Genomic DNA, 57,671 nt, shown 5'->3' with positions numbered 1-57,671 from the left:
GCGGCCTCATTCTAAAAAATGAAAACAAATTTTTAGAAATTGGTATTAATTTATATTTATGTTTTAAATAATCAAATTCATATTTTAATTGTTGATAATAAACATCTTCTTTATCTTCTTCTAAAAAACCTGCTTGCCCAAAAAACAAACTAGATAATTGATTCTCTTCAAATCTAACTTTTCTTAAAGTCGAAAAATTAAAAGATTTAGACAACCTAAAAAAAGAATCTCCATTAACTCTTAAGCCAAAATTCTTGGTTAATAATTGAAATAAAGTAGCTTCAAAATCATTTTGATTCTCAATTAAAAGAGAATTCATTTCATTAGATTTTCGTTCTAATCTTTCAAAAAAAAGTCGTTCTTTCCAATTATCTAAAGTAAATTTATCAATAAAATTTATATCCTTTTCACATGGAATCCAATTTTGTTTTGTAGAAAATAAATTTCTGTAATTATTTAATGTAGTACTTAAAATAAAATCTTTTAAAATTAAAACAGGTAAAGGCTTGTTATTTTTCATAAAAATAGCTGCATCATCCTCCCAAACAAGATGTAAAATTACAGCATCGTAATTTACATCAACTTCATGATGGTGTACATACCAATCTGAAGATTTTAAATGTATCTCAACATTTCCTACCCAAAGTTGATTATCAATTTTTATTTGAGCATTTAAAAAATCTGGCCCTGAATTATAATTATGATAACCTGTTTTAACAATTATTAAGTCTTCATTTTGAGTCGTTTTTAAATCGTGTATAGAAAACAACTGATATTTCCATACATAATGAAGAAAATCTTCATTCATAGTTTTTCTTTTAAAAGTACAAAAAATCATTTATACCTTCATAAATTTTTATAATCATGTTAACAAAAAACATCAATTAGAATCATTTATTTTTGCAATATAATTTAAAACAATGAGTATTATAGAAAGTCTAAAATGGCGTTATGCTGTTAAAAAATTCGATTCAGAAAAACAACTTTCAGAATCACAAATAAATACATTAAAAGAAGCTTTTAACCTAACCGCAACTTCTTATGGATTGCAGCCATTAAAGTTAGTAGTTATAAAAAATAAAGAAATTCAAAAAGAATTGGTTGCACACTCTATGAACCAATTACAAATTGAACAAGCATCTCATGTTCTTGTTATTTGTATACCTAATAAATACACTACCGAAGAAGTAAAAAACTACTTTAATTTAGTTCAAAAAATCAGAAATACACCAGAAGCAATTATCAAACCTTTTAAAGATTTTTTAATCTCAGAAATAGAAAAGAAAACCCAAGATGAACTAAATATTTGGAATAAAAATCAAGCATACATTGCTTTAGGAAATTTAATGACGGTTTGTGCTATAGAAAAAATTGATGCTTGTCCTATGGAAGGCTTTAATGCTACAAAATATGATGAATTTTTAAACTTAAAATCTCAGAATTTAAAATCTGTTTTAGTACTACCTGTTGGTTTTAGAGCAGAAGGTTGTTATATGAAAAATTTGACTAAAGTTAGAAAAGAAACACAAGATATTGTGATAGAAATAAACTAAATTTATACCATAAAACAATTATAAAAAATGAGTGAAGCAATAAGAAATTTAGAACCAAAAGTTGTTTGGAATCACTTTGCAGATTTAAATGCAGTTCCTCGTCCTTCAAAAAAAGAAGAACGTGTAATTCAATTTATGGTAGATTTTGGAAAAAATCTAAATCTTAAAACTATTGTAGATAAAGTTGGAAATGTTATTATTACAAAACCCGCAACAAAAGGTTTAGAAGACAGGCAAACTGTAGTTTTACAAAGTCATTTAGATATGGTTCATCAAAAAAATTCTGATACTATTTTCGATTTTGACAAAGAAGGCATCAAAATGCTTATTGATGAAGATTGGGTAACTGCAGATGGAACAACTTTAGGAGCAGATAATGGTTTAGGAGTTGCTGCAATTATGGCAATTTTATCTTCTAGCAATTTAAAACACCCAAATATTGAAGCGCTTTTTACTATTGATGAAGAAACAGGTATGACTGGAGCAATGGGTTTAGAAGGCGGTATTTTAAAAGGTGATATTCTTTTAAACCTTGATACAGAAGAAGATGACGAAATTGGAATGGGATGTGCTGGTGGTATAGATATTACTGCAGTAAGAACTTATTCTGAAGAAGAAATTCCAAAAAATTCTACTGCTTATTCTATAACTGTAAAAGGCTTAAATGGTGGCCATTCTGGAATGGATATTATTAAAGGTTTGGGAAATGCAAACAAAATTATGAACCGTTTACTTTTTGATGGATTTACAAATTTTGGCTTGCGAATTTCTGAAATAAATGGAGGTAGTTTACGAAATGCTATTCCACGTGAAAGCTTTGCATTAATTATCGTAGACACGATTTCTAAAGAAGCTTTTTTATTAGAAACAAAGTTACTTATTAACAATATAAAAGATGAGTTCTTAACATTAGAACCTAATTTAGTTGTAGAAATTACAGAAACAAATAATCCTAAAAGCATTGTAGAACTAGGTGTACAAGAAGGATTTTTAAAATCTATGTATGCTGCTCATAATGGAGTTTACAGAATGAGCCCAGATATAACAGATTTGGTAGAAACTTCTAATAATATTGCTAGAGTAATTGTAAAAGATGGTAAAATAAAAATTGGATGTCTAACTCGTTCTTCTTCAGAAAGTAATAAACTAGATCTAGCAAGTTCGTTAAAATCTGCTTTTGAATTATCTGGTTTCGATGTTACTTTATCGGGAGAATATCCTGGTTGGCAACCCAATGTAAATTCAGCAATTTTAAAAGTAGTTTCTAATTTATATGAAAATTTACATGGAGATAAAGCACATGTTGCAGCTTGTCATGCAGGTTTAGAATGTGGTATTCTAGGACAAAATTATCCTGAAATGGATATGGTTTCTTTTGGCCCAACTATTAAAGGAGCTCACTCTCCAGATGAAAGAGCTAGTATTTCATCAACACAGAAGTTTTGGAGTTTTTTAGTAGCAATTCTAGAAAATATTCCTAAAAAATAGAACATTAAAAAATGTTTAAAACCGAAGTAAAAACTTCGGTTTTTTTAATCTAAACTTTGTTTAAAAAATTAAAAATACAAAATACAAATAACTAAAAATCAACAGTTTAAAAAATTACCTTTTTGTTAACATCTTTCACTTTTTAAAAACAGAAAAAAACGTAATTTTACTTCTTATAAAAGATACAGCTAATAATGGGAAAAATCATTGCAATTGCAAATCAAAAAGGTGGTGTTGGTAAAACAACAACCAGTGTTAATTTAGCAGCTTCTTTGGGGGTTTTAGAAAAAAAAGTATTGTTAATTGATGCAGACCCACAAGCCAATGCTTCATCTGGTTTAGGAATTGATGTTGAAAGTATTGAATATGGAACCTACCAAGTTTTAGAGCATACAATTGCTGCAAAAGAAGCAATTGTTAAAACAAATTCTCCAAATGTAGACATAATTCCTGCTCACATTGATTTAGTTGCAATTGAAATTGAATTGGTAGATAAGCTAGAAAGAGAATACATGTTAAAAAAATCTTTAGCATCAATAAAAAATGATTATGATTATATATTAATAGATTGTGCACCTTCATTAGGTTTGATAACATTAAACTCATTAGTAGCTGCAGATTCTGTTATTATACCTATTCAATGTGAATATTTTGCCTTAGAAGGTTTAGGAAAACTTTTAAATACAATAAAAAGTGTTCAAAATATTCATAATTCAGAGTTAGAAATAGAAGGACTACTTTTAACCATGTTCGATTCTAGATTACGCCTTTCTAATCAAGTTGTTGACGAGGTTAGAAAACATTTTTCTAGTATGGTTTTTGATACAATTATTAGAAGAAATACACGTTTAGGAGAAGCACCAAGTTATGGTGAAAGTATTATTGCATACGATGCAACAAGTAAAGGTGCTATAAATTACTTAAATTTGGCTCAAGAATTATTAAAAAAGAATTCGTAAAATGGCAAAAGCAACCAAAAAACAAGCTTTAGGACGAGGATTATCTGCTTTATTACAAGAATCTTCAAACGTAATTTCTGCTTCAGATAAAAATGCAGATAAAGTTGTTGGCAGTATAATTGAAATTGAATTAGATTTAATTGATGTAAACCCATATCAACCAAGAACTTATTTTGATGAAGAAGCATTAAGAGAGTTAGCTAGTTCTATTAAAGAATTAGGAGTTATCCAGCCAATTACAGTAAGAAAACTAGAAGAAAATAAATTTCAATTAGTATCTGGTGAACGTCGTTTTAGAGCATCAAAATTAATTGGCAACAAAACCATTCCTGCATACATTAGATTAGCAAACGACCAAGAAATGCTAGAAATGGCCTTGGTTGAAAATATACAACGTAAAAACTTAGACCCTATTGAAGTTGCCCTTTCTTATCAACGCTTAATAGACGAAATTGAACTTACACAAGAAGAATTAAGCACAAGAGTTGGTAAAAAAAGATCTACAGTAACAAATTATTTACGATTACTAAAATTAGATCCTATTTTACAAACAGGCATGAGAGATGGTTTTATTTCTATGGGACATGGTCGTGCTATGATTAATATTGAAAACACAGAAGATCAATTAGCTATTTACGAGAAAATTTTAAGAGAAAAACTATCTGTTAGACAAACAGAAGATTTAGTAAAAAGCTTAAAAACGGGCACAGTTACAAAGCCTAAGAAGAAGCCTATACCTCCTTACATTAAAACTAGTATTAAAGATATAAGCGAATACTTTGGTCACAAAATAGACGTTACAGTTAGTACAAATGGTAAAGGAAAAATTTCAATTCCTTTTCATTCCGAAGAAGATTTTAAACGTATAAAAAACTTATTAAAATAAGTGTTTTTAAAAAAATTCATACTTGTTTTTTCTTTTGCATTGTTTTCTGCAACTTTTTTTGGGCAGAAAGACTCTGTGAATGTAAAAGGTTTAAAAATTAAAGGAAATATTAAAGTTGACAAAGGAGGTGTTTATGACGCTTTAGCTCCATCTAAAGCTGCCTTTTATTCAGCAATATTTCCAGGAATGGGACAAGTTTATAACAAAAAATATTGGAAAGCACCAATTGTTTGGGGAGCTATGGGTACAAGTATTTATTACTACTTAAGTAATAATAAAGAGTACAAACGATACAGAACAGCATATAAATTAAGAAAAATTGGTCTTCAAGATGAATTTACTCAAGATGATGGAACAGAAGTAATTTCTATAGAAACATTAGAAAGAGCACAAGACCAATTAAAAGAAAATAGAGATATGTCTTTATTAACAACTGCTATTTTGTATGTTTTACAAATTGTAGAAGCAAGTGTAAATGCACATTTACTACAATTTAATACTGATGATAATTTATCTTTTAAACCTACCTTTGTAACCGATCCAATGTATATTGATGCACCAAAAGTAGGATTAACAATTAAATATAATTTTTAAAATGAAAATTGCACTATTAGGTTATGGTAGAATGGGTAAAGAAATTGAAAAAATTGCTTTATCTCGAGGACATGAAATAGTAATTAGAAAAGATGTTGATGATAAAATTGATATTAATTTAGCAGATGTTGCTATAGATTTTAGTGTACCTTCTTCGGCTTTTAATAACATTACAAACTGTATAAACAACAATGTTCCTGTAATATCTGGAACCACAGGTTGGTTAGACAAATATGATGAAGCTGTTGCTTTATGTAAAGAAAAAAACAGTGCTTTTATCTATGCTTCAAATTATAGTTTAGGAGTTAATATTTTTTTTGAATTAAATAAACAATTAGCTAAAATGATGAGTACTTTAGAAGATTATAAAATTTCGTCTGAAGAAATTCATCACACAAAAAAACTAGATGCACCTAGTGGAACAGCCATTACTTTAGCTGAAGGAATTATTGAAAATACTTCTAAAAAAGATTGGGTTTTAGGTGATAAAGCAACTGAAGATAGTATTCCTATTGTTGCAAAAAGAATTCCAGATGTTCCAGGTACGCATACTATTTGGTATGATTCTGAAGTAGATTCTATAGAAATTAAACACACTGCACATAGTAGAAAAGGGTTTGCTTTAGGTGCAGTTGTTGCAGCAGAATGGATTCTTGGAAAAAACGGAGTTTTCTCTATGAAAGATGTGTTAAACATCCGTTAAAAACTGTAACAATTTGGCTTTTTATCGCCTAATAAAAAATTAAAATTCTTCTCTTTAGAGAAAGTTAAAGCTTACAATTATGACATTTACAGAATGGTTTATCTTTTTTTTAGTAGTACAAGTTATTCATTTTTTAGGAACTTGGAAACTTTATATAAAATCTGGTAGAAAAGCTTGGGAAGCTGCAATTCCTATTTATAACGGAATTGTTTTAATGCAAATAATTAATCGCCCAAAATGGTGGATTATCTTATTATTTATACCTGTTGTAAACCTTTTAATGTTTCCCGTAATTTGGATTGAAACGATTAGAACTTTTGGTTTTTACAAAAAATTAGATTCGTTTTTAGTTATTGTAACTTTAGGATTGTATATATTTTATATCAATTACGCTACAGACACAAAATACAATGCAGATAGAAGCTTAAAACCTCGTTCTGAACTGGGAGAATGGGTTAGCTCAATTGCTTTTGCCATAATAGCAGCAACTTTAGTGCATACTTACTTTATGCAACCATTTACAATACCAACATCATCTCTAGAAAAATCTTTGCTAGTTGGAGATTATCTTTTTGTAAGTAAGTTTCATTATGGAGCTAGAGTGCCATCAACAGTAATTGCAGCACCAATGGTTCATGATTCTTTACCTTTTACAGGTACAGCTTCTTACTTAAAAAAACCTCAATTACCTTATACTCGTTTACCAGGTTTGCAGAAAATTAAAAATAATGATATTGTTTGTTTTAATTGGCCTGCAGACACACTTGCAACCATGTGGGGAGATAACTCAGGAAAATTTACATACAAACCTGTAGATAAAAAAACAAACTATGTAAAACGTTGTGTGGGTATTGCTGGAGATTCTTTAGAAATGAGAAATGGTTATTTCTATATTAACGGAAAAAAGAATGCTTTACCAGATAGAGCTAAATTACAATTTTATTATACCTACGAATCTAAAAAACCTATAAATCAAAGTACTTATCCTAAATTTTTAATTGACAAAGAAAGAACAAATGTTTATAAAATATTGAGTGAATATTGGGACAACCCTAAAGTTCAAGCAGCTATAAAAGAAAATGGTTTCTTATCTAAAATTGGCTCAGATTCTTTATATACTGAAGTTGCAGGAGGAATAAATCCTCAATTTGCTCAAAGATTAAAAATGATTAATGTTGATACTAAAATCAATATTAACTTAACAGAAGAAGAAGTTACTCGTTTAGAAAAATACCCTTTAACGGTTTCTATTAAAAAAGTAAACCATGGAGCAGACAATGCAATTTTTCCACATGTAGAAAGTTTGGGGTGGAGTCAAGATAATTTTGGTCCTATTTATATTCCAGAAGCAGGAGCAACTGTAAAAATAGATACCGAATCATTACCTTTTTACGAGCAAATTATTAAAAACTATGAAAATAACGACTTACAAGTAGTTGGTGAAAACATTTACATTAATGGAGAAAAAGCAGAATCTTATACTTTTAAACAAGATTATTTTTATTTAATTGGAGATAATAGACACAACTCTTTAGATGCTCGTTATTGGGGGTATGTACCTTTTGATCACGTTTTAGGAAAACCAGTTATGGTTTGGTTTAGTTGGGATGCAAATGCAGCGTCTTTTGGAGAAAAAATTAAATCGATTCGTTGGGATAGAATGTTTACAACTGTTCATGGTGGTGGAAAACCAGTATCGTATAGATATTTTGTTTTTATATTGATAGCGCTATATATTGTTTACAGTTTTTATAAAGGGAAGAAAAAATCTACTAAAAAATAAGGAGAATGTCATTGTTTATTCCTTCTTATTTCGGACCAATTTCTCAATATTCTGAAATATTAAAATCTGAGTCTGTAGTTTTTGAAATGGAAGATAATTTTCAGAAACAGAGTTATAGAAATAGGTGTTACATCTATAATTCTAATGGCAAACAATTATTAAACATACCTGTTATTGATAAAAACAAAGGTAGTTCTCATCGTAAAAAAACAAAAGATTTATTAGTTGACAATGATTCTTTATGGCAAAATCATCATTTAAAATCATTACAAACTGCCTATAGAACATCACCTTTTTATGAATTCTATGAAGATGATTTACTTAAAATATTTACAAAAAAATACACCTATTTACAAGATGTAAATATTGATACTTTTTTATTTGTAACAGATGCTTTACTAGTTTCTCAAAAATATTCTAAAACAAAAGAATATATTGTAAATACAAATTTAAATGACTTTAGAGCATTAATAGATGTAAAAAAAACACCTAAAAAATTGGTTAAAAAATATATACAGATGTTTGATGAAAAACATGGATTTATTACGAATTTATCAATTTTAGACCTCGTTTTTATGGAAGGTCCAAATACAATAAGCTATTTATTGTAAAAAAATTAGTAACTTTATAAAAACACATTTACACTATTTCCTTTTTATAGAAAAAATACAATATGAATTTTTTAGTAGATTTTATCAACTCAATTAATCTTACTCCACAAGAATCAATAGAGAAATTATTGTCTTTAATTAAATTACAGGAGCTAAAGAAAGGAGATAATATTGCTTTAACAGGAGAGATTCCAAAAGATATTTTTATTATAAAATCTGGCATTATAAGATCATTTCATATAGATGAAAAAGGAAAAGAATATATAAGACATTTTTTTACCCCTATTAAAGCTACTGGAGCTTTGAGAGCTTTGATTTTAAATAAACCTTCTAGATTGTCTTATGACTGTTTAACTAATTGTGAAGTTTACGCTATTAATTATAAAGACTTTAAAAAATTAACTGAAAAAGATAAAAACATAGTAAACCTTTACGCTAAAATTTTAGAATACATATTTATAGCTTTAGAAGCTAAAATTTATGATTTATCCGTTCTAAATGCAACTGAAAGATACTTAAAACTAAAAACACAAATTCCAGGAATAGAAAATTTAATTCCACAATACCATATTGCGTCTTATTTAAATATTACTGCTGTTCAATTAAGTAGAATTAGAAAAGAAATATACTCTAAATAATTATTTTAATTAACATATGTTAATTTATAACTAATCTTAATAAGCTATATTTGTTTTATTATCCCCCCCAATATATTGTTATATAAACAATTTATATAAGGCTTATTTATTAATAAGCCTTTTTTTTATGCATATGAGTTTAGAATTTATAATACATTATAGTCTTCATTTTATTGCTCCATTTTTTATTGCTTACTTTTTCTTTAAGAATAATTGGAAAATAGTTTATTTAATATTTATCTGCTCTATGTTGGTAGATTTAGATCATTTATTAGCAACTCCTATTTTTGATAAAAATAGATGCAGTATTAATTTTCATCCTTTACACTCTTATATTGCAATTGGATTTTATGTAATTGGGTTATTTATTAAGAAAACAAAAATCATATGTATTGCTTTACTTTTTCATATGATTACAGACTATATAGATTGTTATTTATAATATTTCTTTAAAAGAAGGTCTAACTCAGGAGAAATATTAAGCTTAAAAATTAAAGTTATGTAAATAACAGTTATTAAAATACTTTTTATTGCAATGTTAATTATTGGATGTATAGGAAATTTCCATAAATAAATATTATCAATAGGGAAATCCCAAAAATAAAATACCAAAAGTATTACTAGTATAATTGAAAACATTTTCCAAGAACTTGGTGTAAAAGGTGTTATTGTAAACTTGTTATGTACAAACCATAATTTAATAGTATTAAAAACTACAATTATAATTAATGTAGATAAAGCTAAACCATCTGTTCCTAAATTTAATTTGAAATAAAAAATTTCATTTAAAAGATAAACACCTATAGACATTCCAAGAGCTAATGGTAATGCAATTTTATAAAACTTAGAATTATTAATAATCGCTCCATTATTTCCTAAAAACATAGTATATAGTTTTGCTGTAGAAATCATTAAAACTACCCACTCTCCTCCTGCATAACCTTTTTCTGGCATTAATTTAAACAACTCTGACACACCACAATTAACTAAAATATAAAATAAACCACCAATTAAGAAAAGGTTTATTGAACTCTTTTTGTATAAATTTTCTACTTCTTTATGATTAAACTCATTTAATGATTTTGAAGTTAAAGGTTGTAAAATTTGAGTCATAGCTCTACTAGGTGCTTCTATAAAACTTCCTATAAAAACTGCTACAGAATAGTAAGCAGCCTTTTCTATTGTATCTTTTCCTGGAATCATTATTTTATCAATATCTAGTAAAATAGCTCCTGCACTACCTGCTAAAATAATGTATAAAGAATATTTAATTATTTCTAATATGTTCTCTGGAAGCTTAAAATAAAAATTAGGAAAATATACACGAAATGCATAAAACATCATTACTATGGCTCTTAAAACATAAGCTATCGTTAAATAAAAAATAAACTCTTCTTTATTTATCAACTTAAAAAAAACAGCAAAAAGTAACAACATTACAACTACTCTATTCCAAAGTTCTTTTAGAATATTACCAAAAACAGTCTGTAATTGTACTTTTGTCCAAGAATAAAAAAGCTCAAAATAAGCACATGCTACTGCTATTAAATATATAGAAAAAGTATAATTCTCTACAATTTGATTTTCTGGAGCAACTTTACTCATGATCCATAAATGAGCATAATCCCAAAAAAAACCTAAAGGCAAAGCAATAATTAAAGGTAAAAATATGACAGATGATAAAAATTTATCTTTTTCTTTCTTAGTTTCATAAGAAGAAAAAAACTTTACTATTGTATACTGAATACCAAAAGCAGTTAAAGGCATAATTACATTAGAAGCTGATAGTAAAAAAACAACCATTCCATAAAACTCCTTTTCTAAAAATCTTGGATAAAAAACAATCGTATTTATTCCTCCAATTAAAAATGCAGAATAAATAATAATAGTATTTCTAAATGACTGTTTTAATACAATTCCCATATTACGAATGTAAACTTTTAATAATTGATGCTAAATTTTTAGTCAATTCTTTTCTATGAAATTGATGTAAATTTTTAGAGTCTACATTTAAACTTCCTGTTTTATATTGCTGATAAAGTTTTAATATTTCTGATGATAATTTTTCTTCATTATAAAAATCAACAACAAAACCTGCGTTTGTTTCTTTTAGAATTTCGGATAAATCTCCTTCTTCTGGACCAATTGCTAAAATGGGCCTTTTTGCTGTTAAATATTCAAATAACTTCCCTGTTAAAATTCCTTTAGATTTTTCTATATTAGGAATTAACAATAGCAATATTTGTGCTTTTTTCTGATATTCTATAGCTTTAATATGATTTACATAACCAACAAAATTGGTATTCTCATCTAGTTTATTATTTTTTATTTCTGCTTTAACATCATCAGAAATATCACCAATAAAATTCAATTTTAAATCATTTTTAAAATTTTTATTCTTAGAACTAAGTTCTTTTAAAACTTTAAATAAAATTTTTGGATTACTTTGTTTTGGCAACAAACCTATATAAGAAATAGTAAATTTAACATCTAATATTATATTATTTTCGGCTAAAACTTCATTATCAAAACCATTGGTAATAACCTCTACTCTATTTGCTTTTTTAGAAAACTCTTCTTTTAATGAATTACTAACTGTTAACACACAATCTGCATTTTTTAAAACGGATTCTTCTAATCTTTTATTTTTATTATTAGCAAATGAAAGCTGATTAAAATCTTTATTATAATACAAATCTGACCAAGGATCTCTAAAATCTGCGATCCATTTTATATTGTTTTTTTGTTGTAATTTCTGTGCAATTAAATGCATACTATGAGGCGGACCAGTAGAAATTATAGCATCAACTTTATTTGAATCTAAATATTCTTGTAAATACTTCACAGATGGTTTTACCCAAAATATTTTAGGATCAGGAATAAAGAAGTTTCCTCTAATAAAAGACAACAAACCACTTTTACCAACATTAGAAATACCACTTTTCTGTGGTTTATCTTTCTTCCAAAATAGAATATCTGTTGGTTCCCAAATAGGTTGTTTTAAAATTTCTATATTTTTCTGCACTTCATTAATTAAAGTAGTATCTTCTTTTGGATAATTAACATTATCAACCGTATACACAACAGGTGTTATACCAAATTCTTGTAAATATTTCACAAACTTCAACCAACGCTGAACTCCAGAACCTCCTGCAGGTGGCCAATAATATGTAATTATTAATACTTTCAAGTTTTTAAATTATCGTATAAATGTAGAAGTTTTTTTGATGTTTGTTCCCAAGAAAACTCATTCTTAATAAAATTTTCACCATTTTTTCCTAATTCATTTCTTAATTCAGAATTTTCATAAAGCATTAATACTTTATCAGAAAAATCATCAACATCTTTTTCTTTATGAACTAAACCTGTATTATTTTTTTCTACCAACCTTTTTTGTGCAATTGCATCACTTACCAAAAGTGGTTTTGCTAAACTCATATATTGAAAAATCTTATTAGCATACGCAACATCATGTTGCAAATTTCTATGCAAAGGAGAAATACAAATATCACTAGACAGAATATAAGATTGGAATAATGATACATTTTGCCAACCTTCAAAATCAACAAATTGTTCTAATTCTAAGTCTTTTACCTGCTGTTTTAAAATTACATCTGTGGTGTTTCTACCTACAATTACTAACTTAATATTGGGTATTGTATCCTTTAAAAAACTGATGGATTCGATAGCTGTTTGTAATCCTCTTCTTAAGTGTGTATCTCCTAAATATAAGATTACAAAATTCTTTTTATATCTATTTATAATGGTTTCTTTTACTTGATAATCCTTGTAAAAGGATTCTCTAATCGTATTTGGAACCAAAACTAACTTATCTTTTGAAGCAGGAATTCTTTCTTCTAAATTTTCGAGAAATTCTGGTGATACAGAAATAACTTTATCTGCTTTTTCAATAAACTCTCTTTCTTTTTTCTTCCATTTTAAGGGTGATATAATATACTTTCCAGGAAATTTTTGAAGATGAGGATACAACTTCATCACTTCTGGCATATTATCATGTAAATCTAAAACAACTGGTAATTTAAAATTCTTATTTGCCTTATAAACCGCTTCTGCAATTCTTATATCATGAATATGCAAAGTATCAATTTTTGTCTCATTTATAAATTGATGAATCTTCTTTTTCATCAAGAAACTATATAAAGGAATTGTATACGCTAAAGCGGATAATTTATACTCAAGTTTGTTTGAAGAAAATCTTTTTACTTGAATTCCATTTATTGTTTCTGCTTTTCTTTCGTCTGCATATTTTAAACAAAAAAGAAAAACTTCATGTCCGTTTTTAATTAAAGAAATTGCTTCATTTTCTACCCTTGGATCAGGAGGAAATTCAGCATCTAAAATCATTCCTATTTTCATGCTTTCTTCTTCTTTTCATAAAAGAACCATCCAATTGTGATAAATAATAACAAAGCATAAGATGATAATGAAATTATTTTTCCTTGTTGAATAACTTTTGGCTCAAATTTGAATTCTATTTCATGATTTCCTGCAGGAATAATCATTCCTCGTAAAACATAATTCACTCTAAAATGTGGTGTTAGTTTTCCATCAACATAAGCATTCCAACCATCTTTATAATAGATTTCAGAAAATACAGCAAACTGTTCTTTTACTGTTTTAGTTTGGTATGTTAACGAAGTTATGTCTTGATTTATAAGCTGAATAACTGCTGTAGAATCAATTCCTTTAGGAAATAGGTTTTGTTTTTGTTTCAAAAATTCTTTTTGATAAACTGCCTCTTTTTTAGTATTTAAAGAATCTAACGCTTGTATTTCTTCATTCGCAGAATTTACAACCTTTACATTACCCACAAACCAAGCATTACCATTTGCATCTGGATTTAACTGTGCTTGTTTATCTCCTTTATCATTACCAATAATAAAATATTTGGTATTTAACATGTTTAAAACCTGCATGTTATTTTTTGCAATTTGATAATCAAACAATTCTTGGTAACGTCCTAATTTTGCTGCATGATAACCACCAATAGAATTATGAAAATAAGAGGTACTTCCATCATTCATTGGATTTACCGTAAAATTACCAACTCTAAAATATCCTTTATCTTGTAAAATAATTTTATCTGCTTTAGATGCAGTAAATGGTTTTTCTATTTTTCTTGATGCTTTAAAATCATCTTCATTTACATACTTTTTATCTACCGAAATCAAATCGAACAAAACAAAAACTGTTAATCCAATAATTACAATACTTTGTTTTAATTTATCTTTTAAGAACATCCATAAAACTCCTGCAGAAAGCAACATTAAAAAAATAGAACGTAAAGAATCCATTAATAACATCGATTTTCTATCAGAAATAATAGCATCTGTTAATCCTGGTAATTGACTGTATTGAGCATCTCTTAATCCTTCAAAAGTGGCAAAACCATGTGCTAATAAAAACCCAACAACTATTAATCCTCCAAAAACATACACTGCTTTTTTTAACGAATCTAGTTTTTCTTCCTTAGATATAGATGATGAAAATAACTCTTTTAAAGCCAAAACACCTAAAATGGGCACACATAATTCTGCAATTACTTGTATTGAAGAAACTGCTCTAAATTTATTGTATAAAGGAATATAATCTATAAAAAAGTTGGTTAGAACATCAAAGTTCCTTCCCCAACTCATTAAAATAGAAAATACTGTTGCAGCAACTAACCATTGTTTTAATCTACCTTTTACTAAAAAAAATCCTAGAAAAAATAAAAAGAAAATCACAGCTCCAATATATGCAGGTGCTTCTACAATTGTTTGATCTCCCCAATATGATAATACTTGTGAAGCATAATCTTTGGCTACTTTTTTTCCTGCAGCACTTTCTATTGTTTGGTAGAAGTTAGAATCTTCTCCTAACTTCTCAACGGTTCCTCCACCTATAAAACGTGGAACAAACAGATTAAAAGTTTCTAATTTGGCATAACTATATTCTGTAATATATGCTTTATCTAAACCTTTTGTAGCTGCTTTTGTAGTTCCATCAGGATTAATTGTTAATTCAGATTTTCCTCTTGTACTATGATCTGCATATTCTTTCATCGCCATTAAACGAGAAGAATTAGCACCAATACCTAAAAATACTGCTGCAATAATTACCACACTTTGTTTTATAAAAATCGAAATCTTTTTTTCTTTAATTGCATTTACCAACTCTACTATTCCTAAAATCAACAAACAGAAACCTAAATAATAAGTCATCTGTGGATGATTTGTATATATCTCTAAAGCCATTGCAACTCCAGTTACAATAAAACCTAAAATAAATCTTTTTTGAAAAACCCATAAAACTCCTGCTAAAACTAAAGGCATATATGCAATAGCATGTGCTTTTGCATTATGTCCTGCTCCAAAAATGATAATTAAATAGGTTGAAAACCCAAAGGCGAGCGATCCTAAAATGGCCAATCTCCACTCAACTTTTAAAGCCATCATCAGTACAAAAAAGCTAAGAAAATAAAGAAAAGTATAATCTGCTGGTCTTGGTAAAAAACGTAATAATTTATCTAAACCTCTAACAAAATCATTAGGATAATAAGCACTTACTTGGTATGCAGGCATTCCACTAAAAGAAGATGCTGTCCAATATGGTTCTGTATTTTTATCTGCTCTAAAATCATTAATATCTTTTACCATTCCTCTAAATTGAGTGATATCAGATTGATGTAATTTTTGCCCTTTTAAAACAGGATTGAAATATATAATTGAAGCCAAAGCAAAAATTGCAATAGCTATTATATAAGGTATTACTTTATTAAAAGTCTTCAATTGGTTGCTTTTTAATTAATGAAATATAGACTAATCTACTTCTTCGAAATCAACATATTCTCCAACAGAATCTTTACTTTGTTGTTGCTTCTGTGGTTGTTTGTCTATTACTGTTTCTCCTTCTTGAACAGTATTTTTTTGTTGTTTTTGCTGTTGTTGACCTCCAAATTGTTGTTCAGCTTTTTTCTGCATTGTTTCTGCCGCTTTTTTCATTAAAAAAGGAGCAAACATTCTTGCTAAAAACTTAAAAGCATAATAAATAAGTAACAACCAAAAAACAGTCTTCAATAATCCTAATAACATAACTCTATTTAAAAAATCAATCAAAAATAACAATTTGAACACAATTGAAGCGTTAACAATTTATAAAACTTTCACAAAGTCAAAAAAGTATACTTTGCTTTTTTAAAATAGCATTTTTAACTTATGTTTGTGTTCATTGATAGCTAGTGCTTTTAAACTTGTATTATAATTTATGAAAAACCTTTTTATAAAAATATTTTTTACGCTTATTTTATTCGTAACAAACTCAATGCAAGCGCAATATACAGAAGTTATCAATTCTAACAAACCTGGTTTTTCTGAAAGTCCTTATAGTGTGGGTACAGGTGTTTATCAATTTGAAAGTAACTTTTTCTTAAGAAGCACAAGTATAGATCCTACTTTTTCTAGACCACAAGATTTTGGAGTAGATTTACTTTTTAGAACGAGTTTTTTTCTTGAAAAATTAGAATTAAACACGCAATTAACGTATCAAAGAGACAAAATTGCTTTTAAAAACATATTCACATCACATTACTTTACATCTGGGTTAAGCAAATTTACAATCGGAGCAAAATATTTATTGTTTCAACCAACTTATACAGACAAATCTAAAGAAGTTAAAAGTTGGAAAAGAAGATATGCTTTTGATAAAAAACGTTTTATTCCTTCTGTTGCTATTTATTTAGGAATGAATACAGACCTTGTAAACGAAATTCATAAAACACAAAGTATAACACCTAAAGTTGGTGTATTACTGCAACACAATCTTACAAATGAATTTAATGTAATTTCTAATGTTTATTATGATAAAATAGGAACAGATTTTTCTGAAATATCTTACATAATTACAGCAACACAAAATTTTGGATCTAGGTGGTCTGGTTTTTTAGAACATCAAGGTGTGTTTTTAAAATATCAAAACAACTTAAATTTCGGAGCAGGTTTGGCTTATTTATTCAATAAGGATTTTCAAATAAATACTTCTGCAAGATATCTTTTAGAAGGTAGAACAAATGGCTTTTATGGTGGTTTAGGAATTTCTTATAGAATAGATAAACACAAAGATTCTTTTATAGACCTAAATGAAATACCAGAAATCAAAAAAAACACCCCAATAACAAGGTATAATAAAAAACAAGGAAACTTTTTTAATCGTTTTTTAAATATATTCAAAAGAAAAGAGAGTAAAAAAACTACCAGAAAAAGACCTAGTAGAAGTAGAAAAAAGAAAACTACTAAAAAGAAAAAAAGCGGTTTTTTAGGCTTGTTTGGTAAAAAGAAAAAGAAGGAAGAAACAGAAATTGAAAAGCTAGAAAGAGAAATTAAAGAACTTGAAAAAGAAGTGAAGAAAAATAATAAATAGAAATACTATTTTTGTAATATGATTACAATTAAAAAAATGACAACTAAAAAGGAAATGAAACAATTTGTTACATTTCCTTTTTCGCTATATAAAGATAATAAATATTGGGTTCCACCTATTATTAAAGACGAAATTGATAATTTTGATCCAGCAAAAAATCCTGTTTTCGAAAATGCAGATGCTCAATTTTTTGTAGCAATTAGAGACAACAAAATTGTTGGTAGAGTTATTGCAATTATAAATTGGTTTGAAGTTGAAAAACAACAAATTAAAAAAATGCGTTTTGGTTGGTTTGATGTGATTGATGATATTGAAGTTTCTAAAGTTCTTTTAAACAAAGTAAAAGAAATTGGTTTAGAAAATAAACTAGAATATATTGAAGGTCCTGTTGGTTTTAATAACTTAGACAAAACTGGAGTTTTAACTGAAGGTTTTGATCATATTGGCACCATGATTACTTGGTACAATCATCCTTATTACAAAGATCATTTAGAGCAATTAGGTTTTGTAAAAGAGAAAGAATATTTAGAAAATAAATTCAAATTTAAAAATGTAGATGGTGTTTATTTTGATAGAATCAGTAACATTTTAAAAAGACGTTTCAAGTTAAAAGCTTTAGATTTTACAAAGACAAAAGACATTATGCCATATGTAGATGAAATGTTTGAAGTTTTTGATGCTTCATATTCTAAACTATCCACTTTTGTTCCTATTTCAGATTCTCAAATAGCATTTTTTAAAAAGAAATACATTTCATTTATCAACCCAGAATATATAAAGTTTGTGGTTGATGAAAACAATAGACTAGTCGCTTTTGCAATTGTAATGCCTTCTTTTTCTGAAGCTTTACAAAAAGCAAAAGGTAAATTATTTCCTTTTGGATTGTTTCATTTACTAAAAGCCAGAAAACATGCAAAAGACGTTACTTTTTACTTGATTGGTGTGCATCCAGATTATCAAAACAAAGGTGTACATGCTATTATTTTTGATCAATACACAAAAACTTTTACACCATTAGGAATTGATAATTGTATTAGAACTCCAGAGTTAGAAGATAATGAAGCCATTAAAAAATTATGGGAAAATTTTAAACCTATTACTCATAAAAGACGTAGAACTTATAAAAAGAGTATTCAGTAATTTAGTCTTCAGTAAGGCAGTCGCAGTTTTCAGTTATCACAAATAAAAAAACTATCAAATATCATTTTGAAATGAGCTTTTTTTAAACGATTAAGAAATCTCAACATTAAAACTTTGTACCTTTGATACTTTAAAAACTTTGCAACTATAATTTAAATGCAACTATTTTATAATTCAGAAATATCTACAGAAACCACTCAAATTACTTTCGATAAAATTGAAAGTAAACATATTGTGCGTGTTTTACGTAAAAAAGAAAACGATATTCTTAAAATAACTAATGGTAGAGGTTTTTTGTTTGATGTAAAAATTATAGTTCCAAGTGATAAAAAATGTTTGGCAGAAATAATTTCTTTTGAAAAAAAGCCAAAACCTTGGAATTATTATTTACACATTGCAATTGCACCTACAAAACTGAATGACAGAATAGAATGGTTTTTAGAAAAAGCCACAGAAATTGGCGTTGATGAAATTACACCTATTATTTGCTCTAATTCAGAGCGCAGAGTTGTTAAGTTAGAACGATTTGAAAAAATTATTCAATCTGCTATGAAGCAATCTTTAAAATTTACGCTCCCAAAATTGAATGAACCTGTAAAACTGAATGACTTTTTAAAACAAGATTTAGACGGACAAGTTTGTATTGCTCATTGTGAAGAACAAGAAAAAAAATTGTTACAATCTGTTTTAAAACCATCAGAAAAAACAACAATACTTATAGGTCCAGAAGGTGATTTTTCATCAGAAGAAATAAAAAAATGTTTAGCAAAAAATTATATCCCAATATCTTTAGGAGAAAGTAGATTACGAACAGAAACTGCGGCTTTAGTTGCTGTTAATACAGTTTCGTTTATCAATCAGTAAGTTTTTACTATATTGCTTCCAATTCTTACCAAATAATTAATGAAGCAACTAATTTTACTATTACTCTCTTTATCATTTTATCCAATTTCTGCACAAGATGTTGCTATTTTAAAATATAATGGTGGTGGAGATTGGTATGCAAACCCAACTGCAATTCCTAACTTAATTGAATTTTCTAACCAAAATATAAAAACTAACATCTCTAAAAACCCACAATCTGTAGCAATTAATAGTGAAGATATTTATAACTACCCAATTGTATTTATGACAGGTCATGGAAACGTTTTGTTTTCTGATGACGATGCCAATAACTTAAGAAATTATTTAATTTCTGGTGGATTTTTACATGTTTCAGACAATTATGGTCTAGATAAATTTATAAGAAGAGAATTAAAAAAAGTTTTTCCTAAACTAGAATTTTTAGAAATACCTAATAATCATCCTATTTACAATCAGACGTTTAAATTTCCAAACGGAATTCCTAAAATTCATGAACATGATAAAAAATTTGCTCAAGGATTTGGTTTGTTTTACGAAGGAAGATTGATTGTGTTTTATGATTATGAAACCGATTTAAGTGATGGTTGGGAAGATGAAATTATACATAACAATCCAAAAAGTGTACGTGAAAAAGCACTTAAAATGGGAGCAAATATTATAGAATATGCTTTTAAAAATTAGTCCGTATTTAGATATAGATGATATTAAAATAAACTTTGACACAGAAGGTCTATGGGTTTTAAATATTGCTATTGGTATTATAATGTTTGGTGTTGCTTTAGGTATTACTATAGATGATTTTAAACGTTTATTTAAAAATCCAAAAATAGTTTTTGTTGGGGTTTTGTCTCAGTTTTTCTTATTACCTGCTGCCACTTTTTTAGCTATTTTAGTTCTAAAACCTCATCCTAGTTTTGCATTGGGAATGATGATGATTGCAGCTTGCCCAGGAGGAAATGTATCTAACTTTTTTAGTAAAATGGCTGGAGGTAATGCTGCACTTTCTGTTAGTTTAACTGCATTTGCAACATTAATTTGTATTATTATGACTCCTTTTAACTTACAATTTTGGGGAAGTTTGTATGAACCAACAAATGAAATTTTAAAAACCGTTTCTCTAAATCCTATAGATTTATTCAAGCTAGTTTCTTTGATATTAGGTATTCCTTTAATTTTAGGAATGTTGATAAAATATTATCATTCTGAAATGGCTGGTAAAATAGAAAAGGTTTTAAAACCTTTGTCTATGTTGGTTTTTATTGCTCTAATATTTATTGCTTTTTCACAAAATTTAGATGTTTTTGTAAATCATATTCATCATGTTTTGTTTTTAGTAATCTTTCATAATATTTTTGCTTTTTTCTTAGGATTTTATACCGCTAAAGTGTTTAAACTAAAAGATAAAGACAGGAAAACTATTTCTATGGAAACAGGAATTCAGAATGGAGGTTTAGGTTTATTACTAATTTTTGGTTTCTTTGATGGTTTAGGTGGAATGGCTTTGTTAGCTGCTTTTTGGGGAATTTGGGATGTGTTTTCTGGTATGGCTTTGGCTACTTATTGGGGAAGAAAAAAAGAAAAAATTATAGAAAGCATTTAGTTTATGATTCAGAAAATTTGGTTTACAATTGTTTGGAGTTTTATAAAATTAGGATTGTTTTTTTACAGTAATAAAATTATTGTAAAAGGTAAAAAAAACATACCCAAAAAAGGTGCTGTTTTATTTGCTGTAAATCATCCAAATGGATTGATAGACCCTTTATTTGTTACAACAACTAATAGCAGACAAAATCATTTTTTAGTAAGAGCGGCTTCTTTTAAAAACCCAGTAATTAAAAAAATTTTAGAGTCTTTATACTTAATGCCTATTTATAGAATTAGAGATGGAATTAAACAACTTTCTAACAATCAAGAGATTTTTGAAAAGTGTTTTAACATCTTACATAAAGGAGATACTTTAATGATTTTCCCTGAAGGAAGTCATGATAAAAAAAGAAGTATAAGACCTTTAAGTAAAGGGTTTACAAGGATTGTTTTTGGTGCTTTAGAAAAACACAAAGATTTAGAAATAAAAGTAGTTCCTGTTGGTATTACCTATCAACACCCTTCTGATTTTCCTACAAAAGTTACCATAAATTATGGAGAACCAATTGCTACAAGAGAAATTTTTGAAAGCAATACAACTGCAAAATCTATAAATATTTTAAAAGAGAAAGTTAGTAGTCAGTTAAAAACTTTAAGTGTTCATATTACTGATGATGAAAATTACGAAACAATTTTACAAAAATTAACCGATGCTCAAGTAGATTTTACAAAGATTGATGAAGTGAATAACATGATTCTTTCTAATGCAATTCCTAAAAGGAAAGAAGAAAAAATTAACTTTGTAAAGCCATTATTATACCTCATCATTATAAATAGTATTATTCCGTTTTTTCTTTGGAAAATAGTTCATAAAAAAATAGATGAAATAGAATTTATAGATACTTTTCGTTTTTCTATAAATTGGTTTTCTTGCACCTTATTTTATTGCTTACAAAGTTATATTGTTAGTGTCTTTTTTGGAAATATAGTTGGTTTCTTTTACTTAACAATTTCTGCTTTTATAGTTTTAATTTACACTAAATTTACTCCTACAAATGCTAAAAATCATAAAGAATTCAATGAATTTGGTAAACAGGTTTAGCCCTGATTGAACGGTTTGTTTGAGCTCTTTTTGAGGAACGAAAAAAAGCGAGTAGTGAAAGCAGGAAACAGCTTCTAATCTAGAATTGCATCTTGAATTACTTGCTGAATTTCTGTACGCATATTACTGTTTACTAAACCTCTGTTATCCATAGTTGGATACACTCTGTTTGACAAAAATACATACACAATTTCACTTTTAGGATCTGCCCAAGTATAAGTACCTGTAAAACCAGAATGCCCAAAGCTTTCATCGGAAACACAACCACAAGTAGCTTTTACTTTTGGGTTTAACTGTGGCTTATCAAAACCTAAACCTCTACGTACTTTTTTATCAGAAAAATAACGATGATTAAATTTATCTAAAGTTGCTGTTTTTAAATAACGTTTACCACCATAATAACCTTTTTGCAAATACATTTGCATAATTTTTGCAACATCATTTGCATTGGCAAATAAACCTGCATGACCTCCTACTCCACCTAACATTGCTGCACCCATATCATGCACATCTCCTTGTAACAATTGGTTTCTGTAATAATTGTCTTTTTCTGTAGGAATAATCTCTTTTTTAGCAAATTTTTGCAATGGTAAATAACTTGTTCTATTGGCTCCTAAAGATTGATAAAATTCTTGATCTACCAGATCATTTAAAGGTTTATGATATTCGTTTTCAATTGCTTCTTTAAAAATATAATAACCTAAATCGCTGTATTTATAACCATCTCTTTCTCTTTGATCTACATCTCTAATGTATTTATAAATACTGTCTTTATAATTTTTATTTAGATATAAATCTTGAGCTACTTTTATATTGAATTTTTTAGATTTTTTATTACGATAAAACACAGGCAAATTTTTATGTGTAACACTATCTTGAGTACCTTTATAAAAAGGAATCCACGCTTTTAATTTACCATAATGAGATAAAATTTCTCTTACAGAAACACTTGCTTTGTTAGACCCTTTAAAACTAGGAAGTAAATCTTGTAACTTTTCATTTAAAGTGATTTTTTGCTCTTCTTCTGCTTTCATTATTAACGGCAAAGAAGCTAAAATTTTAGTTAATGATGCTAAATCATACACATCAGAATTTTTGACTTTTAAAGTCTTTTTATCTGTATGAAATCCATAACTTTTATTTAAAATAATTTTTCCTTTTCTGGCAACTAATACTTGAAAACCTGGAGCCATTTTGTTTTCTAAGATAACATTCGCTAAAGAATCAATATCTTTTAACTTTGTTGATGACATTTTTACAGCTTCTGGAATTGTATACTCAAATCTTTTAAGGTTAGATGTTATAAAGCCATGACCTTCTGCAAACTCATTTCTTATAGAAACTGGTAATTTCCCCTTTGCATCAAATGCTCCAAAAATTAATTGAGCAGAAAGTTCTTGCGCCAATTTACTATTCTGATAAGAAACAATAATACTTTCTATATTGGTAAAAGTTTTTATCTGTAATAAGCTATAAGGACTTGTAAAAACATCTAAAATAACATTGTTTTCTCTAGCAATTTCTTGTAACCAAACTAACTCTTGATTTTTAAACTTATAACTTTTCCAAGGGTGCAAATTAGATTTATGAAAACCAATAACAACCAAATTATATGGTTTTAATTTTTTAATAATTTCGCTTAAATCTTTATCAGATATTACATCAACCTTACCATAATTTTGTAGCATTTTTACAAAATGATTTCCAGAATCATCTCCTAAATTTACATAAGCAATTTTTCTTTTTTCTAAATTTCTAATTGGCAAATCACCTTTTACATCTTTAATTACCGTTAAAGAATTTTTAATTAATTCTCTGTGTAATAATTCATCTTCAATAGTATTCAATTCATTTTGAATGTTCTCAATTTTAATTGGTTTATAATTGTGCAAACCTGCCCAATATTTTGCTTTTAAAACCTTTCTTACAGAAACATCTATTCGTTCTTCAGTTAAGGTTTTTAATTCTATTGCTTTTTTAATTAGATTTACTGTAGCTGGCACATCTTGTGGTATCAACAACAAATCATTACCTGCTTGTATGGCAGCTAAATCTATTTCTGCAGAAGAAGAGTAATTTGCAGCACCTTTCATGTTTAAACCATCTGTAATAACCAAACCATTAAAACCAAGTTTTTGTTGTAATAAATTTGTTACAACATTTTTAGACAAAGAAGTAGGTAACCTTGGGTCAGATTCTAAGCTTGGTATACTTAAATGTGCTGTCATAACACTTGCAATACCAGCATCAAAAACTTTTTTATACGGATACAATTCTATTGAATCTAATCGATTCATATCAAAATTTAAAACAGGTAAAGTATGATGAGAGTCTGTTGCAGTATCTCCATGACCAGGAAAATGTTTCGCATTTGCCAAAACTCCCATACTTTGCATTCCTTGAGTAAATGCAATTGCTTTTTGCGTTACGTTTTCTTTACTTTCTCCAAAAGATCGATTACCAATAATTGGATTATCTGGATTTGTATTTATATCTACAACTGGTGCAAAATTAACATGAATTCCCAATCGTTTGCAATGTTTACCTAAATGCTCTCCAAATTGTTTCACTAAAGAATCGTTTCTAATAGCACCTAAAGTCATGTTCCAAGGAAAACGATAGGTATTTTTTAAACGCATATCTAAACCCCACTCTCCATCAAAACCAATTAACAAAGGTACTTTTACAGTATCTTGATATTTGTTGTTTAATTCAGCTTGTTTTTCTGGAGTTCCTTGCATGAAAATTAAATTACCTACATGATATTTAGTAATCATTTCTGTAATAAAATCTTCGTGTTTTTTGTCTAAATTAGAATATGCTTGCACCATAAAAAGCTGACCAATTTTTTCATCAATAGTCATATTTTTCATGATACTATCTACCCAAATAGTTTGATTTTCGGCATCTTTTGTTCTTAACGGATCTACATTTTGTGCCGATAAATTAAAAACAAGACCAATTAATAAAACAACAAGTAACTCTTTTTTCATCTGTAATTTCAATATTTTTTTTGGGGGCGTTTTAACAGGCTTTCCATTATATCTTTTTATGTAAAAAAACATAAAAAGGATGCCATTACAATCCTTAACGCAACTTTTTAGCAACTAAACTTAATAAATAAAATACAATTTTTATACCAAAAATCGCTTGTGCCAACTATCTTTTGCTGGAATTTCCCAATTGCTTTCAAAATCTGCTTTTGTACTTACCATATTATTAAAAACAATAGTTTCTGCAGTTACTTTTTGTTCTTTTGCAAAATTTTGAAAATTCGATAACTTCACCAAGTTAATATTGTCATTATCTTTAAAAGTAATGTTTAATTTGTTCATTAAATCTAATTCCAATTCTTTTTCTAAACCTTTAATAAAACGAACAGAACTATCAATAGAACACCCAGAAACGTTATTAAAACTCTCATCTACAGCTAAAACCAAAAACTGATTGTATTTTATAGTAAAAGATCCTTTTAAATCATCTCCATGACGCGTCCATTGATTGATAAAATCTTTTGCTTTGGCTGAAATAAGTTCAACTTCTTTTGTTTTAAATTCTCTATCAGATTGGTAAATCCAAACACGAGAATTATTGGGTAAATTTTTATATTCTGTAAACATGTATTCTAAATTAATTAATTCAGTTTAATTAAGCTCTTAATCTATTGTTAATAGCTTATCTCAAATTAAACTTCTGCTGTAAAGCTTGTAACTTTTCAGCATCAGACATTTTCTTTTTTGCAGGGGTCATTCTTTCTTTAATTTCTCTTAATACTTTTTTAGTATACAAAGGAAAATCTGCATTTTGCATCCAATTATTATAACCAGGGTTTTCTTTAAAAACTTCTTCAACAGTTCTACCTTTGTATTTTCCGAAAGAAAAAATTTCTTGGTCATCCTCATTCATCAAAATAAAACCAGCAAAATCTGCTCTTTTGCCATGAGTAGAAAAATCACTTAAAGCATCAACGTTGTTTTCTATATCATCATATTTATCTAATTGAGCCAACAAAATTTCATAAGTTGCATTTGTATCTGCTTCTGCACCATGAGCTCCTTCTAATTCTTTACCGCAATAAAATTGATAACCTGCACTTAACGTTCTTTGTTCTTTTTTATGAAAAATTACTTGCACATCAATGGCTTTTCTATTTTTCATATCAAAGTCTATCCCTGCACGCATTAATTCTTCTGCTAATAAAGGAATATCAAATCTATTAGAGTTAAAACCTGCTAAATCAGCATCTCCTATCATTTCATTTACCTTTGAAGCCAATTCTTTAAAAGTGGGTTCTGTAGCTACTTTTTCATTTGTAATTCCATGTACATCAATGGATCCTTGAGGAATTTCCATTTCTGGATTCACCAACCATGTTTTGCTTTCTTTATTTCCATTAGGAAACACTTTTAATATTGAAATTTCTACAATTTTATCTGTAGCAATATTTATACCAGTAGTTTCTAAATCGAAAAATACAATTGGTTTTTTTAAATCTAAATTCATTATTATAGTTCTTAAAGTTTATAAAGTTAAAAGGTTTTAAAGTTAAAGTTCTGCTAGTACAACTTTTAAACATTTAACTTTTCAAATCATAATTATTCGTTATTTAATTGTGTTTTAAACGCTTCTACTTTCGCCTGAATTTTTACAGGTAATATAGGTTCTTTAAAATTATATTTTTTTAATTCTTTTAAAACAATATCTGCTAATAATAATCTAGCTGTTGGTTTATCGTCTGCAGGAATTACATACCAAGGTGCATTTTCTTTTGAAGTTCTGTTTAATAAATCTTCGTAACAAAACTGATATTTATCCCATAATTTACGTTCTTTTAAATCTCCTGCAGAAAATTTCCAATTCTTTTCTGGTAAATTCAATCTACGTAATAATCTGTTTTTTTGTTCTTCTTTAGATAAGTTTAAAAAGAATTTTAAAACTATAGTTCCGCTTTTAACAATATGATTTTCAAAAGCATTAATTCTATCCATTCTGTTATGATAAAATTCATTATTTAAATCCTCTAAACTATTTACATCCGGAATATTTTCACCAAAAACATATTCTGGATGTACACGAGTTACCAATACATTTTCGTAATGTGTTCTGTTAAAAACACCTATTTTTCCTTTAGATGGTAATGCAATATAATGTCTCCATAAAAAATCGTGTTTCAGTTCTAACTCAGTTGGTACTTTAAAACTATGTACCTCTACTCCACGTGCATTTACATTTTTAAAAACCTCTCTTATTAAACTGTCTTTACCTGAAGTATCCATTCCTTGTAAGCAAATTAACATACTATACTTGCCTTCTGCATACATAGTATCTTGAATTTTAGTTAGCTTTTTACTTACTTTTTTCAACTTCTTTTCGGCATCTTCAATTACTTCTTTTGTAGTGTAATCTGTAAGTTTAATAGTGTTTTCTACTTTATAATTCCCTTTACTCATATGCGTTTAAAATATTTTTTAAAGATAGAAAAAATAGTGATTTTTTTATTGATTTTAACGTGCTTTTATGATAATTGATTTATTCCTTATTTGAAGCCTTAATTTCATTATTTTTGCACAATGGTTAAAGAAATTCAACTTCGTGTAAATTTAATTGAAGAACGTAAAGAAAACACATTCTTATACAAAGCTTCTAAACAATTAGGAGTAGATAAAAGTGAAATTTCTGCAGTAAAAATTTTACGTAAATCTATTGATGCCCGTAAAAAAGACATTATTTTCAATTATAAAGTTGCAGTTTACATCAATGAATCTGTACCAGAAAAATCTGAATACGAATTTGAATACAAAGATGTTTCTAATGCCAAAGAAGTACATATTGTTGGTTTTGGACCTGCAGGAATGTACGCAGCATTGCGTTGTATAGAATTAGGTTACAAACCTATTGTTTTAGAACGTGGAAAAAACGTACAAGATAGAAGACGTGATTTAAAAGCCATTAATCAAGAGCATTTTGTAAACGAAGATTCTAACTATTGTTTTGGAGAAGGTGGTGCTGGTACCTATTCTGATGGTAAATTATATACCAGAAGTTTAAAACGTGGTGATGTTAGAAGAATTTTTGAAAACTTGGTTTTTCATGGAGCTACAGATCAAATTTTGGTTGATGCGCATCCTCACATTGGAACTAATAAATTGCCAAAAATCATTCAGAATATTCGTGAGAATATTATAAAATTTGGTGGTGAAGTTCATTTTGAAACTAAAGTTACAGATTTTATTGTAAAAAACAATAAACTACAAGCTATTCAATTACAAAACGGACAAGAAATGTCTGTAAACTCTGTAATTTTAGCAACAGGTCATTCTGCAAGAGACATTTATGAGTTGTTAGATAAAAAAAATATTGCATTAAAAGCAAAATCTTTTGCAATGGGCGTTCGTGTAGAACATCCACAAGAAATAATCGATCAAATTCAATATCATTGTTCTGGAGAAAGAGATGAACTTTTACCTGCTGCTGCATATAGTTTGGTTCATCAAGTAAATAACAGAGGTGTTTATTCTTTTTGTATGTGCCCAGGAGGATTTATAGTCCCTGCAGCTACAGCAAATGGAGAAGTTGTAGTTAACGGAATGTCACCAAGTAGAAGAAATAACAAATTTGCTAATTCTGGAATTGTGGTTGAATTAGACATTGATAGAGATTTTAAAAAGTATGATCATTTAGGTGCTTTAAAAGGATTACAATTTCAAAAAGATTTAGAAAAAATAGCTTTTTATGCCGGTGGAAGAACGCAAACTGCTCCTGCACAAAGATTGGTAGATTTTGTAGATGGAAAATTATCGACAGATTTAAATGATTGTTCTTATCAACCAGGATTAAAATCTGCTCCTTTACATTCTTTATTACCAAAAATTATTGGAAGTAGATTACGAAAAGGATTTGCTGCTTTTGGGCAAAAAATGCATGGTTATCATACAAACGAAGCAAATATAATTGGTGTTGAGTCTAGAACCTCATCTCCTGTAAACATACCAAGAAAAGAAAATTTAGAGCACACAGAAATAGAAGGTTTATTTCCTTGTGGAGAAGGTGGTGGTTATGCAGGTGGAATTGTTTCTGCTGCTATGGATGGTGAACGTTGTGCAGAAGCTGCTGTTGCTAGTTTATAAAAAGCATGGGGTTTTTAAAATTGATTTTTTTAACAAAAAAATACAAACTTCAATTAGCAAAGATTAAAGGTTATTTAAATTAACATTATAATCGTGTAAAGTTTTGCTTAATAGTAAAATCTGTAACAAGAAATGAAATAATTCGTCTCTTAATAAACGAACCTATTTTATGAAATTAACTAAACAAATTGCTAAACTTATCGGAATTTTAATATTAGTTGGAATTCTTTTTATTGGTTTCAAATTTGGAACAAAGTACTATAAGTATCATCAAAAGGCTACTTTGCTAACCAATACAACTCTTGATGACACGATTAGTAGTGACGATTATAAAGATTCTAGAAATCTAAAAAACGGAGATATTTTATCTAAAAAAATAATAAACCTTTCAGAAATACCTCCTATTTGGAATAGTATTTCTGAAAACAATTCTTTAACAAAAAACTACAAGTATTTAGATGACATTAATTTTTATGTTATTGTTTATAAAAGCGATTCATTATTAGTTAACGGAATCATTGCTGAACCTAAAAAAGCAGGGAAATTCCCTGTAATTATTTTTAATAGAGGTGGAAATAAAGAGGTTGGAAAAATGGCAAAAGCTAAAACACTTCATTCTCTAATACATTCTTCTTCTAAACTAGTAAATGAAGGTTATTTAGTAATAGCTAGTTGTTACAGAGAAAATGATGAGTTTGGTGGTAATGATATTAATGATGTTTTAAATTTAACAAAAACTATTAAAACTATTAAAAAAGCAGATTCTAATCGTATTGGAATGTTTGGTTGGTCTAGAGGTGGTATGATGACATACTTATCACTTAAGTATAGTAATCAAATTAAAACTGCGGTTATTGGAAATGGTCCATCTGATTTAGAGAAGCTAATTATTGATAGACCTAAAATGGAAACTATGGTATATGCTAAACTAATTCCTAATTACAAACAAAACAAAAAAGAAGAACTAAAAAATCGTTCTGTAGCTTACTGGGCTAATGAATTAGAAAAAAACACAAGTTTACTTATTCTTTGTGGTACAGAAGACAAACAAGTAAACCCTAATCAAGCTGATTTAATAGCTAATAAATTAACTAAAATAAGCTATAATTTTAAACTTAAAAAAGTAGAAACTGACCACAAGTTTTCCAATAAAAAAGACGTGCTAAATAAATTATTAATAGATTGGTTTAAGAAAAATTTATAAAAAGGACTAAGCACAACACTATATACAAATAATTGTTATTTTTATAGCTACACAAAGGTTATTGCACTTTTATTACAACTGATTTTTCTTTAAAAATCCTCATTATTACTATACAAAAACGTTAACGAATCACCAAAAAAATATTTTTTTTGAGTTATTGAATTCTCTTTTCAAAATATCCTTTTAAAAAAACTACTTGTGCCATTATCATTAATCCAAAGAAAAAAACAGCATACAAAACAGTATTTGAAATAGAGAATGATTCAAACAAATTAGGTATTATAATTTTATCTAAGAAAGAAAAATCAAGTTTAGGAAATTGTATGGTAGTTTCTTTCATCTGCTTAAAAGGAACAAATATTGCTGTTAATAATAAACCTATAATTAAGAACCATCCTTTTTTAGTAATTAAAGCTTTTGGTTTAAATACAGTAGATTTTACAGTATTTTCTGCTAAAATATTTTGCATTATAGTTGCAGTAAAATCTATAGAAGGTTTTTCTTGTGGAATTTCTTTTACGTACTTTTTTAAAAAAGCATCAAGTTTTTCTATGTGTTTATTTTCTTCCATAATGGTTTATAATTTCTGGTGCTACATTTTCTTCTACAATTGCTAATAATTTCTTTCTAGCTCTGTGTAATTTCACTTTTATATTTGCTTCAGAAAATTCAGTAATTTCTATTATTTCTTTCAAACTTAGTTCATCATAATAAAACATCCAAATAATTGAGCGTTCTTCTTTTGGTAATTTATCTAAACAATCGTTCATAATTTTAGCACGTTCTTTTCTTTCAATTCCTTCTAAAATATTATCAACAGATTTTATTTGATTGAACGTAATTTCGTTAATTTCTAACGTGTTATTATTTTTTTTATTCTTTTTAATAGCATCTAAACCTGTATGGTATGCAATGCGATACAACCAAGTAGAAAATTTAGAATCACCTTTAAACTTACTTAAATTTTTATACGCTTTAATAAAAGTGTCTTGACTAATCTCTTCTGCTTCTACCCTATTCTTTGTCATTTTAAACGCCAAACTAAACACCATATTTTTATACGTATTAACAACATACGCAAAAGCATTTGCATCGCCTTTGAGCACTTTAGATATATATAGTTGGTCGTTGTTGTTGGTCATTTTATCTTTGACGATACTTTATATAAATAGGTTACAGATTTTGTTGAAAATATTTTTTTTGTTTTTTTGTAACCTTTATTCTAATGTGATCGTCAAAGCTACAACACAATAAAATTAATCATTTAAATTTTTAAAATAATAAATTATGGAAGTAGCAGTTTTAGCAGTAATATTTGGAAGTATTTTTGGAATTTTCTATTTATATTTTTCTACAAGAAATAAAGAACGTTTGGCATTAATTGAAAAAGGAGCAGATGCTAGTATTTTTATGTCAAGTAAAAAAAGAAATGCTGCTCCTTTTTGGAAAGTTTTAATTCTTAACCTAGGTTTATTAGCAATGGGAATTGGGGTTGGAATTCTTTTAGGAACTTTATTAAGTTATAACTTTGGCTATAATGGTTCTTGGCAAAACAGACCAGAAAATGCTATAGATTCTGGAGTTTTTTATGCAGCATCTATATTTTTATGTGCTGGTGGAGCTTTGTTAATTGGTTTTAAACAAACTAAAAAATTAGACAGAGAATAAAATATAGCAATCATAAATTAGTAAAACCGCTTCAATATTTTGAAGCGGTTTTTTTGTTTTTAAAAAGTCTGTATATTAGAGCAAAATAATTTTCTATGAGTAATGATTTTAAAAGCAACAAATTTAAAGAGCTACTAGACAAGTTACAACAAGAAAGTTGGCAACTAGAATTACTAATTTCTGGTTTTGCAATTTTTGGTTTAATTAGTGCATTAGGACCAATAGAAAGCGGTTTAAATGAAGCAAGAGCTTTAGAAAACCCATATTTTCCAAAACTGTATCAAATTGCATTTTTATCTTGTTATGTTTTAATAATTAATCTAATTATACATGTAATTATTAGAGGTTTATGGATTGGAGCGATTGGGCTTCGCTATGTTTCTAATGATATTGATTATAATGAGTTAAATTACGGTAAACGTTTTACCAAATATTTACAAAAGAAGGTAGGTTCTTTTGATGATTATATTGCAAAATTAGAAAATTATTGTAGCATTTTATTTGCAGTTACTTTTCTAACATTATTCTACATAATAGCCTTTTTTACAACAATGTTTGTAATAATAATAGTTGGAAAAATTACCATGGATTCTGGTTTATTTTCAGAAATGGTTGGAGCAATGATACTTGGCTTCTTTGGTATATTTTATTTATTTTTAGCTCTATTTGTTTTTATAGATTTTATAACTCAAGGCCTTTTAAAGAAAAAAGAATGGACTTCTTTCTTATATATGCCAATATATAAAGTATTTAGTATAATAACACTTTCCTTCTTATATAGACCTTTGGTTTATAATTTTTTAGACAATAAATTTGGTCGAAGAATAGCATTTATATTATTACCACTTTATGGTAGTATTTTTTACCTATCCTCATTAAATAATGTGAGATCAATTTATATTTCAGAAAATTCTTATGCCTCAGAAAATTTTTCTAAAAACAATAATTATCTTTCTCTTTTAGAAGAAAATCAATATGTAAAAATAGCCTCAATACAATCTAAAATTATAGAAAAACCGTATTTAAAGATTTTTATCCCTTTTAAAGAAAAAATGGAAGACGCTCTTTTAAAACACAATAAAAATCTTGAACCACAAGAAGATAATCGTGGGTTAAAAAGTGATTTTGTTTTTATAACAAATAGCAACTCTAGAAAAGAAAGAAAGTTACATTTTAAAGAAAAGGATAGTATTTATAGTTTATATCTTAAAACATTTAATAAAAATTATCTTTTAGAGATTGATACAATTTCTTATACTTCTAATTTTTTAATATCAACAGTTAATAAACAACTAGGTTTTGAAACTATAATCCCCATTAAAAACATATCAGAAGGAAAACACTTATTAAAAATAAATAGAAATATCGTAATAGAAAAAACTAAAGAAATTGAAATAGAAAAAGTAATACATATCCCTTTTTGGTATTATAAAGAATAAACTCATGAAAAAAATTACATTATTATTTTTATTGGTAACTATATCAATAACAGCACAAACAGATTCTAAAATTTATGATATTATAAATGATGTTTCTGCAGATAGAATTAAATCTGATATAAAAACATTAACTGAATTTGGTACAAGAAACACATTTTCTGATACTATTTCTAATACTCGAGGAATTGGTGCAGCTAGACGCTGGATAAAGTCTGAATTTGATAACATTTCTAAAAATTGCGATAATTGTATAAACACCTTTTATCAAAAAGATTTTGTTACTAAAAAAGGAAATAGAAGAGTACCTCATGATGCTTGGGTAGTAAATGTTGTGGCAATTCAAAAAGGAACAAAATACCCAAATAAATATGTTATTATGAGTGGAGATATTGATTCTCGTGCAAGTGATACTATGGATTTTACAACAGATGCTCCAGGTGCAAATGACAATGCTTCTGGTATGGCAGGAACAATAGAAGCTGCAAGAGTTTTAAGTAAATATAAATTTGAAAATAGTATTATTTATGTTGGGCTTTCTGGTGAAGAACAAGGTTTATTTGGTGGAGCAGGATTGGCAAAATTTGCCAAAGAAAAAGGTTGGGAAATTATTGGTGTTTTAAATAATGATATGATTGGAAATATTACTGGTGTTGATGGTGTTATTGATAATCGTTCTTTTAGAATTTTTTCTGAACCTGTACCCGCTAATGAAACAGAAAAACAAAGAAAAATGCGTCGTTTTTATGGAGGTGAAGTAGATGGGATTTCGCGTCAATTAGCTAGATACACCCATAAAATAACAAAAAAATATATGCCAGAAATGAATCCAATGATGATTTATAGATTAGATAGATTTGGACGTGGAGGACATCACAGACCTTTTAACGATTTAGGTTTTCCAGGAATTAGAATTATGGAAGCTCATGAAAATTACACACAACAACACCAAGATATTAGAACAGAAAACGGCATAAAATATGGTGATACTTTTGAGCATGTAAACTTTGGTTATGCTAAAAAACTAACATCTGTAAATGCAATTACAATGGCAAGTTTAGCTTGGGCTCCACCAAGTCCAACTGAAGTTTCTATTGGTGGAATTGTAAAAGCATCTGTAAAGCTAAAATGGAATAAAGTAACTGGAGCAAAAGGTTATAAAATTTATTGGAGAGATACAACTTCACCAACTTGGGATCATTCTAGATATGTAGAAACTACAGAATTTACTTTAGAAGGAATTGTTATTGATAATTTCTTCTTTGGAGTTGCTGCAGTTGGGAAAAACGGCCATGAAAGCGTTGTTGTTTTTCCAAATAAAATTTGGAGATAATGTCTGAAAAACCAGAATTGTATTTTAAAAATGATGTTGAATGGCGAACTTGGTTGTCTGAAAATCATATCAATTCAAATGGTGTTTATCTTATATTTTATAAAGTAGAAAACACAGAAGAATCCATGCGTTGGGAAGAAGCTGTAAAAGTAGCCTTATGTTTTGGTTGGATAGATTCTACTGTAAAAAGTTTAGGAAACGGCAAACGAAGGCAATACTTCTGTAAACGAAATACCAAAAGTATTTGGAGTGCTTTAAATAAAAAATATATTAAAGAATTGTCTGCAAATAATTTAATGCATAAAAGTGGTTTAGAAATTATTAAACTAGGAAAGAAAAACGGTTCTTGGACTGCTTTAGACGCTGTTGAAAAAGGAATAATTCCTGAAGATTTACAAATAGAATTTGATGCCAATACAACAGCTTTTACGAACTTTAAAAACTTTGCTCCTAGTTATAAAAAGAATTATTTGTATTGGTTACAACAAGCAAAAAGAGAAACCACAAGACAAAACCGAATTATAGAAATAATTCGGCTTTGTAATGAAAATATTAAAAATCGTGGAAATAGGTAATTATAAAATATTACAATCCACTTATAAAATTTCCATAAGGATCTTTAAACTGCGTACCTTCTGCAAATCTATATTTACTTAATTTTTTAAATTCTACCAGTCCCCAAAGTATAAATTCTTTTACAAAATATACATCTGCCATATTCATATTTGGTTGATATTTTTTTAGAAAATCATCTAAAGGCTTTACTTTATTCAGTTCTAATTTATAGTGTTCTTCTGTATATTCATCTAACAGTTCAAAATCTTCATCCGTATTAAAAAACCAAGAAATAATTGCATCATAAGGAGTTTCTGCTTCTTGTTTTTGTAACTTTTTTATTTCAAGAAAATATGTAGGAAACAATGTTTTAATTGCGTTTTTAATTAAGTTTTCTGCAACTACTTGAGCTCCTTCTTGCTCACCTTCATAAACCAATTCTACCTTCCCTGTAATTGCAGGTATTATTCCATCAAAATCACTTAAACGAATCATGGTTTTTTCATCTCCAGAAAGCAAAGCTCTTCTTTCTGCTGTGCTTAATAAGTTTTCAAATGCTGTAATACTTAAACGGGCACTAACTCCACTTTTAGCATCAATATATTCACTTTCTCTTGCTTCAAAAACAATTTGTTCTAACAAATCTTTTGCCAGTTCTGGCACTTGAATAAATTCTTTTTGAGAACTTACTTTATTTGATTCTTGTTGTGTTATCTTTTTTGCAGTTTCTATATCTTCTGGATAATGTGTTAAAATCTGAGAACCAATTCTATCTTTTAAAGGCGTAACAATGCTTCCTCTATTTGTATAATCTTCTGGATTTGCAGTAAACACAAATTGCATATCTAAAGGCAAACGTAATTTAAATCCTCTAATTTGAATATCTCCTTCTTGTAAAATATTAAACAAAGCAACTTGAATTCTGGCTTGTAAATCTGGCAATTCATTGATTACAAAAATGCACCTGTTTGCTCTTGGAATCATACCATAATGAATTACTCTATCATCTGCATAACTTAATTTTAAATTGGCTGCTTTTATAGGATCTACATCACCAATAATATCTGCAACTGTTACATCTGGCGTTGCTAATTTCTCTGCAAAACGCTCACTTCTATGCAACCAAAAAATCGGAGTTTCATCTCCTTTTTCTTTAATCGATTCTATTGCAAATCTTGATATAGGATGTAATGGATCATCATTTATTTCAGAACCTTCTACAACAGGTATATATTCATCTAACAAATTCACCATTAATCTTGCTAAACGCGTTTTTGCTTGTCCTCTTAAACCCAATAAATTAATATTGTGTTTGCTTAAAATTGCACGTTCTAACTCTGGAATTACGGTACTTTCATATCCATGAATTCCTTTAAAAACAGTTTCTTTACTCATCATTTTACTGATTAAGTTTTCCCTCAATTCATCTTTAATAGATTTTGATTGATATCCTGATTTCTTTAATCCTCCTAATGTTTTTATATTTTTTAATCTCATATTTTATATATCAAATAAAAACTTTGCAACTTTTTACTTTGCAACTTTGTCACTAATTTTTAACCTTTAATTCTTTTTTTTCTATTTGTTTCGTAATCTTCAAAAATCATTTCTCCCAAACCTTTCAATCCGGTATAAAATGCTTTTCCTTGATTTGCTTGTGTAAATGCTCTTACAAACTGCATTAAATATGGGTCTTGAGCAATCATAAAAGTGGTTATGGGTATGTGTAATTTTCTGGCTTGTTGGGCCATTGCGTAACATTTATTTACTATGTATTTATCTAAACCATTGCTGTTTTTATAATACTGTCCATCTGATAAACGTAAACAACTTGGTTTACCATCAGTAATCATAAATATTTGTTTATTTGTATTTCTTTTTCTTCTTAATAAATCCATTGCTAATTGCAAACCTGCAACTGTATTAGTATGATAAGGGCCTACTTGTAAATAGGGTAAATCTTTAATTTTTATAGACCAAGCATCATTACCAAAAACAATAATATCTAAAGTATCTTTTGGATAACGAGTTGTAATTAATTCTGCCAAAGCCATGGCAACTTTTTTGGCAGGTGTAATTCTATCTTCTCCATACAAAATCATAGAGTGACTAATATCAATCATTAACACAGTGCTCATTTGGCTTTTATGTAATGTTTCTTCTACAACTAAATCATTTTCAGTGAGGTTAAAATTATCTATTCCGTTATTAACTTGAGCATTTCTAATACTCTCTGTCATAGAGACTTTGTCTAATGAATCTCCAAATTCATAATTTCTAAAATCACCTGTATGTTCATCACCAATTCCTGGAGATTTGCTTTTATGATTTCCTGCTCCACTTCTTTTTACCTTACCAAAAATATGATTCAACGCTTGCTGACGAATTGCACGTTCTGTTTTGGGAGTAATTTTTGTTTCACCAGTTCCATCTCCTTTAATTTCTTCTTTAATGTATCCTTTCTTTTTTAAGTCTTCAATAAAATCATCAATTGTATAATTTTCATCCGTTAATTTATATTCTTTATCTAAAGAACGTAACCAATCTATGGCTTCATCAAAATCTCCAGAAGTATGTGTAATTAATTCTTTGAATATCTCAAATAATTTATCAAAGGGAGATTGATTTTCTGCTTCATAAGTTTTAAAAACAAAACCTTTTCTTTTTTTATTGTTTTTCATCACTATAAAAATACGGTTTTAAGTAACTCTTTAAAAAGGATTAACATTAGTTTATTATATCTTAACATAAATTTGTTTTATGAAAAGTAAAAAACATTAAACAAAAAAACATTTATATTTACATTATGGCAAAAGTTTTAATTACTGGAGGTACAGGCTTAGTGGGAAAAAGGTTAACAAAAATGTTAATAAATAAAAATCACGAAGTTGTAATTTTAAGTAGAAATCCAAAAAATGAAAATGAATTTAAATGGGATGCTTCATTAAATTATATTGATGAAAAAGCACTTAAAGACATTGACTACATTGTTCATTTGGCTGGTGCTGGAATTTCAGATAAACGTTGGACTGACAAAAGAAAACAATTAATTATTGATAGTAGAGTTAAAACCGCCAATTTTCTATTTGAAAAAACAGACGAATTAAAAGTTGATTTAAAAGGTTTTATTTCTGCTTCTGGTATTGGTTATTATGGGAGTATAACTTCTGATAAAATTTTTGAAGAAACAGCTAAAGCTGGAAATGATTTTTTAGGAGAAGTTTGCCAAAAATGGGAACAAGCTGCACATCAATTTTCAACAAAAAATATTCCGGTAACAATTTTAAGAACTGGTATTGTTTTAGCTAAAAGCGGAGGCGCTTTAGATAAAATGAAAACACCTATAGTTTCTCCTTTAGGATCTGGAAAACAATATATTTCATGGATACATATTGATGATCTTTGCACAATGTATTTAAAAGCAATTGAAGATCGTTTAGTTGGTGTTTTTAATGCTGTGGCACCAGATTATCAAACTAGTAAATCATTTTCAAGAACTTTAGCAAAAAGTATAAAAAGACCTTTTTTGGGAGTTGGAATCCCTAGTTTTATATTAAAAATTGTTTTTGGAGAAATGGCAATTTTATTGCTTGAAGGAAGTAGAATTTCAACAAAAAAAATCGAAAAGAATAAGAGGTATTCTTTCCGATTTTCAAAGCTCCAGAAGGCTATGAGTAACTTAAAATAAAGATTATTCTAAGCTACTCTCCTTCATTTTCCCCAGCCAAGTTCTTCCTCCAAGAGTCGATTTATAATAAACATAATCTTTTTCTACTTTTGTTATTTCTATTTTCATTTTTGTTCCTCTATCAAATGGAAAATTAGGAATTGTAAAGTCTTCAATAGTTACATAAACTAAATCTTCAGAAACCCAAAATAACTTAGATTTTATAAAATGTTGTTTATTGTTATGAAATTCATAATGTTCATTTCCTTTAAATACAACTTCTACTTCACCTCCATCATACATGTACGTAAAGGTTTTATTACTTACCAAAGGTTCTCCTTTAAATTCTTTTGCGTCTTTATCTATAAAATTTAAAGCTGTAGGGTTTAATGTCATTAAGTAGTCTTGTGCATTTAAATAAACTGCAAATAATAAAACTACTGCTAATAATAATTTGTTTGTAAAATTTTTCATTTTGTTAAAGTTTAGGGGTTAATAAATTTATGTTTAGGGATTAAATTTTGTTCTTTAAAAAACTAATTTACTTTTAGAAGAATCCTGTTCCAGGTTCTTCAATAGATGCAGATGCTGCTTGTGCTTTTTGAGGATTTAAAATTAAATAAGTTCCTAAAGCTGTTAAAGCTGCATATTTACCATAGTTTCCAATTTTTTTTATGGCTTCTTTTCTTGAAATTTCTTGATGATCTTTACTATTCATTTTTATTAAAGTTAGGGTTACTCTAAAATTATTTTTTTACTTATATTTTCTGATTGTGATATTATTTGTGCAAAATAAACTCCAGCACTTAACTTAGGTAATAAAATGTCTTGCTTAGAATTATTTATTAATTTGGTAGTAAAAATTACTTTACCAGAAACTGTTATTAATTTAAAAACTGTATCATTATTATCTATACTTAATATTCTTAAAGTAGTATTATTAGTTTTATAAATTTTTAACTGAGGTTTAATAATTTCTAAATCATTTGTTGATAAAGTTTCTGATGTTGTATGTATATAAAAACGACCTACACCATTTATATTATCTTCTAATACTGTTTTATAAAAAGAATTATCATCGTCAATTCTTGTAAAAACTCCATTTTTTTTATCTTCTAAATAAACATTAATTCCTTTAGGAATATTTTTTAACTCCCCCTTAAAGGTAATTTCAGAGTCTATACTAGCTGTTAAACCTACTGGAACAACCATTGAATTAAAATTATTATTTGGCAATGCTTGTAAAGCATACTTGGTTTCATCTTTAGCAGACACCAAATGCGTATACAATGCTAATGAGCTACTATTTGCATTAAATAAACCCGCATCATAACCTTCATCTAAACCAGTTGTGGTTCCTTTTATATATTTGATTTCTGTATTTTTTTCTGATAATCCGTTATTAATTTTAAGTTTAATTTCGAATCTATCTGTACTACTCTTTAAAAACAAATCTCCAGATTGATGACTTTGCATGTTTTTATTTATAGTAATATTTCCTGTTGTATTTACCTTTACAAAATAACCTTGCCCTGGAGCTAAAAACTTAGCATCAGAAGCATTATTTATTGGTTTATAGGTTTTAGACACTGTGTCCCAGTAATAAATAGCTTTAAAACCTGATTCTAAAATTGAAAAATTTGAAGTTAAATCTAATATATTATTTGTAGCATTTGCAGAATTATTTACACTGATAAAAGATGCATAAGTATTTCCAATTAAATTCCAACCATTAGATCCAACTGTAACAGTTTTACTAACATTATTAGTTTTTAAGTTACCTGTAAATGAAACAACTCCTGCAGAAGATAATCTAATAGAATAACCTTTACCTAGTTCAAAATCACCAGAATTAGTAGCTCCGTTAAGATAATAATCCCAAGTTTTAGAGACATTATTATAAGTACTTAAACCTCTTTTACTTCCTGAAATAGCTAAAGAACTAGCAGATGCAAAAGTATCAATATCTTGATTTTCTAATGGACTAGAAACTAAATACCAATTAGAATTATCTTTAATATATCTATCATAAGTAATATTACCTGTAGAAGTTCCATCAACAATAATAGAACCACTGCTAGTGGCATTAGAAATTACATTGGTAGTACCTGTTGTTGTTAAATTTCCTGTAATAGTTATTGATTTACCTGAATTAATATTTAAAGTTCCTTCTACAGAAACATCAATAACAGAAATATTACTTAAATCTAAGTTTGCTATTTTACCTGAAGGGATTGACACATTATCGTTTGCATTAGGTAATCTACTTAAGCTCCAATTATTTGTGGAAGACCATACTCCATTTGATGCTGTAAAAGTATTTGTTACTACATTAGTATTTATAGTTATCGAAAATTCTTTTTTATAATAATCACCTACATTTGCTCCGACATAAGTTATTGTATATGTACCTGTATTTGAGTTAGAAACATCTATTTTTCCTGTAGAGCTATTTATGGATAAACCAGTAGTACTAGAAAAAGTTCCTCCAGATATTCCTGTAATTGTAGGTGTGGGATCTAAGCCATAAATAGAATAAGTATTCGTATCATATAAAAAATTAGAAAAGTTGTTATAATGTTTCTGAATAAAATCTTCTATCACTTGAGCGTAATCTCTAGAAAAATAAGGAATGGTTGCATCTTTAGTATCAGATCTTCCATAATCTGAAGAATATGCAGATCCAAGATCTCTTACTCTTCTATTTACTTCTGTCATAATACCATCTATAGTACCTCCACCTCCATATACAGAACCACCACCTCCAACAACAGAATTTGGGTTGATAGTACTACCAGAACCATGTCTAATATTACTATAATAATCACCTGCAAAATAAGAATTACCTCCAGGATTTGTATCATCACAAGAACCTTGATCCGAGCCTGTTTTCACATGACTCGGAACGGTTCTATACCCCACGCTTCTGCTACAACCTGCATGTCCTAATGCAGCGTATTCTGTACCTCCTGTGGTTTGCATTAATCCTCCAAAACTTTGTGCCCCTCTAATTAAGTCTTCGAAAGTTAAATTTTGAAGATTATTATTTATTAAATTTTTAATTGTTACTCTAGCCAATTCATCAACATTTGTTCCTGTATTATTAAAATCTTCATCATAAGAACTACTACTTAAATTATAACCTGCTTCAATCCTTGGAATAGAATGACTTTGGCCGTGTAAATCTATATATAATCCTTTACCAAACTTTGATGAAATATCTATACTTGCATTATCTATAAACCCATGGTATGCATCAAAATAAGGCTTTGCAGAAGAATTATCACAAGTAGCCACACTCTCATTTCTATTAGGGTCTAATTTATTTCTTCTTAAGTTATTTATTATGATGTATGGATATACTCCAAATTGTTCATAACATTTCTTTTGAATCTCTCTGATTAGAATATCTGTATTGTCATCCATCTCACCAGTACCACAACTTCTAGTTGACAATTCACTACCTGTTAATGTACCACCATGTGGAGCAGATATAATAACTGGCATTGTACCTGGAATATATTCTATGTATTTTTTACTTGAATTATAATATTGAGGTACTCCTGGAAAAGCTCCTAAAATTTCTATTTGATCTGAATATACTTTTGGGCAACTACCAGTTGTTGTATAAGAAACCATATACACACCAACAGTTGATGCTGAAACATCTATAACACCAGTTGATGGATTTATAGATAATCCGCTTGTAGAACTATAACTTCCTGTTACGCCTGTTGTTGTAGGTGATAAATCTGAATTAGATTGTGTAGCAGTTGATGTTGTATATTCAAAAGTAGCAACATCTCCATCTGATAAAGTAATATTAAAAGTTGAACTATTTTGATTTGGATTAGATGTTGTATAAGTAATTACATAACTTCCTAAAGCTGAAGCTGAAACGTCTACTTGACCAGAAGAAGAGTTTAAAACTAATCCTGATGTAGAAGAAAAAGTACCACCAGTTTCACCAGTTATTGTAGGTGTTGGATCTGATTCTACTTGACAATAACCCGATTTAGAATAACTAAAAGAAGCATCGTCAACCACTACTGCTTGATTTACTGCAAAATACTCTTGTTGTGTTATTTCAGAATTAGAAGCACTTGTAGAAAATGTTCCGTTAAAAGTATAAGAAACGACTCCATCTATTGTAATTGATAAATTTCCATTACTATTCCATCCATCACCCCAGCTGTCATAAAGAATAACATAGTAACCAGAATTTGCTGGAATATTATCATCAATGGGTAAACTTAAAGCAGTACTTGGTAAAATAGCATCATACACATCTGAAGATGAGCCACCTGTGTAACCATTAGGGTGTTGAATTGTATAAAGCAACGTATTTTCTGGAGAATACAATTCTACTTTATTTTCTCTAGACCATTGGTTCCAATCTACCGTTAAAGTAATATCTACATTTTGCGAAAAGGTTTGAAAAATAATAAATGTGAATATTAAGACAATCGAATGTCTTAAAAATTTAGGGGAAAATTTTTTAGTCATTTGCTTAGGGGGGCAAAAAAGTATTTATTTAATACTTAATTATTAATTTTTAGGGGTTAATTAATTATAAATATATCCAAATATATATATTTTTTTTTACAAATTAATAAAAATAAATAAATAAATAAATAAATAAATAAATAAATATCTAAAAAGTAGTTTTAATATTAAGAGCAACTTCTCTCCAAGTTTTTGAAACCCCGTCTGCACCTTTATGCAGGTCTTTACAAATTAAATTAAGAGAATTTAAAGCCTTAATAGCATCCCAATTTGAGATATCCATAGTGGCATTCATAGAGAATACGTTTCCTTGTATAGTATAATTAAATGGAACTTTTTCTGTAACACTATTCATTTTAATATTGGTATAACCAATAGAATCATTTTCTATAATTAATTTACCAGACAATAACTTCGTATCAGACATAACTCCAAAAAAGTATTTCTTAATCTTAAAATCTCTACTTGTATCTTTAGTAAAAATACTTTTTACAGGTATTGAGAATTCAGTATTATTTATAGCTTCTCTAATTGTATTTCCTTCTCCTCCAGAGATAATATTTACTTTTTTAAATTGACCTCCAACTGGTATTTTATCTGTTGTTTTATATGCTGTAAAATTAATTTCATTTTTTGCTTTTTCTACTGAAAATGCAGAAACTATTCTTTTTACATCTTCAGTATTTTCTTTACTATAATCTGGTTTTTTTTCTGTTTTACAAGATGAAAAATTAAAAGCTACTACTAATATTAAAATAATTACTTTTTTCATGATATTATTTTTTTTTATTTAAAACTGATTCTGCTAATGTAATATATTCTTTTTTTGCTTCTTCTGATGACATTCCATTCAACTGCATCCATGCATTAAACTTAAAAGCACTTCTAACATCTTGTCCGTTATGAAATGAAAACTTATTACCAAAATTTGCTTGCTTATTATATGCATAAAATTTTAGCATAATATCTGGAGCTATGGCTTTTCTTAATTTAGAAATTTTATCAAAAGCTTCATTAAACTTTATGTCTAATTCAGTTTCCATAAATATTATTTTTCTGCAATTACCTGGATACCTCCTTTTACTACATCTCCTATAGATATGTTTAATTTTGTTTCTAACGGAAGATATAAATCTACTCTAGATCCAAATTTAATAAAACCTGCATCTGTACCTTGCACAACTTTATCTCCTTCTTTTGCGTAGTTTACAATTCTCTTAGCTAATGCTCCTGCAATTTGTCTGTATAAAACATCTCCAAAAGTTTTATTATTAATAACTACAGAAGTTCTTTCATTATCTGTAGAAGCTTTAGGGTGCCATGCAACTAAATATTTACCAGGATGATATTTACTATATTTTATAGTACCACTCATTGCATATCTTGTAACATGTACATTTATAGGAGACATAAAGATTGAAACTTGTAATCTTTTTCCTTTAAAATATTCTGGTTCTTCTACTTCTTCTATAACTACAACTTTACCATCTACAGGTGCAACTAAAACATTATCATTTAAAGGTGCAACTCTTTTTGGATTTCTAAAAAACTGTAAAATAATAATTAGAAAAGCTAGAATTACAATTTGAATTGTTTTAACCAACCAAGGTATATCTATGAATTTTTCTACTAACAATATACCTGCTACAGATAAAATTAAAGCAATAGTAATTATTTTATATCCTTCTTTGTGAAAACGAATCATACTTAAATTATAAAATTAATATACAAATATACAAATGGTGCTGCAAATAGCAGACTATCTAATCTATCTAACATCCCTCCATGACCTGGCATAATAGTACCGCTATCTTTTATATTAGCTTGTCTTTTAAATTTAGATTCTACTAAATCTCCTATAGTACCAATAACACTAACAATAAAAGCAATAATTAGCCAATTAATAAGTGTAAAATCATTATTAAATTTACTAATTATAAAAGATGCTACAAATGCAAATAATAAACCACCTATAAAGCCTTCAATTGTTTTTTTGGGAGAAACTGATACAAATAATTTTGTCTTACCAAAGTTTTTACCAACTAAAAAAGCAAAACTATCATTCACCCAAATTAAAATTAAAATTGCAATTATTAAATTAGGGTTGTATTCATTACCCTGAATGGGTAAGAGTACTAAGAAAATCATAGAGAATATAATGTACCTTATTAACAAACCTGATTTAGCTCTATCACTAGAAAAAGTAATTTCTTTTTTAGTAAACAAAGCATACATAAGAAATAAAGATGAAATTATAGTTATTCCTAAAATTCCAACAATTTCAAAACTATCTGGTCTTTTTAACAACAAAAATAATGTTAAACCAAACAAAATATAACCTATTAAACTTTTAAAATCTATAAGTTTTGAAAACTCCCAAACACATATCAATCCAAATAAAGTTGTTAAAATTATATATGACTCTTTTGAGAAAAGAATAGCAGATATAAAAATTAAAACGTAAATAATGCCTGAAAAACTCCTTCTTAAAAGGTTACTCATATTATAAATCTTCTAATAGCAGCAAATATAAGTTTTTTGAATTACTGTTTCCGTAGTTTAAGAAATTATCATCATTTTTATCAATATTATAATTTTTTATAGCGGATATATTTGTAGGTAAATTTTCTTTATGATGAATTTTAATACCGGTTAAACCCTGCCCCACATCTTTAACTAACTGGCTAGTAGTTGCGTAAACAATAAAATTCTGAGACATTGCAGAGAGCTTAATACTTTTCAATTGATTTGAAGAAAATAAAATATCTCCATTATCTGCAATCAAATGCTCACAATTAATAAAAACCGGTAAATCTGAATTAAAGTTTTGATTTATTGTAACTTCAGTTTCATCTAAAAACGGATACAAACCTTTTTCTAACACGGTTAACTTATTCCAATTATTTTCTTTTAAAATACTTTTTAAGTTATCAATGACTTCTGTTTTTTTTAAACAGTAAAGAAACTTACCTCCTTTTTCAACAAAATTATGTACAAACAAATCATCTAAAGAAAGATCTACTTCTTGTTTTTTAATTTCCTTTTCTTCTTGATTAGGAATATTGAATAACTTTTTAAAAAAATTCATTTAATTAAAGATTTTAATTATTCTTCAGTACTTTTTTCTACTGGAGGAATATTTTTCTCTTTTTCTTCAATTATTTTTTCTTTTTTCACTAAATCAACTTCAAGCGCCTCTTCAAAAGGTCTTTTACCAAAGATTTTCTCTAAATCATCTTTAAAAATCACCTCTTTTTCTAATAATAATTCTGCAAGAGTGGTTAATTTATCTTTATGTTCTTCTAATAAATCAATAGCTCTTACATATTGAGATTCTATTATTTTAGAAATTTCTTTATCAATTTTCTTTCCTGTTTCTTCACTATAAGGTTTTACAAAACCATCATTACCTGAAGAGTCATAGTATGTAATATTACCTACTTCTTCATTTAAACCATATACAGTAACCATAGCCCTAGCTTGTTTAGTTACTTTTTCTAAATCGCTTAATGCTCCTGTAGATATTTTATTAAACATTACTTTTTCTGCTGCTCTACCTCCCATTGTAGCACACATTTCGTCTAACATTTGTTCAGTTTGAACAATCATTCTTTCTGCTGGTAAATACCAAGCTGCTCCTAAAGACTGTCCTCTAGGTACAATTGTAACTTTTACAAGAGGTGCTGCATGTTCTAACATCCAACTAATTGTTGCATGACCTGCTTCATGAAAAGCAATAACTTTTTTCTCTTTTGGTGTAATTACTTTATTTTTCTTTTCTAAACCACCTACTATTCTATCTACAGCATCTAAGAAATCTTGATGATGAATTGCTTTTTTACCGTTTCTGGCAGCAATTAATGCAGACTCATTACACATATTTGCAATATCTGCACCAGAAAAACCTGGTGTTTGTTGTGCTAAGAAATCTATCTTAACATCTTCTGCTAATTTTAAAGCTTTAATATGAACTTCAAAAATTTCTTTTCTTTCGTTTATATTAGGTAAATCTACATAAATCTGTCTATCAAAACGTCCTGCACGCATTAATGCGCTATCTAAAACGTCTGCTCTATTGGTTGCAGCTAAAACAATTACGTTTGTATCTGTACCAAAACCATCCATTTCTGTTAAAAGTTGATTCAACGTATTTTCACGTTCATCGTTTCCACCAGTCATGCTGTTTTTACCACGTGCTCTACCAATCGCATCAATCTCATCAATAAAAATAATAGAAGGTGATTTTTGTTGTGCTTGTTTAAACAAATCTCTAACTCTAGATGCACCAACACCAACAAACATTTCTACAAAATCTGAACCTGACAATGAAAAGAAAGGAACATCTGCTTCACCGGCTACAGCTTTTGCCAATAAAGTTTTACCTGTTCCTGGAGGCCCAACTAATAAAGCACCTTTAGGTATTTTACCACCAAGTGATGTATATTTCTCTGGACTTTTTAAGAAATCTACAATTTCTTGTACTTCTTCTTTTGCTCCTTCTAATCCTGCAACGTTTTCGAAAGTAGTTTTTACCTTAGTATCTTTATCAAATAATTTTGCTTTAGATTTACCAATACTAAATATTTGACCTCCACCACCAGCTCCAGCTCCTCCCCCAGACATTCTACGCATAAAAAATAACCAAACTGCTATTAAAATGATAAAAGGTAAAAAGCCTAAAATTGTATCGAAAATACTTGTTACATTCTCGTTCTTAAGATCGAAATCTAAATCATTTGATTGCCTAACTTTTTCAATATTATTTTCAAAATTTTGTAAATCTCCAAAATTGTATTCATATAAAGAAGCTCCTTTTGTATAAAAAGTAGAATTAATCGTCTTTCTATAACGCTCTTTCTTTTGAGCTTCTTCTTTAATATAAATTTGAGCTAAATTGTTATTAACTACAACAATTTTTGAGATATCGTTTTCTTTTAAGATCTCATTAAACTCATTTTTTGAAATACTTTTTGTAGCTAAATCTCCACTACTAAAAATCTGAATAGCTACTATTAAAATAAATATTGCACCATAAATCCAATACGCATTAAATTTAAATTTTGGCATATTTGAATTACTATCTTTTTTTGAATCACTCATTTATTTAAAAAATAAAAAAATTATACTGGATTTATTTCTGTAATTTTTGCATCACCCCAAAGACTTTCTATATCATAAAAATCTCGAACTTGTTTTTGAAATATATGAACCACTACGTTTACATAATCCATTAATATCCATTCAGAATTTGTCTGACCTTCTATATGCCAAGGCTTATCTTTAATTTCTTTACTTACTATTTTTTGAATAGAACCAGAAATTGCATTTACATGTGTATTTGAATTTCCTGAACAGATTATAAAATAATCGCAAACAGTGTTTTCTATTTCTCGTAAGTCTAATAACTGTATGTCTTCTCCTTTAATCTCATCAATCCCTTTTATAATAACAGCAATTAATTCGTCTGTACTTACTTGTGTTTTTGTCATTAACTTTTTTCTAATTTATCGCAAAGTTATTATTTTTTTGCGAGTATTTTATGTAATATTACGGTAGATTACACTTTATTTAACACTTGAAAATAATCAAACTTAGTGCCACCGATTCTACAAATTCTTTTTTAAAGGATTTGTCACATAATTCTACGCTAGAAAATTACACTGTTATTGTTACACAAAAACAAACAAAAGGCAGAGGCCAACATGAAAGCAAATGGGTCTCTAAACCCTTTAAAAACCTTACTTTTAGCCTATTTATAGAGTTTAAAAACTTTAAAATTACAAACAGTAAATATTTAAATTTTGCAACTTCTTTATCTATTTATAATGTATTATTTAAAAAAAAAATAACAAAACTTTCTATTAAATGGCCTAACGACATTATGTCAGCAAACAAGAAAATTTGTGGTATTTTAATAGAAAATACTTTTACAGGAGATAAAATTAAGAATTCTATTATAGGAATTGGTTTAAATGTAAATCAAGAAATATTTCCTGATTTACTTAAAAACGTTACTTCTTTAAAATTAGAAACTGCTGTAAATTATAATTTAGATGAACTTTTAAATGAAATTATAATTGAAATTAAAAACAATATCGATTTTTTAGAATCAAATATGTTTGAGGTTTTAGATAAAAAATATTTAGAGGTTTTGTACAAAAAAAACACTCCTACAATGTTTAAAAACAGTAAGAGTGAAATTTTTATGGGTTTAATATCTGGAATTTCTAATAACGGGAAATTACAAATTCAATTACAAGATGATACTATTAAAGAATTTGGAATTAAAGAAATTTCTTTTCTTTAGAGATTTCCTATATTTTCTGAGAGTGTATCTACAAATTTTGACAATGGCTTTTTTATCATCATAGACATCATTGGATTAAAATCACCGTTAAATTCTAATTTAACTTCAGTACTATTTTCAGAAATTTCATTAATATCTGCAGATAAAGTAAAAGGCAACTTACTACTTGCAGCACCTAAGGTAATGTTAGAAAATTCAGTTTTTTCTTTTAAAACCAATCTAATTTCGGGCATTCCTGGTAATCCAAAAATAAAAGAATCTCCATCTACTTCAAATTTCTGAATATTATTTGGCATTATTTCTTTAAAATTCTTCAATTCTGTAAAAAAAGCAAAAACTTCTTCCGCAGATTTTTTAATGGTAACTGTATTTCCTTTTATATTCATTTTTTTGTTTTATTGTTTCCACTTACTTGGATTTTCTCTCCAATCATTTAAAGTTTTTAACTCTTTTTGGGTAACATAATTACTTTCTAAAGCTTGCTCTAATAAGTTTTCATAATTACTTAAAGTAGTTAAACGTACTCCTTTGTCATCAAAATTTTTGTCAGCAACATTAAATCCGTAAGAAAAAATAGCAACCATACCTTTTACAACAGCTCCTACCTCTTTTAAAGCCTCTACTGCATTTAAACTACTATTTCCTGTACTAATTAAATCTTCAATTACCACAACATTTTGTCCACTTTCTAAATGCCCCTCAATTTGATTCTTTCTACCATGTTTTTTTGGCTCTGGCCTAACATAAATAAAAGGAACACCTAATTCTTGAGCTACTAAAACCCCAATAGCAATTGCGCCTGTGGCAACACCAGCAATAACATCTGGTTTACCGTATTCTAATTCAACAATTTTTGCAATTTCTTCTTTTAAAAAAACACGAACTGGTGGATAAGATAACGTAATTCTATTGTCGCAATATATTGGAGATTTCCAACCTGATGCCCAATTAAATGGTTCACTAGGGCTTAATTTTATTGCTTTAATTTGCAATAAAAGTTCAGCTGTTTTTTTTGCCGTATCTTTGTTTAAATTCATAATGCAAATGTATAAAGTTTTTGTAAATGATACTCCAATTATTATAACTTCTTGTTCAGAAAATAAAAATAATTACCTTTTTTTCAAATTTAAAAGTATTCTTTTTAAAGATGTTCTTAAAAAAGCTAAAATTAAAGACATTAAAGGTATAATTCTGTACTCTAAAGACTTAAAGAATGATTGGAAATCTTTTATTTCTAATATGGAAGTTATTCTTGCTGCAGGAGGATTAGTCTTAAATAATAAAAAAGAAATTTTATTTATTTACAGAAATGGGGTTTGGGATCTACCAAAAGGTTGGATTGAAAAAAAAGAAACTATAGAATCCGCTGCAATAAGAGAAGTAGAAGAAGAATGTGGTATTTATAATTTAAAAATAGTAAAACCTTTAGTTACCACTTATCATATTTATAACCAAAATGGAGTTAAACTTAAACAAACCCACTGGTTTCTAATGACATCAGATTTCAACAAAGAGTTAACACCACAACTTGAAGAAGGAATTACACAAGTAACCTTTAAAAACAGTGTTAAAACAGAAATAGCTCTAAAAAACACATATGAAAACATTAAATTAGTTTACTATACTTTCAAAGAAGGATAGTTTTTTAAAAAAACAACCTATCTTTGCCGACTTTAAAATTCACCAAAAATATGACTGATTTTATTAGAAAAATAATACCGAATGCAAAAGACGATGTTCTTGCAGGAATAACTGTTTCTTTAGCAATGATACCAGAAGTTGTTGCTTTTGCTTTTGTTGCACAAATTAGCCCAATTGTAGCTTTATTTGGTGCATTTGTTGTTGGAATAATTTCAGCAATTTTTGGAGGTAGACCTGGTTTAATCTCTGGTGCTGCAGGTGCAGTTGCAGTTATTTTTGTTCACATGATACAAGAAGGACATGCAAAAGGGCTCTTATTTGATACTCCTGTAGAAAATATGGGGTATTTTTATTTATTAGCAGCTGTAGTATTAATGGGTATTATACAAGTTCTTGCTGGGGTTTTTAAGTTGGGGAAATTTGTGCGTTTAATTCCACATCCTGTAATGATGGGATTTGTAAACGGATTAGCAATTGTTATTTTTATGGCGCAACTAGGTATGTTTAAAGAGAATAAAAAAGACTTCTTAGGGCAAAATATGCGTAAAACTGTATCTAAAGAACTTGTTTACAATGTCTCTAACAACCAAGTTAAAGATTTAGTTTCTAACACTGTTCTGTTTACTATTGATGGAAATTCAGTTAAAAATAATGCAACAAATAAAGAAATTTTTAAAATTTCTGAAGGACAAGTATTTGATGCTAAAACAAAAAAAGTTGTTTTTAATGCTTCAGAAAAAGGATTTTATTCTGTAAAAGATAGTGGTGTTGTAAAATCTACTATGCAAGGAAAAACACTATATATAATGGTTGGGTTAGTACTTTTAACAATGCTTATTGTATGGGGATTACCAAAAATAACAACCAAAATTCCTGCTGCATTAACTGCTATTTTAATTGTTACTTTAATTTCAATTTTTGGAGGAATACAATCTATTAACGTTGGTGATTTCATTAGAGATGGTGGTGGTGCTGGCTTAAATGGTATTGATGAGATTTCAAAAAAACTAAACGTTTTAGAATTATGGAGCAACCTTCCTTTTAATTTAGATACACTAAAATTTATTGCTCCTTATGCTTTTTTAGCTGCTTCTGTAGGTTTAATTGAAACTTTAATGACAATGAATTTAGTTGATGAATTAACTGATTCTAGAGGTAATGGAAATAAAGAATGTGTTGCACAAGGTGCTGGAAATATTGTAAGTGGAATATTTGGTGGCACTGGTGGTTGTGGTATGATTGGACAAACTGTAATTAATATTAATGCAGGTGGTAGAGGTCGTCTTTCTGGAGTTATGATGGCACTAACTCTCTTAACTTTTATTTTATTTGCTGATAAATATATAGAACAAGTACCTATTGCTGCTTTAGTTGGAGTAATGTTTATGATGGTAATAGAAACTTTTGCTTGGTCTAGTTTTAGAATTTTAAAGAAAATACCTGTTTCTGATGCTTTTGTTTTAATAATAGTTTCTGCAGTTACTGTTTTATTTGATTTGGCAATAGCTGTATTTGTTGGTGTTATTATTTCTGCATTGTCTTTTGCTTGGACAAGCGCAAAAAAAATTAGAGCAAGAAAACGTTTTAAAACTGATGGAACAAAAATTTATGAAATCTGGGGACCTCTTTTCTTTGGAAGTATTACTGAATTTAATGGAAAGTTTGACATTAAAAATGATCCAGAAAAAGTAGAAATAGATTTTGTTGAAGCGCGTATTTCAGATCATTCTGCTATAGAAGCAATTTTTGCTTTAGTAGAAAAATACCAAGCAGCAGGTAAAAAAATTACTCTAAAACATTTGAGTGAAGATTGTAAATTATTATTACATAAATCTAGTTCTATATTTACTGATATTATTGAAGAAGATATTGATGATCCTCGTTATCATCTAGCTGCTAACCCAGAAGATTTTCCAAAGCCATTAAGCGAATATAAATTTTAATAAAATTAGAAAATCCTGTATAAACAGGATTTTTTTTTTATTTTAAATTAATCATAAAATTAAAACATTAGATATTTATTTATTACTTTTAATGCTTTTAAAATTGGTTAACCAGTTTAATGTAAATTATATGAAACATTTAATTCTATTTTATTTCTTATCAATTCTATCTATTTTTCATCTTAAAGCCCAAGTAACACTTACTGCTGATGGTGAAGGAAACACCTACGAATTAATAAATTCAGTTTTAGCTCCAAATTACAATGTAGTTGAAGTACCTGACTGTAACCATACTAGTTTTGGAAGACATATTGATGAATTATTTGATAACGATTTGAATAAAAATGTATTTCGATTTTATATACATACAAGTAATGATAATGACAGATGCATTAAATTTGATAGACAACGTAATGAAATAAAAGCTTATGATAAAAGCCCCAATAATTTACTTGGTATTCAAGGTGAAAGAGTTATTTATAAATGGAAAATGAAAATTGATGTTTCTTTTCAAGCTTCTCCAAATTTCACACATTTACATCAGTTAAAATCTGTAGGTGGTAATTACTCTTCTATACCCATGTACACTTTAACTGCTAGAAAAGGTACTCCAGATAAACTAGAATTAAGGCAAACTAGTACAAACGATCAAGAAACACTTAAAAAAATAAATTTGTCTTTAATAAAAGGGCATTGGGTTGAAATAACTGAAGACATAACTTATGGAACTAATTCTAACTATTCATTAAAAATTGAACGAATTGATACTAAAACTCTTCTTTTTGAATATGAAAATAGTAATATAGATAATTGGCAAAATGGGGCTGAGTTTGTAAGACCAAAATGGGGCATTTACAGAAGCCTTATTAATGTTGCAGATTTAAGAGATGAAGAAGTTTTATTTGCAGATTTTAGCATCGAAGAAGTTACCTCTTTATCAATTATAGATTCAAAAAAAACAAACAATAATATACAAATCAGTCCAAACCCTGTTAGAGAAACAATTATTTTTAATCAAGAATCATTAGAACACTTTAACACAATATACATTTATAATGTTTTAGGGAAATTAATTGATAAGAAACTTACTATTCGAAAAAACAAAATAGATGTCTCAAATTTAAAAACAGGATCTTATTTCTTTGTTCTTAAACAAGATAAAAAAATTGTAAGTAGAAATACCGTAATTATAAATTAAAAACAAACATCAATTTACATCTACACTTTAGACTTACAAAAAACTCATATATAACTGAATAAAAATGTTTTAATTATCACCTTTAAACTTTATTACTGGAGTTTTCCAAGTGATAGAATCGCCTAGAATAGAATATTTCTCACTAATTACGTTTGCAAAATTTGGTGTAAACTTTATAAGAATATAATCTGTTGTCTTGTTCTTATAAAAATTTTTCCATTCTTTTTTCCAAAACTTTTCTTTTTCGTTTTTAGTATTTACAATATTTGCAATCCCTTGTAAAGTAACATAGCTTCCTGTTTCTTTATCTAAGTAATATAAAGAAACTTTTTTATTATTTTTAATTTGTTGTAATTTAAAACTTTTAGAATTTGTTCCCATCCAAACAGTAAAATCTTCTTCTGGTAAAAAAGGGTCCATAGTTCTTGCATAAGCAAGTCCTAAAGAATCTACAGTTATTAAAGCACAGTTTTTGGCTTTTATCATAACTTCTTTTGCAACTTCTTTTATGTCTTTTTTGACTATAGCAGGAGAGTTACAACTAAATAGTAATAATAGACCTAATAAATATATAAAATATTTCAACTTAAGAAGAATTAGAACAGTTTAAAAATTGGCAAACGCAAATGAGCAGATTCGTAATAAGGAGACTTTTTATAAATAAAATTTAGTTGTATCCTAGGGTTTTCTGCAAACTTAATATCTGTTTTTAATTTCTCTTCAAATTCTTTTTTTATCAAAGGGTTTTGCGTTAAAAAGTCTTCTGCTATATCTTCAAAAACATATGAAGAATACCCTTCTTTTTGTTGTAAAATAGTATCGAAAAAATTCCAATTAAAAAATGAATCTGTAGCTTCTGCTTCTAAAGTTTCTAATAAATAACGAACACCATTTTGGTTTGTAGAAATATAAATATCTCCTTTTTTAAATAGAATTTCTTTTTTTGATTTTTCAATAGAAGTATTATAGTGTAAATAATGCCCCTCATAAGCCTCTTTTCTTGTTTCAAAATCATCAATATGATTTACCTCAACAGAAATAATGGTGTCTTTTTTAAAACGAGTAAATGCAATTTTATTATTTTTTAAACGCTCTATAACTTTATGCCAACCTTGTTGTAATATATATGCTTTTGGTATTGTTACTGATTTTGTAGCAACAAAATTATTGTAATACTTTACTGGTTTTGTATATGGCTTAGAGGTATCGTAAAACAAGCGTTTTCCTGTGGTAACTTTACTATCTATATAGGTTCCTTCAAAACCTTTAAACTGTAACTCTGTAGAATTTTCTCTATCAATCTTAAAAGCAATTGGATATGTTTCTTTAGACAAAACTTCTGCTAAAGATTTTGTTCTTAACTCTTTAATCTTTTCTGAATTAACTTCTGTAAAATCTAATGCAGAAAACAATAATTCATACGTTTGTTCAACTCTTAATTTATAAGGTTTTAACATATGTGTTTCTACCATTAAACCTAATGTATGAAACAATGTTGTATAACCCGTAGAATATCTTGGAGAATCAAAAAACTGAGAAAAACCTGCCTCTGGGGTTGTGCCCCAAACATTAACATATGGTGTAATATCTATCTTTTTTTCTTGCAATGATTTCTCTAAACCTGGACGCATTTCTGCTTCTAAAAAAGCACCTAAATTTCCTCCTAATTTATTATGCTGAGTAAATAAATGGGTAATTGCATATTGATAATCTGCACCATTACTAACATGATTATCTATAAATATATCTGGATTTACAGTATGAAAAATCTCTGCAAACGCAGCAGCATTTTTTGTGTCTTGTTTTATAAAATCTCTATTTAAATCGTAATTTCTAGCATTACCTCTAAAACCATATTCTAAAGGGCCGTTTTGATTGGCTCTTGAATGCGAATTTCTATTTAATGAACCACCAATATTATAAACAGGAATTATACAAATAATTGAATTTTTATATTTTTCTTTTAAAGAATCGTTTTGTACAATATCTCTAAGCAACATCATAGAAGCGTCTATACCATCAGATTCTCCTGGATGAATTCCGTTATTAATTAGAATTCTATTTTTGGGTGATTCTTTTATTTCTGAAACATTATAAATTTCTTTCTGACTGTAAACAACCAAATGTAATGGTTCTCCGATATCTGTTTGCCCGAAAGAAAAGAGAGAAACACCAGAAAATTCTTCTGCTAAATTTTCATAAAAAGAAATTACCTCATTGTATTTTGGGGTTTCTTTTCCTTTTGTTTTTTCGAAAAGGGTTGTAAAATCTTTTTCTTTTTCTGTGTCTTTATTACAAGAAACTAAAACTAAAAATGTAACTAATAGAGCAAAAATCTTCATAAATTATTCTGTAAAACGTAAGTTTAATGAGTAGGTAGAGTTATAAGCTTCACCTCTAATTTTAGCTGGTGTCCAGCCTTTCATTTCAGAAAGTATTTTTTTAACTTCTGTATTATAATCTACCGTTAAACCTCTAATTATGTTTACCTCTTTTACTAAACCTTCTTTTGTAACCAAAAAATTAACAAATATTTCTCCTGCTACACCAGCAGTATTTGAATTAAATTTTTTACCAACATATTTTCTTACACCACCATTTTCTCTGTTCTTATAATATGCATCTGTTTTTATTTCTTTGTAAGAAAAACTTTCTCCAGCATCATTCCAACCTGTCCCTTTAGATAAACTTCCTTTTTTATAAGTTTCTTCATATTTTTTAATTTTACCTTTAAAAGCTGTCCATACACCATTTTTATACCCC

56 protein-coding genes (1 of these 56 running past the window's edge) are annotated in these 57,671 nt (G+C 27.9%); 27 read left to right on the top strand and 29 right to left on the bottom strand.

Annotated elements, in window-relative coordinates; translation table 11 throughout:
- A protein-coding gene (locus ABJG40_RS04785) for a DUF2851 family protein (protein WP_348023432.1) crosses the window boundary here: on the bottom strand, nucleotides 1-808 show its 5' portion. It extends 467 nt beyond the left edge of the window; 808 of the gene's 1,275 nt are visible here — the first part of the coding sequence; the start codon lies at nucleotides 806-808; its stop codon lies beyond the left edge, outside the window.
- Nucleotides 809-920: 112 nt separating this feature from the next.
- On the opposite strand from ABJG40_RS04785, the gene ABJG40_RS04780 reads away from it, so the two are divergent.
- The 10 genes from ABJG40_RS04780 to ABJG40_RS04735 all read left to right on the top strand — a co-directional run bounded on the left by ABJG40_RS04780 (nucleotide 921) and on the right by ABJG40_RS04735 (nucleotide 9,657).
- Entirely contained in the window at nucleotides 921-1,553 is a 633-nt protein-coding gene (locus tag ABJG40_RS04780; RefSeq protein ID WP_348023431.1) for an NAD(P)H-dependent oxidoreductase, read from the top strand.
- A gap of 27 nt (nucleotides 1,554-1,580) precedes the next feature.
- Nucleotides 1,581-3,041 (top strand): aminoacyl-histidine dipeptidase, encoded by a 1,461-nt coding sequence (locus ABJG40_RS04775; RefSeq protein ID WP_348023430.1) that lies wholly within the window; start codon nucleotides 1,581-1,583, stop codon nucleotides 3,039-3,041.
- Between the two features lie 194 nt (nucleotides 3,042-3,235).
- Nucleotides 3,236-4,000 carry an AAA family ATPase gene (locus tag ABJG40_RS04770; RefSeq protein ID WP_348023429.1) on the top strand — a complete coding sequence of 255 codons (765 nt, stop codon included), beginning with the start codon at nucleotides 3,236-3,238 and terminating at the stop codon, nucleotides 3,998-4,000.
- Nucleotide 4,001: 1 nt separating this feature from the next.
- Nucleotides 4,002-4,886, top strand: a complete 885-nt coding sequence (locus tag ABJG40_RS04765; protein WP_348023428.1) for a ParB/RepB/Spo0J family partition protein — start codon at nucleotides 4,002-4,004, stop codon at nucleotides 4,884-4,886.
- On the top strand, nucleotides 4,887-5,480 hold the full coding sequence (locus ABJG40_RS04760) for a DUF5683 domain-containing protein (protein ID WP_348023427.1): 594 nt from the start codon (nucleotides 4,887-4,889) through the stop codon (nucleotides 5,478-5,480).
- Between the two features lies 1 nt (nucleotide 5,481).
- Nucleotides 5,482-6,183, top strand: coding sequence for a 4-hydroxy-tetrahydrodipicolinate reductase (gene dapB, locus ABJG40_RS04755; RefSeq protein ID WP_348023426.1), 702 nt, complete (start codon nucleotides 5,482-5,484; stop codon nucleotides 6,181-6,183).
- Nucleotides 6,184-6,262: 79 nt separating this feature from the next.
- On the top strand, nucleotides 6,263-7,966 hold the full coding sequence (gene lepB / locus ABJG40_RS04750) for a signal peptidase I (RefSeq protein WP_348023425.1): 1,704 nt from the start codon (nucleotides 6,263-6,265) through the stop codon (nucleotides 7,964-7,966).
- 5 nt (nucleotides 7,967-7,971) lie between these two features.
- A complete protein-coding gene (locus ABJG40_RS04745) occupies nucleotides 7,972-8,577 on the top strand; it encodes a WbqC family protein (protein ID WP_348023424.1) in 606 nt (201 codons plus the stop codon).
- A gap of 62 nt (nucleotides 8,578-8,639) precedes the next feature.
- The gene (locus tag ABJG40_RS04740) at nucleotides 8,640-9,215 is read left to right on the top strand and encodes a Crp/Fnr family transcriptional regulator (protein ID WP_348023423.1); all 576 of its coding nucleotides are present in this window, start codon (nucleotides 8,640-8,642) and stop codon (nucleotides 9,213-9,215) included.
- Nucleotides 9,216-9,348: 133 nt separating this feature from the next.
- Nucleotides 9,349-9,657 carry a DUF6122 family protein gene (locus ABJG40_RS04735; protein WP_348023422.1) on the top strand — a complete coding sequence of 103 codons (309 nt, stop codon included), beginning with the start codon at nucleotides 9,349-9,351 and terminating at the stop codon, nucleotides 9,655-9,657.
- On the opposite strand, the gene ABJG40_RS04730 is transcribed toward ABJG40_RS04735, so the two are convergent.
- From ABJG40_RS04730 to ABJG40_RS04710, 5 genes are read right to left on the bottom strand one after another with little or no spacing between them, the layout of a single operon-like run.
- Complete coding sequence (locus ABJG40_RS04730; RefSeq protein WP_348023421.1) at nucleotides 9,648-11,138, bottom strand: lipopolysaccharide biosynthesis protein; 1,491 nt, start codon at nucleotides 11,136-11,138, stop codon at nucleotides 9,648-9,650. The genes ABJG40_RS04735 and ABJG40_RS04730 overlap by 10 nt on opposite strands.
- A gap of 1 nt (nucleotide 11,139) precedes the next feature.
- Nucleotides 11,140-12,405 carry a glycosyltransferase family 4 protein gene (locus ABJG40_RS04725; RefSeq protein WP_348023420.1) on the bottom strand — a complete coding sequence of 422 codons (1,266 nt, stop codon included), beginning with the start codon at nucleotides 12,403-12,405 and terminating at the stop codon, nucleotides 11,140-11,142.
- Nucleotides 12,402-13,592 carry a glycosyltransferase family 4 protein gene (locus ABJG40_RS04720; protein ID WP_348023419.1) on the bottom strand — a complete coding sequence of 397 codons (1,191 nt, stop codon included), beginning with the start codon at nucleotides 13,590-13,592 and terminating at the stop codon, nucleotides 12,402-12,404. The genes ABJG40_RS04725 and ABJG40_RS04720 overlap by 4 nt, the downstream gene beginning before the upstream one ends.
- Nucleotides 13,589-16,006: a YfhO family protein gene (locus ABJG40_RS04715; protein ID WP_348023418.1), complete on the bottom strand. Its 2,418-nt coding sequence runs from the start codon at nucleotides 16,004-16,006 to the stop codon at nucleotides 13,589-13,591. Before ABJG40_RS04715 ends, ABJG40_RS04720 begins: the two co-directional genes overlap by 4 nt.
- 30 nt (nucleotides 16,007-16,036) lie before the next feature.
- Nucleotides 16,037-16,333, bottom strand: coding sequence for a DUF4834 family protein (locus tag ABJG40_RS04710; protein WP_348023417.1), 297 nt, complete (start codon nucleotides 16,331-16,333; stop codon nucleotides 16,037-16,039).
- A 205-nt stretch (nucleotides 16,334-16,538) separates the two neighbouring features.
- On the opposite strand from ABJG40_RS04710, the gene ABJG40_RS04705 reads away from it, so the two are divergent.
- The 6 genes from ABJG40_RS04705 to ABJG40_RS04680 all read left to right on the top strand — a co-directional run bounded on the left by ABJG40_RS04705 (nucleotide 16,539) and on the right by ABJG40_RS04680 (nucleotide 22,323).
- On the top strand, nucleotides 16,539-17,633 hold the full coding sequence (locus ABJG40_RS04705; RefSeq protein ID WP_348023416.1) for a transporter: 1,095 nt from the start codon (nucleotides 16,539-16,541) through the stop codon (nucleotides 17,631-17,633).
- An 18-nt stretch (nucleotides 17,634-17,651) separates the two neighbouring features.
- Entirely contained in the window at nucleotides 17,652-18,773 is a 1,122-nt protein-coding gene (locus tag ABJG40_RS04700; RefSeq protein ID WP_348023415.1) for a GTP cyclohydrolase, read from the top strand.
- Between the two features lie 156 nt (nucleotides 18,774-18,929).
- Nucleotides 18,930-19,637 (top strand): 16S rRNA (uracil(1498)-N(3))-methyltransferase, encoded by a 708-nt coding sequence (locus ABJG40_RS04695; RefSeq protein WP_348023414.1) that lies wholly within the window; start codon nucleotides 18,930-18,932, stop codon nucleotides 19,635-19,637.
- A gap of 39 nt (nucleotides 19,638-19,676) precedes the next feature.
- Entirely contained in the window at nucleotides 19,677-20,318 is a 642-nt protein-coding gene (locus ABJG40_RS04690) for a DUF4159 domain-containing protein (protein WP_348023413.1), read from the top strand.
- Nucleotides 20,302-21,237, top strand: a complete 936-nt coding sequence (locus ABJG40_RS04685) for a bile acid:sodium symporter family protein (RefSeq protein WP_348023412.1) — start codon at nucleotides 20,302-20,304, stop codon at nucleotides 21,235-21,237. Before ABJG40_RS04690 ends, ABJG40_RS04685 begins: the two co-directional genes overlap by 17 nt.
- Nucleotides 21,238-21,240: 3 nt before the next feature.
- Entirely contained in the window at nucleotides 21,241-22,323 is a 1,083-nt protein-coding gene (locus ABJG40_RS04680) for a lysophospholipid acyltransferase family protein (protein ID WP_348023411.1), read from the top strand.
- Nucleotides 22,324-22,397: 74 nt separating this feature from the next.
- Here ABJG40_RS04680 and ABJG40_RS04675 read toward each other — a convergent pair whose 3' ends face one another.
- From ABJG40_RS04675 to ABJG40_RS04660, 4 genes are all read right to left on the bottom strand, one after another.
- Nucleotides 22,398-25,316: a glycoside hydrolase family 3 N-terminal domain-containing protein gene (locus ABJG40_RS04675; protein WP_348023410.1), complete on the bottom strand. Its 2,919-nt coding sequence runs from the start codon at nucleotides 25,314-25,316 to the stop codon at nucleotides 22,398-22,400.
- Nucleotides 25,317-25,457: 141 nt separating this feature from the next.
- Entirely contained in the window at nucleotides 25,458-25,943 is a 486-nt protein-coding gene (locus ABJG40_RS04670) for an ABC transporter ATPase (protein WP_348023409.1), read from the bottom strand.
- A gap of 55 nt (nucleotides 25,944-25,998) precedes the next feature.
- The gene (locus ABJG40_RS04665) at nucleotides 25,999-26,826 is read right to left on the bottom strand and encodes an exonuclease domain-containing protein (protein WP_348023408.1); all 828 of its coding nucleotides are present in this window, start codon (nucleotides 26,824-26,826) and stop codon (nucleotides 25,999-26,001) included.
- Between the two features lie 92 nt (nucleotides 26,827-26,918).
- Nucleotides 26,919-27,773, bottom strand: a complete 855-nt coding sequence (locus ABJG40_RS04660) for a PPK2 family polyphosphate kinase (protein ID WP_348023407.1) — start codon at nucleotides 27,771-27,773, stop codon at nucleotides 26,919-26,921.
- Between the two features lie 120 nt (nucleotides 27,774-27,893).
- Between ABJG40_RS04660 and ABJG40_RS04655 the strand changes: the two genes are divergently transcribed.
- Together ABJG40_RS04655 and ABJG40_RS04650 are read left to right on the top strand one after the other, a co-directional pair.
- Nucleotides 27,894-29,450: an FAD-dependent protein gene (locus ABJG40_RS04655; protein ID WP_348023406.1), complete on the top strand. Its 1,557-nt coding sequence runs from the start codon at nucleotides 27,894-27,896 to the stop codon at nucleotides 29,448-29,450.
- A gap of 169 nt (nucleotides 29,451-29,619) precedes the next feature.
- The gene (locus ABJG40_RS04650; protein ID WP_348023405.1) at nucleotides 29,620-30,654 is read left to right on the top strand and encodes a prolyl oligopeptidase family serine peptidase; all 1,035 of its coding nucleotides are present in this window, start codon (nucleotides 29,620-29,622) and stop codon (nucleotides 30,652-30,654) included.
- A 154-nt stretch (nucleotides 30,655-30,808) separates the two neighbouring features.
- On the opposite strand, the gene ABJG40_RS04645 is transcribed toward ABJG40_RS04650, so the two are convergent.
- Together ABJG40_RS04645 and ABJG40_RS04640 are read right to left on the bottom strand one after the other, a co-directional pair.
- Nucleotides 30,809-31,225 (bottom strand): hypothetical protein, encoded by a 417-nt coding sequence (locus ABJG40_RS04645; RefSeq protein WP_348023404.1) that lies wholly within the window; start codon nucleotides 31,223-31,225, stop codon nucleotides 30,809-30,811.
- Nucleotides 31,212-31,796: a sigma-70 family RNA polymerase sigma factor gene (locus tag ABJG40_RS04640; protein ID WP_348023403.1), complete on the bottom strand. Its 585-nt coding sequence runs from the start codon at nucleotides 31,794-31,796 to the stop codon at nucleotides 31,212-31,214. The genes ABJG40_RS04645 and ABJG40_RS04640 overlap by 14 nt, the downstream gene beginning before the upstream one ends.
- 145 nt (nucleotides 31,797-31,941) lie before the next feature.
- Between ABJG40_RS04640 and ABJG40_RS04635 the strand changes: the two genes are divergently transcribed.
- From ABJG40_RS04635 to ABJG40_RS04620, 4 genes are all read left to right on the top strand, one after another.
- Complete coding sequence (locus ABJG40_RS04635; protein ID WP_348023402.1) at nucleotides 31,942-32,322, top strand: DUF6249 domain-containing protein; 381 nt, start codon at nucleotides 31,942-31,944, stop codon at nucleotides 32,320-32,322.
- 95 nt (nucleotides 32,323-32,417) lie between these two features.
- Nucleotides 32,418-33,761, top strand: a complete 1,344-nt coding sequence (locus ABJG40_RS04630) for a hypothetical protein (RefSeq protein WP_348023401.1) — start codon at nucleotides 32,418-32,420, stop codon at nucleotides 33,759-33,761.
- Between the two features lie 4 nt (nucleotides 33,762-33,765).
- Nucleotides 33,766-35,091, top strand: a complete 1,326-nt coding sequence (locus ABJG40_RS04625) for a M28 family metallopeptidase (RefSeq protein WP_348023400.1) — start codon at nucleotides 33,766-33,768, stop codon at nucleotides 35,089-35,091.
- Nucleotides 35,091-35,666 carry a YdeI/OmpD-associated family protein gene (locus ABJG40_RS04620; RefSeq protein ID WP_348023399.1) on the top strand — a complete coding sequence of 192 codons (576 nt, stop codon included), beginning with the start codon at nucleotides 35,091-35,093 and terminating at the stop codon, nucleotides 35,664-35,666. The genes ABJG40_RS04625 and ABJG40_RS04620 overlap by 1 nt, the downstream gene beginning before the upstream one ends.
- A gap of 10 nt (nucleotides 35,667-35,676) precedes the next feature.
- Here ABJG40_RS04620 and ABJG40_RS04615 read toward each other — a convergent pair whose 3' ends face one another.
- Together ABJG40_RS04615 and ABJG40_RS04610 are read right to left on the bottom strand one after the other, a co-directional pair.
- Entirely contained in the window at nucleotides 35,677-37,143 is a 1,467-nt protein-coding gene (locus ABJG40_RS04615) for a magnesium chelatase (protein WP_348023398.1), read from the bottom strand.
- Between the two features lie 59 nt (nucleotides 37,144-37,202).
- The gene (locus tag ABJG40_RS04610) at nucleotides 37,203-38,327 is read right to left on the bottom strand and encodes a VWA domain-containing protein (RefSeq protein ID WP_348023397.1); all 1,125 of its coding nucleotides are present in this window, start codon (nucleotides 38,325-38,327) and stop codon (nucleotides 37,203-37,205) included.
- A 125-nt stretch (nucleotides 38,328-38,452) separates the two neighbouring features.
- On the opposite strand from ABJG40_RS04610, the gene ABJG40_RS04605 reads away from it, so the two are divergent.
- Nucleotides 38,453-39,334: a TIGR01777 family oxidoreductase gene (locus ABJG40_RS04605; protein WP_348023396.1), complete on the top strand. Its 882-nt coding sequence runs from the start codon at nucleotides 38,453-38,455 to the stop codon at nucleotides 39,332-39,334.
- A 3-nt stretch (nucleotides 39,335-39,337) separates the two neighbouring features.
- Here ABJG40_RS04605 and ABJG40_RS04600 read toward each other — a convergent pair whose 3' ends face one another.
- The 10 genes from ABJG40_RS04600 to rsfS form a co-directional block, all read right to left on the bottom strand.
- The gene (locus tag ABJG40_RS04600) at nucleotides 39,338-39,787 is read right to left on the bottom strand and encodes a hypothetical protein (protein ID WP_348023395.1); all 450 of its coding nucleotides are present in this window, start codon (nucleotides 39,785-39,787) and stop codon (nucleotides 39,338-39,340) included.
- Between the two features lie 73 nt (nucleotides 39,788-39,860).
- Nucleotides 39,861-40,031: a hypothetical protein gene (locus ABJG40_RS04595; protein ID WP_348023394.1), complete on the bottom strand. Its 171-nt coding sequence runs from the start codon at nucleotides 40,029-40,031 to the stop codon at nucleotides 39,861-39,863.
- Nucleotides 40,032-40,048: 17 nt separating this feature from the next.
- A complete protein-coding gene (locus ABJG40_RS04590; RefSeq protein ID WP_348023393.1) occupies nucleotides 40,049-43,819 on the bottom strand; it encodes a T9SS type A sorting domain-containing protein in 3,771 nt (1,256 codons plus the stop codon).
- 148 nt (nucleotides 43,820-43,967) lie between these two features.
- Nucleotides 43,968-44,591, bottom strand: a complete 624-nt coding sequence (locus ABJG40_RS04585) for a YceI family protein (RefSeq protein ID WP_348023392.1) — start codon at nucleotides 44,589-44,591, stop codon at nucleotides 43,968-43,970.
- Between the two features lie 4 nt (nucleotides 44,592-44,595).
- On the bottom strand, nucleotides 44,596-44,862 hold the full coding sequence (locus ABJG40_RS04580; RefSeq protein WP_348023391.1) for an acyl-CoA-binding protein: 267 nt from the start codon (nucleotides 44,860-44,862) through the stop codon (nucleotides 44,596-44,598).
- 5 nt (nucleotides 44,863-44,867) lie between these two features.
- On the bottom strand, nucleotides 44,868-45,524 hold the full coding sequence (locus ABJG40_RS04575; protein WP_348023390.1) for a phosphatidylserine decarboxylase family protein: 657 nt from the start codon (nucleotides 45,522-45,524) through the stop codon (nucleotides 44,868-44,870).
- 2 nt (nucleotides 45,525-45,526) lie between these two features.
- The gene (locus tag ABJG40_RS04570; protein WP_348023389.1) at nucleotides 45,527-46,321 is read right to left on the bottom strand and encodes a phosphatidate cytidylyltransferase; all 795 of its coding nucleotides are present in this window, start codon (nucleotides 46,319-46,321) and stop codon (nucleotides 45,527-45,529) included.
- A 1-nt stretch (nucleotide 46,322) separates the two neighbouring features.
- Nucleotides 46,323-46,907 carry an LUD domain-containing protein gene (locus ABJG40_RS04565; RefSeq protein ID WP_348023388.1) on the bottom strand — a complete coding sequence of 195 codons (585 nt, stop codon included), beginning with the start codon at nucleotides 46,905-46,907 and terminating at the stop codon, nucleotides 46,323-46,325.
- 17 nt (nucleotides 46,908-46,924) lie between these two features.
- Nucleotides 46,925-48,919 carry an ATP-dependent zinc metalloprotease FtsH gene (gene ftsH, locus ABJG40_RS04560; RefSeq protein WP_348023387.1) on the bottom strand — a complete coding sequence of 665 codons (1,995 nt, stop codon included), beginning with the start codon at nucleotides 48,917-48,919 and terminating at the stop codon, nucleotides 46,925-46,927.
- Nucleotides 48,920-48,939: 20 nt separating this feature from the next.
- Nucleotides 48,940-49,308: a ribosome silencing factor gene (rsfS, locus tag ABJG40_RS04555; protein WP_348023386.1), complete on the bottom strand. Its 369-nt coding sequence runs from the start codon at nucleotides 49,306-49,308 to the stop codon at nucleotides 48,940-48,942.
- An 86-nt stretch (nucleotides 49,309-49,394) separates the two neighbouring features.
- Between rsfS and ABJG40_RS04550 the strand changes: the two genes are divergently transcribed.
- A complete protein-coding gene (locus tag ABJG40_RS04550) occupies nucleotides 49,395-50,126 on the top strand; it encodes a biotin--[acetyl-CoA-carboxylase] ligase (protein WP_348023385.1) in 732 nt (243 codons plus the stop codon).
- Here ABJG40_RS04550 and ABJG40_RS04545 read toward each other — a convergent pair.
- The gene (locus tag ABJG40_RS04545) at nucleotides 50,123-50,512 is read right to left on the bottom strand and encodes an SRPBCC family protein (RefSeq protein ID WP_348023384.1); all 390 of its coding nucleotides are present in this window, start codon (nucleotides 50,510-50,512) and stop codon (nucleotides 50,123-50,125) included. The two genes, ABJG40_RS04550 and ABJG40_RS04545, sit on opposite strands and share 4 nt — an antisense overlap.
- Nucleotides 50,513-50,521: 9 nt before the next feature.
- Complete coding sequence (pyrE, locus tag ABJG40_RS04540) at nucleotides 50,522-51,163, bottom strand: orotate phosphoribosyltransferase (RefSeq protein ID WP_348023383.1); 642 nt, start codon at nucleotides 51,161-51,163, stop codon at nucleotides 50,522-50,524.
- A gap of 7 nt (nucleotides 51,164-51,170) precedes the next feature.
- Between pyrE and ABJG40_RS04535 the strand changes: the two genes are divergently transcribed.
- The 3 genes from ABJG40_RS04535 to ABJG40_RS04525 all read left to right on the top strand — a co-directional run bounded on the left by ABJG40_RS04535 (nucleotide 51,171) and on the right by ABJG40_RS04525 (nucleotide 54,908).
- Nucleotides 51,171-51,767: an NUDIX domain-containing protein gene (locus ABJG40_RS04535; protein ID WP_348023382.1), complete on the top strand. Its 597-nt coding sequence runs from the start codon at nucleotides 51,171-51,173 to the stop codon at nucleotides 51,765-51,767.
- Nucleotides 51,768-51,817: 50 nt separating this feature from the next.
- A complete protein-coding gene (locus ABJG40_RS04530; RefSeq protein WP_348023381.1) occupies nucleotides 51,818-53,710 on the top strand; it encodes a SulP family inorganic anion transporter in 1,893 nt (630 codons plus the stop codon).
- A gap of 130 nt (nucleotides 53,711-53,840) precedes the next feature.
- Nucleotides 53,841-54,908: a T9SS type A sorting domain-containing protein gene (locus ABJG40_RS04525; RefSeq protein ID WP_348023380.1), complete on the top strand. Its 1,068-nt coding sequence runs from the start codon at nucleotides 53,841-53,843 to the stop codon at nucleotides 54,906-54,908.
- Nucleotides 54,909-54,977: 69 nt separating this feature from the next.
- Here ABJG40_RS04525 and ABJG40_RS04520 read toward each other — a convergent pair whose 3' ends face one another.
- From ABJG40_RS04520 to ABJG40_RS04510, 3 genes are all read right to left on the bottom strand, one after another.
- Nucleotides 54,978-55,493 carry a pyridoxamine 5'-phosphate oxidase family protein gene (locus ABJG40_RS04520; protein ID WP_348023379.1) on the bottom strand — a complete coding sequence of 172 codons (516 nt, stop codon included), beginning with the start codon at nucleotides 55,491-55,493 and terminating at the stop codon, nucleotides 54,978-54,980.
- 11 nt (nucleotides 55,494-55,504) lie between these two features.
- Nucleotides 55,505-57,250, bottom strand: coding sequence for a M14 family metallopeptidase (locus tag ABJG40_RS04515; protein ID WP_348023378.1), 1,746 nt, complete (start codon nucleotides 57,248-57,250; stop codon nucleotides 55,505-55,507).
- A gap of 3 nt (nucleotides 57,251-57,253) precedes the next feature.
- Nucleotides 57,254-57,671 (bottom strand): energy transducer TonB (locus tag ABJG40_RS04510; protein ID WP_348023377.1); only part of this gene is annotated, 418 nt, incomplete at its 5' end.

The sequence above is a fragment of the Polaribacter sp. genome (genome assembly GCF_039939415.1).
Classification (GTDB): Bacteria; Bacteroidota; Bacteroidia; order Flavobacteriales; family Flavobacteriaceae; genus Polaribacter.
The sequence above is the reverse complement of the archived record's forward strand: the minus strand, read 5'-3'. Positions and strand labels throughout refer to the sequence as shown.

Excerpts from the sequence above, each read along its gene's own strand:
- ABJG40_RS04780 (WP_348023431.1), top strand. The coding sequence starts at position 921 with ATGAGTATTATAGAAAGTCTAAAATGGCGTTATGCTGTTAAAAAATTC.
- ABJG40_RS04775 (WP_348023430.1), top strand. The coding sequence starts at position 1,581 with ATGAGTGAAGCAATAAGAAATTTAGAACCAAAAGTTGTTTGGAATCAC.
- ABJG40_RS04770 (WP_348023429.1), top strand. The coding sequence starts at position 3,236 with ATGGGAAAAATCATTGCAATTGCAAATCAAAAAGGTGGTGTTGGTAAA.
- ABJG40_RS04765 (WP_348023428.1), top strand. The coding sequence starts at position 4,002 with ATGGCAAAAGCAACCAAAAAACAAGCTTTAGGACGAGGATTATCTGCT.
- dapB (WP_348023426.1), top strand. The coding sequence starts at position 5,482 with ATGAAAATTGCACTATTAGGTTATGGTAGAATGGGTAAAGAAATTGAA.
- lepB (WP_348023425.1), top strand. The coding sequence starts at position 6,263 with ATGACATTTACAGAATGGTTTATCTTTTTTTTAGTAGTACAAGTTATT.
- ABJG40_RS04745 (WP_348023424.1), top strand. The coding sequence starts at position 7,972 with ATGTCATTGTTTATTCCTTCTTATTTCGGACCAATTTCTCAATATTCT.
- ABJG40_RS04740 (WP_348023423.1), top strand. The coding sequence starts at position 8,640 with ATGAATTTTTTAGTAGATTTTATCAACTCAATTAATCTTACTCCACAA.
- ABJG40_RS04735 (WP_348023422.1), top strand. The coding sequence starts at position 9,349 with ATGAGTTTAGAATTTATAATACATTATAGTCTTCATTTTATTGCTCCA.
- ABJG40_RS04730 (WP_348023421.1), bottom strand. The coding sequence starts at position 11,138 with ATGGGAATTGTATTAAAACAGTCATTTAGAAATACTATTATTATTTAT.
- ABJG40_RS04720 (WP_348023419.1), bottom strand. The coding sequence starts at position 13,592 with ATGAAAATAGGAATGATTTTAGATGCTGAATTTCCTCCTGATCCAAGG.
- ABJG40_RS04705 (WP_348023416.1), top strand. The coding sequence starts at position 16,539 with ATGCAAGCGCAATATACAGAAGTTATCAATTCTAACAAACCTGGTTTT.
- ABJG40_RS04700 (WP_348023415.1), top strand. The coding sequence starts at position 17,652 with ATGATTACAATTAAAAAAATGACAACTAAAAAGGAAATGAAACAATTT.
- ABJG40_RS04695 (WP_348023414.1), top strand. The coding sequence starts at position 18,930 with ATGCAACTATTTTATAATTCAGAAATATCTACAGAAACCACTCAAATT.
- ABJG40_RS04690 (WP_348023413.1), top strand. The coding sequence starts at position 19,677 with ATGAAGCAACTAATTTTACTATTACTCTCTTTATCATTTTATCCAATT.
- ABJG40_RS04685 (WP_348023412.1), top strand. The coding sequence starts at position 20,302 with ATGCTTTTAAAAATTAGTCCGTATTTAGATATAGATGATATTAAAATA.
- ABJG40_RS04680 (WP_348023411.1), top strand. The coding sequence starts at position 21,241 with ATGATTCAGAAAATTTGGTTTACAATTGTTTGGAGTTTTATAAAATTA.
- ABJG40_RS04675 (WP_348023410.1), bottom strand. The coding sequence starts at position 25,316 with ATGAAAAAAGAGTTACTTGTTGTTTTATTAATTGGTCTTGTTTTTAAT.
- ABJG40_RS04670 (WP_348023409.1), bottom strand. The coding sequence starts at position 25,943 with ATGTTTACAGAATATAAAAATTTACCCAATAATTCTCGTGTTTGGATT.
- ABJG40_RS04665 (WP_348023408.1), bottom strand. The coding sequence starts at position 26,826 with ATGAATTTAGATTTAAAAAAACCAATTGTATTTTTCGATTTAGAAACT.
- ABJG40_RS04660 (WP_348023407.1), bottom strand. The coding sequence starts at position 27,773 with ATGAGTAAAGGGAATTATAAAGTAGAAAACACTATTAAACTTACAGAT.
- ABJG40_RS04655 (WP_348023406.1), top strand. The coding sequence starts at position 27,894 with ATGGTTAAAGAAATTCAACTTCGTGTAAATTTAATTGAAGAACGTAAA.
- ABJG40_RS04650 (WP_348023405.1), top strand. The coding sequence starts at position 29,620 with ATGAAATTAACTAAACAAATTGCTAAACTTATCGGAATTTTAATATTA.
- ABJG40_RS04645 (WP_348023404.1), bottom strand. The coding sequence starts at position 31,225 with ATGGAAGAAAATAAACACATAGAAAAACTTGATGCTTTTTTAAAAAAG.
- ABJG40_RS04640 (WP_348023403.1), bottom strand. The coding sequence starts at position 31,796 with ATGACCAACAACAACGACCAACTATATATATCTAAAGTGCTCAAAGGC.
- ABJG40_RS04635 (WP_348023402.1), top strand. The coding sequence starts at position 31,942 with ATGGAAGTAGCAGTTTTAGCAGTAATATTTGGAAGTATTTTTGGAATT.
- ABJG40_RS04630 (WP_348023401.1), top strand. The coding sequence starts at position 32,418 with ATGAGTAATGATTTTAAAAGCAACAAATTTAAAGAGCTACTAGACAAG.
- ABJG40_RS04625 (WP_348023400.1), top strand. The coding sequence starts at position 33,766 with ATGAAAAAAATTACATTATTATTTTTATTGGTAACTATATCAATAACA.
- ABJG40_RS04620 (WP_348023399.1), top strand. The coding sequence starts at position 35,091 with ATGTCTGAAAAACCAGAATTGTATTTTAAAAATGATGTTGAATGGCGA.
- ABJG40_RS04615 (WP_348023398.1), bottom strand. The coding sequence starts at position 37,143 with ATGAGATTAAAAAATATAAAAACATTAGGAGGATTAAAGAAATCAGGA.
- ABJG40_RS04610 (WP_348023397.1), bottom strand. The coding sequence starts at position 38,327 with ATGAAAAACAATAAAAAAAGAAAAGGTTTTGTTTTTAAAACTTATGAA.
- ABJG40_RS04605 (WP_348023396.1), top strand. The coding sequence starts at position 38,453 with ATGGCAAAAGTTTTAATTACTGGAGGTACAGGCTTAGTGGGAAAAAGG.
- ABJG40_RS04600 (WP_348023395.1), bottom strand. The coding sequence starts at position 39,787 with ATGAAAAATTTTACAAACAAATTATTATTAGCAGTAGTTTTATTATTT.
- ABJG40_RS04595 (WP_348023394.1), bottom strand. The coding sequence starts at position 40,031 with ATGAATAGTAAAGATCATCAAGAAATTTCAAGAAAAGAAGCCATAAAA.
- ABJG40_RS04590 (WP_348023393.1), bottom strand. The coding sequence starts at position 43,819 with ATGACTAAAAAATTTTCCCCTAAATTTTTAAGACATTCGATTGTCTTA.
- ABJG40_RS04585 (WP_348023392.1), bottom strand. The coding sequence starts at position 44,591 with ATGAAAAAAGTAATTATTTTAATATTAGTAGTAGCTTTTAATTTTTCA.
- ABJG40_RS04580 (WP_348023391.1), bottom strand. The coding sequence starts at position 44,862 with ATGGAAACTGAATTAGACATAAAGTTTAATGAAGCTTTTGATAAAATT.
- ABJG40_RS04575 (WP_348023390.1), bottom strand. The coding sequence starts at position 45,524 with ATGATTCGTTTTCACAAAGAAGGATATAAAATAATTACTATTGCTTTA.
- ABJG40_RS04570 (WP_348023389.1), bottom strand. The coding sequence starts at position 46,321 with ATGAGTAACCTTTTAAGAAGGAGTTTTTCAGGCATTATTTACGTTTTA.
- ABJG40_RS04565 (WP_348023388.1), bottom strand. The coding sequence starts at position 46,907 with ATGAATTTTTTTAAAAAGTTATTCAATATTCCTAATCAAGAAGAAAAG.
- ftsH (WP_348023387.1), bottom strand. The coding sequence starts at position 48,919 with ATGAGTGATTCAAAAAAAGATAGTAATTCAAATATGCCAAAATTTAAA.
- rsfS (WP_348023386.1), bottom strand. The coding sequence starts at position 49,308 with ATGACAAAAACACAAGTAAGTACAGACGAATTAATTGCTGTTATTATA.
- ABJG40_RS04545 (WP_348023384.1), bottom strand. The coding sequence starts at position 50,512 with ATGAATATAAAAGGAAATACAGTTACCATTAAAAAATCTGCGGAAGAA.
- pyrE (WP_348023383.1), bottom strand. The coding sequence starts at position 51,163 with ATGAATTTAAACAAAGATACGGCAAAAAAAACAGCTGAACTTTTATTG.
- ABJG40_RS04535 (WP_348023382.1), top strand. The coding sequence starts at position 51,171 with ATGTATAAAGTTTTTGTAAATGATACTCCAATTATTATAACTTCTTGT.
- ABJG40_RS04530 (WP_348023381.1), top strand. The coding sequence starts at position 51,818 with ATGACTGATTTTATTAGAAAAATAATACCGAATGCAAAAGACGATGTT.
- ABJG40_RS04525 (WP_348023380.1), top strand. The coding sequence starts at position 53,841 with ATGAAACATTTAATTCTATTTTATTTCTTATCAATTCTATCTATTTTT.
- ABJG40_RS04515 (WP_348023378.1), bottom strand. The coding sequence starts at position 57,250 with ATGAAGATTTTTGCTCTATTAGTTACATTTTTAGTTTTAGTTTCTTGT.